60 protein-coding genes (2 of these 60 only partly in view) are annotated in these 57,671 nt (G+C 39.1%); 34 read left to right on the top strand and 26 right to left on the bottom strand.

Translation table 11 applies throughout. The features are described from left to right. Nucleotides 1-496, top strand: partial view of a PKD domain-containing protein gene (locus DV942_RS08960; protein ID WP_145856944.1) — the 3' end only. Its footprint begins 2,045 nt before the window's first position; the window shows 496 of its 2,541 coding nt (coding positions 2,046-2,541); its start codon lies beyond the left edge, outside the window; it ends in the stop codon at nucleotides 494-496. A gap of 133 nt (nucleotides 497-629) precedes the next feature. Here DV942_RS08960 and DV942_RS08965 read toward each other — a convergent pair whose 3' ends face one another. Both DV942_RS08965 and DV942_RS08970 read right to left on the bottom strand, forming a co-directional pair. Further along, complete coding sequence (locus tag DV942_RS08965) at nucleotides 630-863, bottom strand: hypothetical protein (RefSeq protein WP_145856946.1); 234 nt, start codon at nucleotides 861-863, stop codon at nucleotides 630-632. A gap of 374 nt (nucleotides 864-1,237) precedes the next feature. Then, the gene (locus DV942_RS08970) at nucleotides 1,238-3,055 is read right to left on the bottom strand and encodes a MutS-related protein (RefSeq protein WP_145856948.1); all 1,818 of its coding nucleotides are present in this window, start codon (nucleotides 3,053-3,055) and stop codon (nucleotides 1,238-1,240) included. Nucleotides 3,056-3,165: 110 nt separating this feature from the next. On the opposite strand from DV942_RS08970, the gene rlmH reads away from it, so the two are divergent. Continuing rightward, nucleotides 3,166-3,639 (top strand): 23S rRNA (pseudouridine(1915)-N(3))-methyltransferase RlmH, encoded by a 474-nt coding sequence (gene rlmH / locus DV942_RS08975; RefSeq protein WP_090983930.1) that lies wholly within the window; start codon nucleotides 3,166-3,168, stop codon nucleotides 3,637-3,639. An 86-nt stretch (nucleotides 3,640-3,725) separates the two neighbouring features. Further along, nucleotides 3,726-3,851 carry a hypothetical protein gene (locus DV942_RS24005; protein ID WP_262987382.1) on the top strand — a complete coding sequence of 42 codons (126 nt, stop codon included), beginning with the start codon at nucleotides 3,726-3,728 and terminating at the stop codon, nucleotides 3,849-3,851. 59 nt (nucleotides 3,852-3,910) lie between these two features. Here the strand turns inward: DV942_RS24005 and DV942_RS08980 are convergent, their stop codons facing one another. Together DV942_RS08980 and DV942_RS08985 are read right to left on the bottom strand one after the other, a co-directional pair. Beyond that, the gene (locus DV942_RS08980) at nucleotides 3,911-4,450 is read right to left on the bottom strand and encodes a DUF5606 family protein (RefSeq protein ID WP_090983932.1); all 540 of its coding nucleotides are present in this window, start codon (nucleotides 4,448-4,450) and stop codon (nucleotides 3,911-3,913) included. A 157-nt stretch (nucleotides 4,451-4,607) separates the two neighbouring features. After that, on the bottom strand, nucleotides 4,608-5,069 hold the full coding sequence (locus tag DV942_RS08985) for a peptidylprolyl isomerase (protein WP_090983934.1): 462 nt from the start codon (nucleotides 5,067-5,069) through the stop codon (nucleotides 4,608-4,610). Between the two features lie 230 nt (nucleotides 5,070-5,299). Between DV942_RS08985 and DV942_RS08990 the strand changes: the two genes are divergently transcribed. Both DV942_RS08990 and DV942_RS08995 read left to right on the top strand, forming a co-directional pair. Next, a complete protein-coding gene (locus DV942_RS08990; protein WP_134204175.1) occupies nucleotides 5,300-6,481 on the top strand; it encodes an asparagine synthetase B in 1,182 nt (393 codons plus the stop codon). Between the two features lie 280 nt (nucleotides 6,482-6,761). Beyond that, complete coding sequence (locus DV942_RS08995; RefSeq protein ID WP_090983938.1) at nucleotides 6,762-7,502, top strand: porin family protein; 741 nt, start codon at nucleotides 6,762-6,764, stop codon at nucleotides 7,500-7,502. A gap of 83 nt (nucleotides 7,503-7,585) precedes the next feature. Here the strand turns inward: DV942_RS08995 and DV942_RS09000 are convergent, their stop codons facing one another. From DV942_RS09000 to lpxK, 3 genes are read right to left on the bottom strand one after another with little or no spacing between them, the layout of a single operon-like run. Continuing rightward, a complete protein-coding gene (locus DV942_RS09000) occupies nucleotides 7,586-9,592 on the bottom strand; it encodes a putative porin (RefSeq protein WP_244950863.1) in 2,007 nt (668 codons plus the stop codon). 1 nt (nucleotide 9,593) lies between these two features. Beyond that, on the bottom strand, nucleotides 9,594-10,409 hold the full coding sequence (locus DV942_RS09005; protein ID WP_145856950.1) for a purine-nucleoside phosphorylase: 816 nt from the start codon (nucleotides 10,407-10,409) through the stop codon (nucleotides 9,594-9,596). Next, complete coding sequence (gene lpxK / locus DV942_RS09010; protein ID WP_145856952.1) at nucleotides 10,381-11,442, bottom strand: tetraacyldisaccharide 4'-kinase; 1,062 nt, start codon at nucleotides 11,440-11,442, stop codon at nucleotides 10,381-10,383. Before lpxK ends, DV942_RS09005 begins: the two co-directional genes overlap by 29 nt. Before the next feature lie 554 nt (nucleotides 11,443-11,996). Here lpxK and DV942_RS09015 point away from each other — a divergent pair. From DV942_RS09015 to pruA, 8 genes are all read left to right on the top strand, one after another. After that, nucleotides 11,997-13,127, top strand: a complete 1,131-nt coding sequence (locus DV942_RS09015; protein ID WP_145856954.1) for an NAD(P)/FAD-dependent oxidoreductase — start codon at nucleotides 11,997-11,999, stop codon at nucleotides 13,125-13,127. After that, on the top strand, nucleotides 13,128-13,841 hold the full coding sequence (locus tag DV942_RS09020; protein ID WP_145856957.1) for a methyltransferase domain-containing protein: 714 nt from the start codon (nucleotides 13,128-13,130) through the stop codon (nucleotides 13,839-13,841). After that, a complete protein-coding gene (locus DV942_RS09025) occupies nucleotides 13,838-14,890 on the top strand; it encodes a type III polyketide synthase (RefSeq protein ID WP_145856959.1) in 1,053 nt (350 codons plus the stop codon). Before DV942_RS09020 ends, DV942_RS09025 begins: the two co-directional genes overlap by 4 nt. 25 nt (nucleotides 14,891-14,915) lie before the next feature. After that, nucleotides 14,916-15,362 carry a 3-hydroxyacyl-ACP dehydratase FabZ family protein gene (locus tag DV942_RS09030; protein ID WP_145856961.1) on the top strand — a complete coding sequence of 149 codons (447 nt, stop codon included), beginning with the start codon at nucleotides 14,916-14,918 and terminating at the stop codon, nucleotides 15,360-15,362. Further along, entirely contained in the window at nucleotides 15,355-16,632 is a 1,278-nt protein-coding gene (locus DV942_RS09035) for a beta-ketoacyl-[acyl-carrier-protein] synthase family protein (protein ID WP_145856962.1), read from the top strand. The genes DV942_RS09030 and DV942_RS09035 overlap by 8 nt, the downstream gene beginning before the upstream one ends. Beyond that, complete coding sequence (locus tag DV942_RS09040) at nucleotides 16,625-16,888, top strand: acyl carrier protein (protein WP_145856965.1); 264 nt, start codon at nucleotides 16,625-16,627, stop codon at nucleotides 16,886-16,888. Before DV942_RS09035 ends, DV942_RS09040 begins: the two co-directional genes overlap by 8 nt. Next, nucleotides 16,875-17,330 carry a 4'-phosphopantetheinyl transferase family protein gene (locus DV942_RS09045; RefSeq protein ID WP_145856967.1) on the top strand — a complete coding sequence of 152 codons (456 nt, stop codon included), beginning with the start codon at nucleotides 16,875-16,877 and terminating at the stop codon, nucleotides 17,328-17,330. Before DV942_RS09040 ends, DV942_RS09045 begins: the two co-directional genes overlap by 14 nt. 278 nt (nucleotides 17,331-17,608) lie before the next feature. Beyond that, the gene (gene pruA / locus DV942_RS09050; RefSeq protein WP_145856969.1) at nucleotides 17,609-19,243 is read left to right on the top strand and encodes an L-glutamate gamma-semialdehyde dehydrogenase; all 1,635 of its coding nucleotides are present in this window, start codon (nucleotides 17,609-17,611) and stop codon (nucleotides 19,241-19,243) included. A 95-nt stretch (nucleotides 19,244-19,338) separates the two neighbouring features. On the opposite strand, the gene DV942_RS09055 is transcribed toward pruA, so the two are convergent. After that, entirely contained in the window at nucleotides 19,339-20,100 is a 762-nt protein-coding gene (locus tag DV942_RS09055) for a response regulator transcription factor (protein WP_145856970.1), read from the bottom strand. A gap of 86 nt (nucleotides 20,101-20,186) precedes the next feature. On the opposite strand from DV942_RS09055, the gene DV942_RS09060 reads away from it, so the two are divergent. Together DV942_RS09060 and DV942_RS09065 are read left to right on the top strand one after the other, a co-directional pair. Next, the gene (locus DV942_RS09060) at nucleotides 20,187-20,438 is read left to right on the top strand and encodes a hypothetical protein (RefSeq protein ID WP_145856972.1); all 252 of its coding nucleotides are present in this window, start codon (nucleotides 20,187-20,189) and stop codon (nucleotides 20,436-20,438) included. Next, the gene (locus tag DV942_RS09065) at nucleotides 20,435-21,163 is read left to right on the top strand and encodes a DUF3667 domain-containing protein (protein WP_244950864.1); all 729 of its coding nucleotides are present in this window, start codon (nucleotides 20,435-20,437) and stop codon (nucleotides 21,161-21,163) included. Before DV942_RS09060 ends, DV942_RS09065 begins: the two co-directional genes overlap by 4 nt. A gap of 173 nt (nucleotides 21,164-21,336) precedes the next feature. Here DV942_RS09065 and can read toward each other — a convergent pair whose 3' ends face one another. The 3 genes from can to DV942_RS09080 form a co-directional block, all read right to left on the bottom strand. Continuing rightward, nucleotides 21,337-21,993: a carbonate dehydratase gene (gene can, locus DV942_RS09070; protein ID WP_090983967.1), complete on the bottom strand. Its 657-nt coding sequence runs from the start codon at nucleotides 21,991-21,993 to the stop codon at nucleotides 21,337-21,339. A 2-nt stretch (nucleotides 21,994-21,995) separates the two neighbouring features. Next, nucleotides 21,996-23,603, bottom strand: a complete 1,608-nt coding sequence (locus tag DV942_RS09075; RefSeq protein ID WP_145856974.1) for a SulP family inorganic anion transporter — start codon at nucleotides 23,601-23,603, stop codon at nucleotides 21,996-21,998. 145 nt (nucleotides 23,604-23,748) lie between these two features. Further along, nucleotides 23,749-24,093 carry a hypothetical protein gene (locus DV942_RS09080; protein ID WP_090983972.1) on the bottom strand — a complete coding sequence of 115 codons (345 nt, stop codon included), beginning with the start codon at nucleotides 24,091-24,093 and terminating at the stop codon, nucleotides 23,749-23,751. Nucleotides 24,094-25,486: 1,393 nt separating this feature from the next. Between DV942_RS09080 and DV942_RS09085 the strand changes: the two genes are divergently transcribed. From DV942_RS09085 to DV942_RS09115, 7 genes are all read left to right on the top strand, one after another. Further along, nucleotides 25,487-27,028, top strand: coding sequence for an acyl-CoA carboxylase subunit beta (locus tag DV942_RS09085; protein WP_145856975.1), 1,542 nt, complete (start codon nucleotides 25,487-25,489; stop codon nucleotides 27,026-27,028). Nucleotides 27,029-27,147: 119 nt separating this feature from the next. After that, the gene (locus DV942_RS09090) at nucleotides 27,148-28,314 is read left to right on the top strand and encodes an MFS transporter (RefSeq protein WP_244950865.1); all 1,167 of its coding nucleotides are present in this window, start codon (nucleotides 27,148-27,150) and stop codon (nucleotides 28,312-28,314) included. A 14-nt stretch (nucleotides 28,315-28,328) separates the two neighbouring features. Continuing rightward, nucleotides 28,329-28,922: a hypothetical protein gene (locus tag DV942_RS09095; protein ID WP_145856977.1), complete on the top strand. Its 594-nt coding sequence runs from the start codon at nucleotides 28,329-28,331 to the stop codon at nucleotides 28,920-28,922. 2 nt (nucleotides 28,923-28,924) lie between these two features. After that, nucleotides 28,925-29,335: a GNAT family N-acetyltransferase gene (locus DV942_RS09100; protein ID WP_244950866.1), complete on the top strand. Its 411-nt coding sequence runs from the start codon at nucleotides 28,925-28,927 to the stop codon at nucleotides 29,333-29,335. Nucleotides 29,336-29,401: 66 nt separating this feature from the next. Then, nucleotides 29,402-30,517, top strand: coding sequence for a M42 family metallopeptidase (locus tag DV942_RS09105; RefSeq protein WP_145856982.1), 1,116 nt, complete (start codon nucleotides 29,402-29,404; stop codon nucleotides 30,515-30,517). Beyond that, on the top strand, nucleotides 30,517-30,783 hold the full coding sequence (locus DV942_RS09110) for a hypothetical protein (RefSeq protein ID WP_145856983.1): 267 nt from the start codon (nucleotides 30,517-30,519) through the stop codon (nucleotides 30,781-30,783). The genes DV942_RS09105 and DV942_RS09110 overlap by 1 nt, the downstream gene beginning before the upstream one ends. Before the next feature lie 318 nt (nucleotides 30,784-31,101). After that, nucleotides 31,102-31,506: a PAS domain-containing protein gene (locus DV942_RS09115; RefSeq protein WP_145856985.1), complete on the top strand. Its 405-nt coding sequence runs from the start codon at nucleotides 31,102-31,104 to the stop codon at nucleotides 31,504-31,506. A 1-nt stretch (nucleotide 31,507) separates the two neighbouring features. On the opposite strand, the gene xth is transcribed toward DV942_RS09115, so the two are convergent. Then, nucleotides 31,508-32,284: an exodeoxyribonuclease III gene (xth, locus tag DV942_RS09120; protein ID WP_145856987.1), complete on the bottom strand. Its 777-nt coding sequence runs from the start codon at nucleotides 32,282-32,284 to the stop codon at nucleotides 31,508-31,510. 148 nt (nucleotides 32,285-32,432) lie between these two features. Here xth and DV942_RS09125 point away from each other — a divergent pair, with 148 nt between their 5' ends. After that, a complete protein-coding gene (locus tag DV942_RS09125; protein ID WP_145856990.1) occupies nucleotides 32,433-32,891 on the top strand; it encodes a sigma-70 RNA polymerase sigma factor region 4 domain-containing protein in 459 nt (152 codons plus the stop codon). Continuing rightward, a complete protein-coding gene (locus tag DV942_RS09130; protein WP_090983992.1) occupies nucleotides 32,881-33,375 on the top strand; it encodes a hypothetical protein in 495 nt (164 codons plus the stop codon). The genes DV942_RS09125 and DV942_RS09130 overlap by 11 nt, the downstream gene beginning before the upstream one ends. A gap of 152 nt (nucleotides 33,376-33,527) precedes the next feature. On the opposite strand, the gene DV942_RS09135 is transcribed toward DV942_RS09130, so the two are convergent. The 5 genes from DV942_RS09135 to DV942_RS09155 form a co-directional block, all read right to left on the bottom strand. Continuing rightward, nucleotides 33,528-33,899: a response regulator gene (locus tag DV942_RS09135; protein ID WP_145856992.1), complete on the bottom strand. Its 372-nt coding sequence runs from the start codon at nucleotides 33,897-33,899 to the stop codon at nucleotides 33,528-33,530. A gap of 75 nt (nucleotides 33,900-33,974) precedes the next feature. Beyond that, a complete protein-coding gene (locus DV942_RS09140) occupies nucleotides 33,975-34,493 on the bottom strand; it encodes an RNA polymerase sigma factor (protein ID WP_090983997.1) in 519 nt (172 codons plus the stop codon). A 125-nt stretch (nucleotides 34,494-34,618) separates the two neighbouring features. Next, nucleotides 34,619-35,269 (bottom strand): response regulator transcription factor, encoded by a 651-nt coding sequence (locus DV942_RS09145; RefSeq protein ID WP_090983999.1) that lies wholly within the window; start codon nucleotides 35,267-35,269, stop codon nucleotides 34,619-34,621. Between the two features lie 40 nt (nucleotides 35,270-35,309). Continuing rightward, on the bottom strand, nucleotides 35,310-36,386 hold the full coding sequence (locus DV942_RS09150; RefSeq protein ID WP_145856995.1) for a PAS domain-containing sensor histidine kinase: 1,077 nt from the start codon (nucleotides 36,384-36,386) through the stop codon (nucleotides 35,310-35,312). 326 nt (nucleotides 36,387-36,712) lie between these two features. Further along, nucleotides 36,713-37,777: a Gfo/Idh/MocA family protein gene (locus tag DV942_RS09155; RefSeq protein WP_244950867.1), complete on the bottom strand. Its 1,065-nt coding sequence runs from the start codon at nucleotides 37,775-37,777 to the stop codon at nucleotides 36,713-36,715. 209 nt (nucleotides 37,778-37,986) lie between these two features. Here DV942_RS09155 and DV942_RS09160 point away from each other — a divergent pair, with 209 nt between their 5' ends. From DV942_RS09160 to DV942_RS09185, 6 genes are all read left to right on the top strand, one after another. Beyond that, nucleotides 37,987-38,403: a DUF1801 domain-containing protein gene (locus DV942_RS09160; protein WP_145856999.1), complete on the top strand. Its 417-nt coding sequence runs from the start codon at nucleotides 37,987-37,989 to the stop codon at nucleotides 38,401-38,403. A 256-nt stretch (nucleotides 38,404-38,659) separates the two neighbouring features. Beyond that, nucleotides 38,660-41,077, top strand: coding sequence for an alpha/beta hydrolase family protein (locus DV942_RS09165; protein WP_145857001.1), 2,418 nt, complete (start codon nucleotides 38,660-38,662; stop codon nucleotides 41,075-41,077). Between the two features lie 385 nt (nucleotides 41,078-41,462). Further along, a complete protein-coding gene (locus tag DV942_RS09170) occupies nucleotides 41,463-42,359 on the top strand; it encodes a DnaJ C-terminal domain-containing protein (protein WP_145857003.1) in 897 nt (298 codons plus the stop codon). Between the two features lie 5 nt (nucleotides 42,360-42,364). Further along, nucleotides 42,365-42,670, top strand: coding sequence for a chaperone modulator CbpM (locus DV942_RS09175; protein ID WP_145857006.1), 306 nt, complete (start codon nucleotides 42,365-42,367; stop codon nucleotides 42,668-42,670). A 95-nt stretch (nucleotides 42,671-42,765) separates the two neighbouring features. Then, complete coding sequence (locus DV942_RS09180; protein ID WP_145857008.1) at nucleotides 42,766-44,328, top strand: helicase HerA-like domain-containing protein; 1,563 nt, start codon at nucleotides 42,766-42,768, stop codon at nucleotides 44,326-44,328. 114 nt (nucleotides 44,329-44,442) lie between these two features. Beyond that, nucleotides 44,443-45,342, top strand: a complete 900-nt coding sequence (locus tag DV942_RS09185; RefSeq protein WP_145857010.1) for a nucleotidyltransferase family protein — start codon at nucleotides 44,443-44,445, stop codon at nucleotides 45,340-45,342. Nucleotides 45,343-45,859: 517 nt separating this feature from the next. On the opposite strand, the gene dnaK is transcribed toward DV942_RS09185, so the two are convergent. Further along, nucleotides 45,860-47,767 (bottom strand): molecular chaperone DnaK, encoded by a 1,908-nt coding sequence (gene dnaK, locus DV942_RS09190; RefSeq protein WP_090984225.1) that lies wholly within the window; start codon nucleotides 47,765-47,767, stop codon nucleotides 45,860-45,862. 495 nt (nucleotides 47,768-48,262) lie between these two features. Here dnaK and DV942_RS09195 point away from each other — a divergent pair, with 495 nt between their 5' ends. Next, the gene (locus DV942_RS09195; RefSeq protein WP_090984017.1) at nucleotides 48,263-48,622 is read left to right on the top strand and encodes a DUF1304 domain-containing protein; all 360 of its coding nucleotides are present in this window, start codon (nucleotides 48,263-48,265) and stop codon (nucleotides 48,620-48,622) included. A 64-nt stretch (nucleotides 48,623-48,686) separates the two neighbouring features. Further along, nucleotides 48,687-49,259 (top strand): murein L,D-transpeptidase catalytic domain-containing protein, encoded by a 573-nt coding sequence (locus DV942_RS09200; protein WP_145857012.1) that lies wholly within the window; start codon nucleotides 48,687-48,689, stop codon nucleotides 49,257-49,259. 167 nt (nucleotides 49,260-49,426) lie between these two features. Here DV942_RS09200 and DV942_RS09205 read toward each other — a convergent pair whose 3' ends face one another. After that, nucleotides 49,427-50,608, bottom strand: coding sequence for a class I SAM-dependent methyltransferase (locus DV942_RS09205; protein ID WP_145857014.1), 1,182 nt, complete (start codon nucleotides 50,606-50,608; stop codon nucleotides 49,427-49,429). 290 nt (nucleotides 50,609-50,898) lie between these two features. On the opposite strand from DV942_RS09205, the gene DV942_RS09210 reads away from it, so the two are divergent. Both DV942_RS09210 and DV942_RS09215 read left to right on the top strand, forming a co-directional pair. Beyond that, the gene (locus DV942_RS09210) at nucleotides 50,899-52,635 is read left to right on the top strand and encodes a GMC family oxidoreductase (RefSeq protein WP_090984023.1); all 1,737 of its coding nucleotides are present in this window, start codon (nucleotides 50,899-50,901) and stop codon (nucleotides 52,633-52,635) included. Nucleotides 52,636-52,645: 10 nt separating this feature from the next. After that, on the top strand, nucleotides 52,646-53,278 hold the full coding sequence (locus tag DV942_RS09215; RefSeq protein WP_145857017.1) for a gluconate 2-dehydrogenase subunit 3 family protein: 633 nt from the start codon (nucleotides 52,646-52,648) through the stop codon (nucleotides 53,276-53,278). A gap of 28 nt (nucleotides 53,279-53,306) precedes the next feature. On the opposite strand, the gene DV942_RS09220 is transcribed toward DV942_RS09215, so the two are convergent. From DV942_RS09220 to rpmJ, 7 genes are all read right to left on the bottom strand, one after another. After that, nucleotides 53,307-54,161 carry a glycoside hydrolase domain-containing protein gene (locus tag DV942_RS09220; protein WP_145857019.1) on the bottom strand — a complete coding sequence of 285 codons (855 nt, stop codon included), beginning with the start codon at nucleotides 54,159-54,161 and terminating at the stop codon, nucleotides 53,307-53,309. An 86-nt stretch (nucleotides 54,162-54,247) separates the two neighbouring features. After that, the gene (gene rplQ, locus DV942_RS09225) at nucleotides 54,248-54,769 is read right to left on the bottom strand and encodes a 50S ribosomal protein L17 (protein ID WP_090984029.1); all 522 of its coding nucleotides are present in this window, start codon (nucleotides 54,767-54,769) and stop codon (nucleotides 54,248-54,250) included. Nucleotides 54,770-54,873: 104 nt separating this feature from the next. After that, nucleotides 54,874-55,866, bottom strand: a complete 993-nt coding sequence (locus DV942_RS09230; RefSeq protein ID WP_090984031.1) for a DNA-directed RNA polymerase subunit alpha — start codon at nucleotides 55,864-55,866, stop codon at nucleotides 54,874-54,876. 85 nt (nucleotides 55,867-55,951) lie between these two features. After that, the gene (gene rpsD, locus DV942_RS09235) at nucleotides 55,952-56,560 is read right to left on the bottom strand and encodes a 30S ribosomal protein S4 (protein WP_090984033.1); all 609 of its coding nucleotides are present in this window, start codon (nucleotides 56,558-56,560) and stop codon (nucleotides 55,952-55,954) included. A gap of 61 nt (nucleotides 56,561-56,621) precedes the next feature. Beyond that, a complete protein-coding gene (rpsK, locus tag DV942_RS09240) occupies nucleotides 56,622-57,011 on the bottom strand; it encodes a 30S ribosomal protein S11 (protein WP_039475175.1) in 390 nt (129 codons plus the stop codon). A gap of 148 nt (nucleotides 57,012-57,159) precedes the next feature. After that, nucleotides 57,160-57,537, bottom strand: coding sequence for a 30S ribosomal protein S13 (gene rpsM, locus DV942_RS09245; protein ID WP_010599886.1), 378 nt, complete (start codon nucleotides 57,535-57,537; stop codon nucleotides 57,160-57,162). 70 nt (nucleotides 57,538-57,607) lie between these two features. Beyond that, nucleotides 57,608-57,671 carry the 3' portion of a 50S ribosomal protein L36 gene (gene rpmJ / locus DV942_RS09250; RefSeq protein ID WP_010599887.1) on the bottom strand. 53 nt of this gene lie beyond the right edge of the window, so only the last 64 of its 117 coding nucleotides appear in the window; its start codon lies off the right edge, out of view; its stop codon occupies nucleotides 57,608-57,610.

A 57,671-nucleotide genomic window follows, 5' to 3' on the forward strand; every position in this document is an offset into this window, starting at 1 on the left:
TTTTAATGTAAAATTTTCGGCTCCTGTACCCATAACATTTACCAATACCTCAGTTGACGGGGATTTTTATGAATGGCGTTTTGGTGACGGTTTTAGCTCTTCAGAAAAAAGCCCAACCCATATTTATCAAACCGATGGAGTATTCCGAATTACTTTAACTGCATTTTCTAAAAACGGGTGCTCTAATTCGGTCACCCAAGGCGATCTGATTATCAAAAAGAATACATCTACATTTGTTCCTAACGCGTTTTCGCCAAATGGTGATGGGATTAATGACGAATTGGTTATTGGTGTAACCAACCTCAAAAAATATAACATTCATATTTACAATCGCCTTGGTACCCAAATATTCTTTACCAATAACATATTTGAAAATTGGAATGGTACTTATAAGGGTAACGAACTGCCAGTTGGTGTTTATTATTACATCATTTCTGGCCTTGACTTATTAAATAAAAACATTAAATATTCAGGTTCAGTAACCTTAATCAGGTAACTTGTCAAAATACCTTCATTCGATCTAAAGCTGGATGATGGAAAAAAATATTTTCTTAGTGCCAGATGGTAACATCAGGCACCGAAATTAGACACCACAATTATCTGAATTCACAACTATTAAACAGCTAATTCTAAACGAATTCAGTCTGGCTGTCTTCATTTCTTAGCGGATAAGTTATCATGCTGACAATGGTAATGAGAAACGTAGGTCCATAGGTAATCACAAATTCATCAATTGAAAGGTACCTTAATTTTCCAAATAACAACAGGTACACCAAAAAGATCATAACTGACGCAACAAAGGCTTTACCTGCAATAGTGCGTTTATTATAAACTATCTTAGTTTTACCATCGATCTTCCTCATGTTAAATAAAAGTGCACAAAAAGTTAATAAAAGGAATACGCCAGCGTCTTTTATATCAAGATTAACGTTGAAATTGTAGTTTGCAGATACAAGCGACAGCAGATTTATATACCCCATCATAATGACAAAAGTGATAGGGAGGCAAAACAATAAAGTAGTTAATGTTACTTTTAAAGAATAATTGACGCTTCTTTCATAGCGTATTTAATTTAGATTGAGCTTAGGTGTACTAAGATACAAATTCTCTGATTTTTTCGCTACGTTTTTAGTACAGTCTGGTTTTAAGCGGTCTGATTGATCAAACTATTTTTTGTTACAAGGTAAGATTGTCAGATCTTAGACCACTTACAGCTGGCAAAATCTGGAATCATTTATCAATCTTCCAGCTTTAATCCAATCTCTTTCAGCAAAATAGCAGCATTAAAAGTTTTGCACGGACCGTGTTTTAACAGATAATCAAATCTCATTTCTCCATCTGTAATCTGGATATCAAAATGAAAATTCCGGACTGCTTCGGGATGATCGATAATCAGATCAGCCAGTTGCAGGTCGTGAGTAGCAAAAAGTGCAGGCGTGTTTTCAGCAATCAGCTTTTGGATGAACACTTTTGATCCTAAATACTTATCGCGGCTGTTGGTGCCCCGAAGCATTTCATCAATCAACACAAAAGTGTCTTTATCTTTTACCACATTATCCAAAATCATCTTCAAACGGTTCAGTTCTGCTTTAAAGGTAGAGGTACTTTCGTTCAGCGAATCTTTAATCCGCATATAGGTATTGATGGAAAAAACAGCTAATTGCATTTTTTGGGCACAAATCGGCGCCCCTGCATAAGCCAGCACCATATTAATGCCCAAAGTGCGCAGAAAAGTACTTTTACCAGCCATATTAGAACCTGTTACAATATCAACAGTTGGTTTGGCCTCCACCCGAAAATCGTTATTTACCCTTACCTCCTGATGAATAAGCGGATGACCAATATGAGTAGTAGCCAATGCAAACTGATCGGTAATGACCGGAAATACCCAATCTGGCCGATTGTAAGCCATTGTAGCCAGCGAAATCAATTCTTCAAAATCGCCCAGATGGTCAAGTGCAGTAATTACATCTTTTGAAGATGATTGATACCAATTGTCTAAATTAATGCAGCATTTTAAATCCCAAAGTAAAAGCGCATTGAGTATACCTCCCACGATGATATTTAGCCTGGCATCAAAATTTTCGATAATCCTTGTTAAAGATCTAATCTCCTTACTCACCGGAATTTCCGAATCAAGTAAGTTTAGTGTGTAGCTGCTTTTCCAATTTTGGCTTTCCGTCCATAAAATAGCCCTTGCATATCCGTTTAGCTGATTCGAACTTCCGCCGAAGCTATAAAACACTTTGTTTATTTTTGAGCCCATCAATACGTTCCACCCAATATGGATTACAACCAAAAGCGCTAAAACTTTCCAGAACACACTACTCACCAAAATTGCAGTCAGTATCATAGCAATAGAAATATAAGGCACCAGCTTAACATAAAACCGTATAAAAGATCCTTTAACAAAGCTCAACTGTTCACCCAACTGGTTTTTTAGCTGCACTTTGATCTGCTCTATTTTTTCGGGATCGTAGCCATGCAGGTTAGCCCTGAAACTATAGGTTTCTACTATATGATGTTTTATTTCTTTTATGGCTTCCTGCCGGAGCAATATCCGATCCCTTGTCGTTTTCTCTGAAAAATTTTTAGCCAGCAACCTGATGCCGGTTTTGGTACTGCAACGGTTGGTGAGCGCAAACAGTGATGAGGTACCAAAAATATCAAGATCGGATGTATAAGGATGCTGTTCAGCATCGAATGCTTTACCATGGTCATATCCGTTAGGGTCACCATGCAGCATGTTCCATTCGTTTTGATAAACCCATAAAAGTTGTTTTTTATAATCGATTTCACGATCCAACCGGCTTTGTCTGCGAACTACAAATGCAAAGGCAATAACCGGCAGTACTAAACAAATCTGGATTAATGTGCGCAGGTTGTCGTCTGCTGAACGCAGCAGCAAAACAAAAAATAAAATTTCAGCCAGAAACAAGCCTATACGCAATAAGGAAAGCTGATCGATCAGTTTTTTTGTTCGATCTATGTGGGCAGTAACCTCATTGATTTTCTCCTGGTAACCGGCTATTATGGCTTCTTGTAGTTTCTGCATAAACTTTATTTTGTATATATTTCCGAAGGTATCAGATCGATAGATTGTCTTTTTTGTTACAATTTCTCTAAGTTTGAATTTCAAAATCCTAAAGATAGGCAAATTATTAAATGAAGATTACCCTTATCGCCATTGGCAAAACTGAAGATAAATATTTAATTGAAGGAATTGAGAAATACATCAACCGGCTAAAACATTATATCAACTTTAGTTTTTTAGCCATACCTGATGTAAAAAATGTTAAAAACCTGAGTGAAGCGCAACAAAAAGCAAAAGAGGCAGAATTGCTACATAAGCAGATCAATAATGGCGATATGGTAATTTTACTGGACGAGAAAGGAAAAAAATATTCATCGGTTGAATTTTCCAGCTATTTAAACAAACAGATGATCGGCAGTGTTCAACATTTGATCTTTATTATTGGCGGCCCTTACGGATTTGACGACAGTATTTACAAACGGGCAAATGGCTTAATCTCACTATCTGATATGACTTTTTCGCACCAGATGATCAGGTTGTTTTTTGTGGAGCAGCTTTATCGCGGATTTAGTATCTTAAAGGGGGAACCTTATCATCATGCTTGATGGTGGAAAATGCTTGAGGTAAGATGTTCGATGGGAATAAGATATGGAAAAAGGAAATATAAATCATCATTAAATAAAAAGACACTATGTTATTAGATAAATATAAAAGGGAATACAGGTACAAGAGCCGCCAGGGCGGCAGCAACAAATACTTATGGATCAGCATTATCATTTCACTGATTATTGGTGGCTTGATCTGGTATTTCGGTTAGGCGCATAAAAAAACACCAGACAAACTGCCTGGTGTTTTTTTTATTTTCAGTATTAAAGCTTAAACGCCTTTTTTACTGGTCATATTCGCTTTTTTAGCAGGAGCTGAAGTTTTAGTGGTTGCTTTTGCACTGGCTGCTGCCTTAGCACCCGTAGCTTTTACTTTTTTATCGCCTGCTTTTTCTTCAGCTAATTTAGCTTCTGCAGCCGGAGCCGGAGTTTCAGGTGCTTCTTCCGTAAACAAAGGCAAATCTTTTAAAAGGTTATACCAGGTAATGATTTTTTTCATATCTGAAGCATAAACTTTTTCCTGATCGTGCCCCGGAGCAACTTCCAAAAAGAAAGCGCGTAAATCGCCTTTAAGATCCGGAGTACTTCCTTTCGCAGAAATTTTGGCAAAAATATCAGCCAGTTTAATTTCTTCTTCTTCGCCATATACCGTAATATCTTCTAACGAAGCTAATTTTGTGTTGGTGATGTTGGCTACAATTTTAGTTTTTTGCGCATCTAAGCCTTCTAAAATATAACCCACCTTATTTTGTCCGACCAGTTTAAATAAACCTGGTCTGCCAGATACGGCAACAATTCCTCTTAAGTTCATATTTTTTTGAGATATGAGATTCGAGATATGAGATATGAGATATGAGAAATAACTCAATCAAATAACTAAAACTCCTTGTTCAATTATTAAATGAGAATGGGACATCAATCAGAGCAATGAAATCTCAAATCTAATGTCTCAAATCTCGCATCTATTTTTAATCTTCTACAACTTCAATATTTACAATCTTATCACCCTGACGGATATCATCAACAAGATCTACATTTTCGATAACTTTACCAAAGCAAGTGTGGTTACGGTCTAAATGAGCAGTATTGGCTCTGCTATGACAGATGAAAAACTGTGAACCACCAGTATTACGGCCAGCATGTGCCATTGATAAAACACCACGATCGTGATATTGATTTTCACCATCCAGTTCGCAGTCGATTTTGTAACCCGGGCCACCAGTACCTGCTAAATGTGCTTTAGCCGGATCTTTTGAATTCGGACATCCGCCCTGAACCACAAAGTTAGGAATTACACGGTGAAAAGTTACGCCATCGTAAAAGCCCTCTTTAGCTAATTTTTTAAAGTTTGCAACGGCTTTAGGCGCATCGTTATCGTAGAATTCTACGGTCATATCACCTTTTTCTGTTTTTATTATTGCTTTACTCATATCAATATCGGTACTAATTTTAAATTTTGTCCGCCAAAAAAATTTTATAATTTTCAGTAGAGGGCAAAAATAACAAAATTGTATAACTTATAACATCATTAAATTTTTCTATCCAGTTTAAATGCGGTATTTTAGTGTTTTAAGCTACCGATTTGATAAAGAAATATTATATCCTGCTCATCTGCCTGCTTTGCTCTTTAGGGCTAAGGGCTTCTTCCCTATTAATTTATATGGATGAGGACCAAAAAAACCACTTAAAAGCTTATGGTATTGCCTATTGGACCATCAGTAAACAACTGGAGGTGGATTGGCTTTTAAATTATCGTGGCGGGAGTTTTTTGATTAAATACAATAAAATAGTTGAAGATGAGCTTAAAATCCGCGGCGTATCTTATGAAGTAATGGCCGATGGAAAGGTAACCAGCCTGCTAAACGAAATCAGCGATCCTGCTGTGAATATGGAAATGGTTAAACTGGAGAAAACGCCCAAAATTGCCGTTTACTCTCCAAAAAGTAAATTGCCCTGGGATGATGCTGTTACACTTGTTTTAACCTATGCAGAAATTCCATACGATGTGATTTACGATGACGATATTCTTCAGGATAAACTAAGCAAATACGATTGGCTACACCTGCACCATGAAGATTTCACAGGTCAGTATGGCCGTTTTTGGGCTAACTTCAGGTATGCTACCTGGTACCAGGAAGATGTTAAAAACCAGGAAGCACTGGCCAAACGTATGGGCTATAAAAAAGTTTCGGAAATGAAATTAGCCGTAGCCAAACACATTAAAGAGTATTGTGCCGGTGGCGGTTTTTTGTTTGCCATGTGCTCTGGTACCGATAGTTTCGACATTGCATTAGCTGCGGAAGGTGTAGATATCTGTGCCCAGATGTTTGACGGGGATGCCGCAGACCCGAATGCACAATCGAAGCTTGATTTTAACAAAACCCTTGCTTTTCAGAATTTCAGGCTGGATAACAATCCCATGAATTATGAATTTTCGGATATTGATGTCACCCAAACCCGTACACTTAACCAGGCCAACGATTACTTTACCTTATTCGATTTTTCGGCCAAATGGGATCTGGTGCCAACCATGCTTACACAGGATCATGACAAGGTAATTAAAGGATTTATGGGGCAAACCACTGCCTTTAAAAAAAGCCTGGTGAAAACGAGTGTAACCGTTCTGGGCGAGAATAAGGGTGCAGCAGAGGTACGATATTTACATGGCGAAATAGGCAAAGGTCAGTTTACTTTTTACGGCGGACACGACCCGGAAGATTATCAGCACGCGGTAGGCGATCCGCCAACAGACCTAAGTTTGCATCCAAATTCGCCCGGCTACCGCCTGATCTTAAACAATGTACTTTTTCCGGCAGCTAAAAAGAAACCTCAAAAAACTTAAACTTTCTTAAGTAAAAGTTCGGCATGCCTGCGCTTGAAGTTAAAAAGAAATTTATTCTGTGCTGTATTCCTATTATGTATACAGTAAATGGTTACTCTTATTGGTTCTGAACTAAACCGTAAATACACCTAATCTTTACTAAAATTATACTGATAGCCAATAATTTAGCCCCTAAATTGTAACACACTTGATACTTTGGCACAGCTTTTGGATATGTACTGGCAATTAACAACGGGGTAATACCTGAGATTTAAACCAGATTTTTATAAAAAAAAATATCATGAAAAAGTTATTATTAAGTGCTTCAGTAGTTTTATTAGCAACAGGTGCTTTCGCTCAAAACACCATGACAGGAAGTGATGCCAGATTTGGAATAAAAGCCGGAGTAAACCTGGCAAGATTTCACGCAAGTGGTACTGATGGCAGTAAATCATTCAATGATAACGCTAAAGACAATGTTGGCTTTAACGTTACTGCATTTGCCGATTTCGGTGTTGGAAACAATTTTTTCATCCAACCGGGTGTATCGTTACAAAACAAAGGTAACAAATTTGAATCTACGACTACTTCTACAGCCTTAGGCAGTACGGTTACCACGACATCTTCAATTAAAACCAATTTAATGGCTATCGAGGTACCGGTAAATGCTGTATTCAGAATCCCTACAGGTGATGCGGGTGCAGTTCAGATTAGTGCAGGGCCTTATATTGGCTTCAACATCTCAGGTAAAGATAAGGGAGAAACAACTACTACAACCGTTAACAATAGCAATAATACCAGTGCAACGGTAACTAGTTCTAATGATCGTGATCTTTCTTTCGGTAGTGCTAGTGACAAAAATTATGGTAGCACAGACTTCGGTGCAAACTTTGGCCTAGCTTATCGCACAAATTCTGGATTTTTAGTAGGTGCTAATTATGGTTTAGGCCTTTCTAATTTAATCCCTAAAGATAGCCGCGGTAATTCTGATGCAAAATTAACTAACCGTGTATTAGGCTTCACAGTAGGTTATTCATTCTAGAAATAAAAATCATTAAAAAACAAAACCCTTCCCAGTTTATAAACCGGGAAGGGTTTTTTATGTGATTAATTTTGCTGACTTGTTTAATCGTAGAAATTCCAGCTTACCCCAAATTTCAATAGGGCATCTTGCATAGGGTATCGGTTTACCGTATAGTAACCCGGTTGGAAAAGGCCTTGATTTACAAAATCATATTTAACAAAAATATTGGCCCTCTTCAAATTAGCCTTAAAAAATACATCAACTATTGGTCTTGACGGCAGGTTTTTTGGATTGCGCTCATCAATATAAAATTGAGCTGTAGCCGGTGAATATAAGTAATTTGCATATTCAGAGTTATACCTCACATCAAATCCTACATTGGCTTTTAATACTTTGAAAAAGGTATTATCAAAATAAATACTGTTATAAGTATAAAAATCAGGTGTTCTTAATACGGCATTTTTATCTGTTTTCTGATAAGCGATATAGTTTTCCATCACAAATTTACCAAACCTGGTTTTCTTGGATACATCCACCCTGATTAGGCTAATATCGGCAGTTGTCTGTTTTGGTAAAATAGCAGTTGTACCATTAGTATGATCTGCAGCAAAATAAAGATAGTTGCTGGTTAAGTAATATTTGGCACCTGCAGTAAAACCATACCGATCATTAATGTAATTGAAGGATAAATTGGCAATTTTGGTATTCTTAAAATCGTTGTCTGTCCACTGGTAATGATTACCATGGTAATAATTAAAAATAGCCGCCGGAGTTTGGTTCTGCGCATAAGCCCCCAACTCAATCCTGCCAATGGTTTTGCCTAAAAGAATTTTACTTTTCGCTTCATATAAATAATCCCCGGCGTTTTCGCCCTGCAAAATTTGCTGTACATCTAAATTGAAATCTATGTTATTGGAAAACCGATAACCCGCCGCGCCTAAAATGGTGATGTTTTGATATGCAAACCTGCTTTGTTCATAACTGGTGCCATCTTGCTTTAAGCCCAGGTATTCATGTGTATAATAATCGTGCCTTACACCCGCATCAACCTTTAACTCATTTTTTATAACCGAACTATTTTTTGGCCTTAAAAAGAAACTGTAAATAAATTCATTCTTGATGTGTTTTACATGGGTAGAATCGTCGGTATATACCATACTCGCCATTCCGGGAGGCAGCACATTGTTCGGATCAGCTCCGTTTTTATAGAAATCATAACTATCATTATTATACTCAAACGTATACGAAACCTTATTGGTTGGCAAAACCGCATTATTAACATTTACGGAGGTATCTATCCTGCCTACATAATAGGTTTGTTTCAAGAAAATGGTATTTTTCCGGTACAGGTTTCTGGCGTCAGATAAGTTTATAGGCTCTGCCTCTCTTGAAATTTTGGAATAGTTAGGTTCGAATAACCCTGTAGCTACTGTAGAACCATTCTCATAGGCGCGCATGGTGTTGAAAATTGCCGATGCCCACATATTGTAACGTTTATTGGGCGACTGATACCATGAAAATATGGCAACATTCAAGTTATCGCCACGCTGCCTGGAATAAAAACCCTTGGAATCGCCACGGTTAAAATTGACCCCAACGTTCCAGTTTTTTTTAATATTCTGTGTATGTACAGCCCTGAAAAGCTGCTCTTTTTGCCCTGCACTTATAAAGTATAAGCTGGTAAATGGCGTTCTTGCCTGATAGTAAATGATATCATCAGGTGTTAGCGCATAATAATCAAGAGAATGAAAACCTACGTCAAAACCAATGCGCTTACTGGGTTCGTACAATAAGGGCCTTGCCGAAAGCCCCATATTACCATTGTTAATGGTTGGATGGGTGGGCTGTAAAAGCGGACTATAGTTCTGAATATTAACCGTTGAGGTGTCGAGCGGCAATAGCACAATGCTATCTTTCGTTAACGACAGCTTGGTAAAACGAATATATTTCGCGGTAAAAACTACAGAATCTTTGGCGCCATCCAGCTTTTTCCTAACTGAATCGAGTTCTTTATTGGTACCAACACTTGTTTTTAGATCTTGTGCAAAGGCTTTGCTTAAGCCTAAAAGCAGGAAGAGAAAAAAACAGATCTTAACAGCTTTATGCATCTTATAGTTCAGAAATTAAGCGGGTTAAAATCTCAGTCATCTTAGGTTCGGCTTTGGCTGCCGCGGCTAAAATTTCATCCAGGTCAAACGGTTGCAGATCTTCCGGAAAACCTTCGTCTGTAAGTACCGAAATGGCAAAAACAGGCAAACCAGCATGGTTGGCCACAATAACTTCCGGCACCGTACTCATACCTACTGCGTCAGCTCCAATTAAACGCAGGTAACGGTATTCAGCCTTTGTTTCTAAATTAGGGCCGGAAACCGCAACATATACACCTTTATGACATTTTATATCAACACTTTTAGCGATTTCCAAAGCTTTGGCTATAATATCGCGCTTATAAGGCTGGCTCATATCCGGAAAACGCGGGCCCAATTCACTTTCGATCAAACCACGCAACGGATTATCCGGCTGCAAATTGATATGATCGTCGATAATCATCAAATCGCCCTTTTTAAATTCGGGATTTAAGGAACCCGCAGCATTAGACACAATTAAATTTTCAATACCCAAACCTTTCATTACCCTAACCGGAAAAGTGATCTGTTGCATACTATAGCCTTCATAGTAATGCAAACGACCTTGCATGGCTACAATTTTCTTCCCGTTTAATTTCCCAAAAATGAGTTTCCCGCTGTGGAACTCTAAAGTAGAAATGGGAAAATTGGGGATATTAGAATACATCAGTTGATGTTCAATTTCGATTTCTTTTACCAGACCACCCAGGCCAGTGCCTAAAATAATACCTATTTCGGGCTTAAAGTTCTCTGTTTTGCGTTTTATATATTCAACGGTTTCTTCTATTGCTCTTAACATAATTTAAAATGAGTTCGTCAAAGGTAATCTTATCTTCTTCAAATAATTCAACCTCTATGGGTAAATAATATATAGGTAAATCTACCAGTAAATCTTTAAATCCGGTAGCTCTTAAACGTTTGCTATCCTTTTCTGTTGTGATGATGATTTTATCTTTTTTATCACTGGCCATAAAAGCCGATTTAAATTTCTTAAGATCATCAGTTTTAAAGCTGTAATGATCAGGAAATTTTTCGTGTTTGATGTTTTCAGTGTATTTTTCAAGTTCTTCGATTAAAGGATCGGGATTTGCAATTCCAGTGAGCAGGAAAATTTCGAAATTTTTAATCGACTCCAGCGTCTGGCGTTCGTTCTGGTATAGATGGATCAGATCGCCATATTTTAAGTAAGAATGTAATACAGGCTGATCTGCATTTGGCTGTAATTCATTTACCGATGCCTGTTGGGCCACATGCAATAAAGGCACGGGCGATTTGGTAACCAAAAACACATCGGCTCTTTTGCGTGAGGAGAAAACATCCCTTAAATTACCTGCAGGCAGCAAAAACTGCAAAGTGCCTAGTTTCCTGAATTCGAAAAGCAAAATATTTAATCCAGCCCTAATGGCGCGGTGCTGAAAAGCATCATCCAGAATGATCACATCATGATTGTTTTGCAACTGTTTTACCCCTTTTACACGGTCTTCGCATACCGCCACGGTAACCTGCTTAAATTTCTGGTAGTACTGTAAAGGTTCATCACCAATTGTTTCGGCAGTGGCATCATCATTTGCCAGGATAAAACCTCTGGTTTTACGCCCATAACCCCGGCTTAAAATAGCTACTTTATAGTCCGAAAGCAACCTGACGAGGTATTCGGTAGTTGGTGTTTTTCCAGAGCCGCCAACAGCGAGGTTGCCCACGCAAATCAAAGGTAGGTTGAACGATACACTGCGCATGATTCCCCAATCATAAAGCTTTTTCCGTAGTGTAATGGCCATCGCATAAACCAATGAAAAAGGAAGCAATAAAAGGCGTAAATAATTAACTAGCATAGTATCGTGTTTTCAAAATTACTGATTATTTAAAAAAGAACGGCATTACTTTAGGCAATGTCCTTTAACTGAACCTTTGCCGTTTAAAAATGTTTGTTGAATAATACCCACTCGGAAACTACTATGGTTTAAATTGATGAGGTTATATTTTATTTTTATACTCCCTTTTTCACAAAAAACATAAATACATATCTCCAAATGAGCGGTTAGTAGCTGGCCAGTTATTTCCCCATTCTTCTATAACCGTGTTGGCCCTACTCACACCGCGTATTTTACTATGGATCGATAAGGCAATAACCTGATCTAGCGAAATTTTATCCGGATAAAAACAGGTTTGGAAACGAGCGTAAACAGAAACGCTAAAAATGGAACGCTCAGCTGGCAACATCTGAAAGCACATTAAACGATTAGATGAAAGTAGCCTACATCGCGTTAGCACATTGTACACCGGCTTGCATACCCCGGTATTTTCTCTACACTTCCTTCTGTGGTTAAAAACAACAAACGGAACAAATAGCACATTAAAACGTTATATTAGCATTCCATCTTATTCTATGCAGGCCGAAACAGAAATTTTAATTATTGGGGGTGGATTGGCAGGCTTAACTGCAGCACTTCACCTGAATAAGGTGGGTTTAATGGTTACATTGATCGAGAAAGATACTTATCCCCACCATAAGGTTTGCGGTGAATATATTTCGAACGAGGTACTTCCTTATTTTAAATGGCTCGGTCTGGATATTGAAAGCCTCGCACCTACATTCATCAGCGACCTGCTTTTTACTTCAAATCTTGGTAAAAGTATACAGACTAAACTGCCACTGGGTGGCTTTGGTTTGAGCAGATATACGCTTGATCATTATCTGTATAGTGAACTGATCAAAAGAAAGGTAAATATTATTCATGACCGTGTTGTAGAAATCAATTTTGCCAACAATCAATTTACAGTAGCCACTACAAACCATACTTTTAATGCTGCCTACGTGATTGGTGCATATGGAAAAAGATCTTCTATTGATATTAAATTAAACCGGCCTTTTATGAGCAAGCAATCGCCTTACCTGGCCGTTAAAGCACATTACCAAGGCAATTTCCCTAATCATCTGGTTAGTCTCAACAATTTCGAAGGCGGTTATTGTGGTGTTTCAAAGGTTGAAAACGAACGGTTAAATATTTGTTACCTTGCAAATTACGAACATTTCAAAAAACACAAAAACCTATCTGGCTTTCAGGAAAACGTACTATACAAAAACAGGTATCTAAAAGCTATTTTAGAAAATGCGACCAGCTTATTCGACAATCCATTAACCATTAGTCAGGTTTCTTTTGAACGTAAAGAACCTGTGTATGACCATATTTTAATGGTTGGCGATACTGCAGGCTTAATCCATCCGCTTTGCGGTAATGGTATGGCTATGGCCGTTCACGCTGCAAAAATTGCTTCAGAACTTTTGCATCAAAGGATAGACGGCAAGATCAGTTCGCGTGAGGCACTGGAAGCAAGTTATACCGCATACTGGAACAGGGAATTTAAAAGCCGCTTAAAAACGGGAAGAATGTTAGCCTCCTTGCTGAGAAACACTCAATTAGAAAGCTTAGCGGTAAATACATTAATTAAAATGCCATTTTTGCTCCATACCATAATTAAAAAAACACATGGCAAGCCCATCACAATATCATCATAAATGCCAGTAAACACCGAATTTAGAAGCACAGCACCAGAAATTATGGATGATTTCGCCATGGAGGGCGAAATATTGCGCGATGCGCTCGACAAAATAGCCAGCATTAATCAACTTCTTGGTGGCAATAAAGTTACCCTGGCCGGGGTTAAAATGTTAATCGCCAGCAAACCATCCGATCAGGTTTTCCGTATTACCGATATTGGCTGTGGAAATGGAGACATGTTGCGCACTTTGGCTGATTACGCAAAAAAGAAAGGTTTACATTTTATTTTAAAGGGAATAGATGCCAATAAATTTACCATCAGTCATGCGCAAAGTTTATCAACCAACTACCCCAATATAACCTATGCCTGCAGCGATGTTTTTGATGATTTAAGTAAAACAGAACCTTGCGACATTATGCTTTGCACTTTAACGCTTCATCATTTTAAAGATGAAGAAATTATAAATCTGTTACAGAGTTTTAAAAGATCGGCAACAATGGGGATTGTGATAAACGACCTGCAGCGAAGCGCAATAGCCTATTACCTGTTCAAGGCCCTTTGCTATGTTTTCAGGTTAAATGATATGTCGAGAGAAGATGGATTAATATCCATTTTACGTGGATTTAAAAGGGCAGATTTGCTAAAGTATACAAAACAATTAAACCTAAAATCAAGTTCCATAAAATGGAAATGGGCTTTCCGCTACCAGTGGATAATTAAAACAACATGAGCGTAACCATAAAAGCAGTAAGTAAAGCCTTACCAGCATACTCGCGGTCAACCGCCGACATTTTACCTCTTTTAGATAGCTGGCTGATCGATCAGGATGACCGCTTCATCAGAAAGGTAAAAAAAATTTTTGAAGGTGCTGCAGTAGATAAAAGATATTCGATCATGGCGCCCGAAGATGTTTTTAGTGATTTAAGCTTCGAGGAAAGAAACGATATTTATGTGCGCGAAGGCATAAAGCTCGGAGCCAAATGTTTGGAAACCGCACTCGAAAAAGCCAGTTGGCAGGCACAGGATTTAGATTACATCATTACCGTAAGCTGCACCGGAATCATGATCCCATCTTTGGATGCTTACCTGATCAATCTGCTTAAACTCCGTCAGGATATTGTTCGTTTACCCGTAACCGAAATGGGTTGCGCTGCTGGTGTATCGGGTATGATTTATGCGAAGAATTTTCTGAAAGCTAACCCAGGCAAGCGTGCAGCGGTGATTGCGGTAGAATCGCCCACGGCAACCTTTCAGTTAAACGATTATTCGATGGCCAATATCGTTAGTGCGGCCATATTTGGCGATGGTGCTGCCTGTGTATTACTAAGCTCGGATAAAGAAGATACCGGACCGGAGATCCTGGCAGAAGAAATGTACCACTTTTATGATGCAGAGGAAATGATGGGTTTTAAACTCACCAATACCGGACTGCAAATGGTACTGGATGTAGCCGTTCCTGAAACCATTGCCAATCATTTCCCGGATATCATCCATCCCTTTTTGAAGAAAAACGGGTTCGAAATCATTGATATCAATCATTTGATCTTCCATCCGGGTGGAAAGAAAATTATCCAGACTGTTGAGGAATTATTCGGACAGCTTGGCAAAAATATAAACGACACAAAAGAGGTATTAAGGCTTTATGGAAACATGAGCAGTGCCACGGTTCTTTATGTTTTGGAACGGATGATGGATAAAAAGCCGATGCCGGGAGAAAAAGGGCTGATGTTAAGCTTTGGCCCAGGTTTCTCAGCACAACGCATACTCCTACAATGGTAAAGTTTATCCACTCAATAATCTGCTCATGACAACAGAAGAAATACTAGATCAACTGCCTTATGGTAAACCGTTTCTTTTTGTTGATGAGTTACTGCACGTTAATGAAAATGGAGCTAAAGGCACTTACACCTATGCTAAAGACCTAGCCTTTTATATGGGCCACTTTAAAAATCACCCCGTTACGCCAGGAGTAATCCTTACTGAAACCATGGCGCAGATCGGCTTGGTTTGCCTGGGCATTTACCTGCTTAAAGGGATTGGAACGGATCAAAATATATCCATTGCCATGACTTCAAACGCCGTTGATTTTTTAAAACCTGTTGCACCGGGCGAGCAGGTGACAGTTACGAGCGAAAAAGTGTATTTTAGGTTTAATAAACTCAGCTGTAAGGTAAAGATGGAAAATGCAGCCGGAGAAGTAGTTTGCAAAGGAAATATTTCTGGCATGTTAATTCCGAAAGAAAATGGATAATAGAGTGGTCATTACGGGTTTAGGGGTATGCGCGCCCAACGGCACTACCATTAATGAGTTTTCTGATGCCATAAAACAGGGTATTTCTGGCATTCGGCACCAGCCGGATCTGGAAACCTTAAACTTTTCCTGTCAGATAGCTGGTAAACCATTGCTTAGCGAAGAGCGGATCAGCCGATATTTTTCACCGCTTGAGTTGCGGAATCTAAATAGCACAGGGATTATATATGGTGTTATTGCAGGTTTAGATGCCTGGGAGGATGCAGGTTTAAATATCGAAAATAATAACGAACCAGACTGGGATAGTGGCACCATTTTCGGAACAGGCACTTCCGGTATTGATAAATTCAGATGGGCAATTAACAAAATAGATGCCCTTGAAATAAAAAAACTGGGCAGTTCAGTCGTGATTCAAACCATGGCGAGTGGCGTGAGTGCTTTTATTAGCGGGAAATTGGGCTTAGGCAACCAGATCAGTACCAATTCATCTGCCTGCGCAACCGGGGCAGAAAGTATATTGCTGGCATATGAGCGGATTAAAACAGGCCAGGCCACCAGAATGCTGGCGGGGAGCACCAGCGACAGTGGCCCGTACATCTGGGGTGGTTTTGACGCGATGAAGGTTTGCACGTTTAAACATAACCGCGATCCTGAAAAAGGCAGCCGACCAATGAGTGCCACCGCAAGTGGTTTCGTACCTGGAAGTGGCGCAGGGGCTTTGGTATTGGAATCGCTTGAAAGCGCACTGGCCAGAAAAGCCAAAATTTATGCTGAAGTATGTGGAGGACATGTCAATTCGGGCGGTCAACGGGGTTTAGGCTCCATGACAGCACCAAACCCTGTTGCCGTGCAAAGGTGTATTCGGGCCGCATTAAGAAATGCCGAAATTGAAGCGCATGAAATAGACCTGATTAACGGCCACCTTACCGCAACAAGCAAGGATGCGTTGGAAATTGAAAACTGGAAAATAGCCTTACAGTTGCCCGATGATGATTTTCCATACATCAATTCTTTAAAGGGCATGATTGGTCATTGTATCGCAGCATCAGGCAGTATAGAATGTGTGGCCTCGATACTTGAACTTTCGGAGGGTTTCATCTTTCCCAATATCAATTGCGAAGACTTAAACCCTGATATTACCGCTTTAATTGATGCGAAATGCATTCCACAAACTGTCATTCACCAACCTATTAATATTTTAGCGAAAGCCAGTTTTGGTTTTGGCGATATTAATGCCTGTATTATTTTTAAAAAGTATCCACATGAATAGAGAAGAGATTATAGAAACCCTGAAAACAATTATTGAACCCTACAGTGAAGATGCAGCAGCCTTAGCTGATATCGACGAGAACACCGATTTTATAAAAGATCTGAAGATAAATTCCGCTAATCTGGTCGATATTGTTCTGGACGTTGAAGAAAAATTCAATATCGAAATAGACAACGATTCAATGGCTAAAATGCTTACGGTAAAAGCTACAACCGAAATAATAGCTCAAAAACTGGAAGCGCATGCTGGGCAATGACATTGTTGACCTGAATCTGGCCAAAATCCAAAGTAACTGGAGGCGTAAAAATTACCTTGATAAGATTTTCACCACAGAAGAACAGTTACTGATTGCGTGGGCGAATGACCCCGATGAAATGGTATGGCTGTTATGGAGCATGAAAGAATCAGCCTATAAAATCCACAACCGCAAAACGGGAATTCGTGATTTTTCACCCAAAAGTTTAAACTGTGCCGTCTATGCAGATAGCCTTGGAGAGGTAAATATTAATAACTGTACCTATTTCACCAAAAGCAATATAGAAACAACCTTTATACACACGATAGCTGCTCCTGTTTTCGATAAACTGGCAGCAGTTAAGGTAGCCATTTATGAATTACCTGATCATCCGGATGATTACAAACGCACCCAACCTGCTTCTGTAAGCCATCATGGGCAGTATTTGGCTTTGGTGTATTAATAAATTCTGCTTCATTTGTAATTACAGAGAAGTGTCAGTTGGTAACAACCGACACCACAAACAAGTTGTTACCAACTAACACCACGAACAAACCGACACGACAAGAAACACCATTAACGCGTCATTTAAACAGCCAAATTTTAACCATAATAAACCTATAATTAACTCATATTATCATTCCTTTATACAGTCAGCCGTTTACGCTGTTTTCTTTACAGAATAATGGAATGGCCTACCCTAAAAAGCATTATCTTTGTGCAAATCATAAAAAATAAAACATGCTTAAAGGATTTTTTAACGTACCCACTCCGGTAAACGAACCTATATTAAATTATGGCCCTGGCAGTAAAGAACGTGCGCTTTTGAAAGAAGCACTTGCAGAAGCCCGCTCACACCAGCAAGACATCCCGATGTACATTGGTGGCAAACAAGTTCATACCAACAAAAAAGGGAAAGTTGTTCCTCCACACGATCACCAACATATTTTAGCCCAATTTAGCATTGGCGATAAAACCCATATTACCCAAGCGATTGATGCTGCTTTAGCAGCAAAAGAAAACTGGGAAAACCTGGCCTGGGAACACCGTGCAGCTATTTTCTTAAAAGCTGCCGACCTGATTGCAGGTAAATACCGTTACAAATTAAATGCGGCGACCATGTTGGGGCAAAGCAAAAATGCCTATCAGGCTGAAATTGATGCCGCATGCGAGCTGATCGATTTCTTACGCTTTAACGTAAGCTACATGGTAGAAATTTACAAACAACAACCGCCAGTTTCGCCCCGCGGGAGCTGGAACCGTGTTGAACAACGCCCGTTAGAAGGTTTTGTTTTTGCCCTTACCCCATTCAACTTTACAGCAATTGCTGCAAATTTACCGGCATCGGCGGCGATGATGGGTAATGTGGTGGTTTGGAAGCCTGCTGATACACAAGTTTACGCGGCTAACCTTTTAATGGAAATTTTCCGTGAAGCAGGTGTACCTGATGGCGTAATTAATTTGGTATATGCCGATGGACCTGAAGCAGGTGAAGTAATTTTCAACCACCCTGATTTTGCGGGGATCCACTTTACAGGCTCCACAAAAGTTTTTCAGGAAATCTGGAAAACCATTGGAACAAACATCCATAAATACAAATCGTACCCACGCATAGTTGGCGAAACCGGTGGGAAAGATTTTATCCTGGTTCACCCATCTGCACAAACAAAAGCAGCCAGTACGGCAATTGTTCGCGGTGCGTTTGAATACCAGGGACAAAAATGTTCAGCTGCTAGCCGCGTTTACATTGCAGAGAGCCTTTGGCCAGAAATTAAAGAACAGATGTTAGCTGATCTTGCCAGCTTTAAAATGGGCGGAACAGAAGATTTCAGCAACTTTATCAATGCCGTTATCGATGAGCGTTCTTTCGATAAATTAGCAAAATATATCGATCAGGCTAAACAAGATCAAGGTGTAGAGGTTATCGCAGGTGGGAACTATGATAAAAGTAAAGGTTATTTCATCGAGCCGACGATCTTAGTGGTTAATGACCCGAAATACACAACCATGTGTGAAGAACTGTTCGGCCCTGTTTTATCTGTTTATGTTTACGCAGATCAGGACTTCGACCAGATTTTAGAAGTGATTGACACGACATCTCCTTATGCATTAACCGGTGCTTTAATTGCGCAAGACAGATACGCCATTGAAAAAGCAAGCCATGCATTACGTAATTCGGCTGGTAACTTCTACATCAACGATAAATGTACGGGTGCGGTTGTAGGTCAGCAACCGTTTGGTGGTGCCAGGGGTTCTGGTACAAACGATAAAGCCGGTTCTATGATCAATTTATTACGTTGGGTTTCTCCACGTACCATTAAAGAGGTTTTTGAATCGCCAACCGATTATCGTTACCCATTTTTGGCAGAAGACTAATAAAATATAAACATGATATCGAAACCTCCGGAATGTCCGGAGGTTTTATTTTTTACGGGAATGGCCGCTCTGGTTGCCTGATCATCCGGAGAGAATTAAATTATCTTATTGTTTACCGCGTAAGAAAGGGCTTCTACAATATTCCCAACGCCAAAATTCTCGAATATCTTTCGTCTATAGTACTTTATGGTATCAGGAGATACAAATATCTTATCGGCAATCTGGTTAATGGTTAAACCTTGTGCATATAACCGTAAAACTTCGATTTCGCGATCACTAAGTTTCGGTTTCTGTTGTTTGCTCCAAACCTGTTTTGCTACATCAAGCTTCCAGATCTGATCGGAGCCATGTTTATGAATGGCAGCATTACCTTCCGTTTTACTTGACGAAATGGACACCACGCAAACAGCTTTCCACATCTTTCCCGCTGCATTCAGAAAAAGCGGGGTAAGCTTATGGTTAATCAAGGTCGTTTTTCCGCCTTTATTCAGCAAATGAAAATCGTAAGTAATGCTGTATAACTTTTTTTCTTTAAGGGGTATTTTCTCAAAAAAATCAAATCCCGATTCGTTAATTAAATTCAAGAGATGCAGATCATTTTCAGGCACGTTATTCATATAAAAATCATACCCTAAGGCCATTACTTCAGCTACACTATGGCCACATAAAAAAAGTGGATTGCTAGATACATATTCGAATTTCATTTCTGCATAATCGATCACATACAAGCTTTGATAGGTTAATTTTTCGAAAGCGCTGATGGCTTCCAGATAATTATCCAGCTGCAGTATATCTTGAGAAGTGATATTGTCTATTTTGTTTTTGGTAAGTAACCCTCTATGCTGATCAGCTTTCATGACACTACTAAAGTAGCAAAATTACACTAAAGTGTAATCGTCAATCAGATTACATTTCTGAATTTTGTTGCATAGCACAAATCAATATGGCAGCAGAAAAACTATCTAAGCTGGATTTTTCAGAATTAATTAAAAATCAGGCAAAATTAAAAGCTATAATCATAGCAGGTACAATTATTTGGCTATTTCTGATGGCCTGCGTGGTGTACCTGTTTATATCTAAAACAAAATCGGCTATTCCATTTATAGCCATTCTCACTGCTATACCCATCGCATTCTTACCGGCTATAAACAGCCTTATTGAGATTAACAAGGAAATTAAATTACGCAATAAATGATGATAACGGCAACCTGTATCAGCTGCAACCAGGATATACCTGAAAACTATTGTCCAAGATGTGGTGAACCAGCCAAACTCAAAAGAATCGACTGGCATTATATTCAGCACGAAATAGAGCACGTGCTGCATTTAGAAAAGGGAATATTCTATACCATTAAAGAATTATTGATCAGGCCCGGACAAACCATCCATAAGTTTATATCCAGTGATAGAAGCAGACTGGTAAAGCCGGTCGCATTTTTAATCATAACCTCTCTAATTTACACGCTGATTAATCATTTTTTCCATATTGAAAAAGGCTACTTTAATTTTGATCAAACCAACAATGCAGCCGTAAACCCAATTAATGAATGGGTTCAGAGCCATTATGGTTATGCCAATATTATGTTAAGCGCATTTTTGTCACTATGGCTGAAACTTTTTTTCAGAAAATATGCTTATAATTTTTTTGAATTGCTGATTCTTTTGTGCTTCCTTCAGGGAATGGGTATGCTTATGTTTTCGGTTTTTGCCACAATTGAGGGCCTAACCAATAAACACCTTTTGCATTATTCCGGTATGCTGTTTATCGTTTACTTTTCATGGGCTGTAGGGCAGTTTTTCGAAAAGGGCAAATACATCAATTATCTGAAAGCTTTGGGGTCTTATATTTTGGGTGTAATCACCTTTACGTGCTGTACGCTCATATTAGGAATACTGATCTATACCATTGCCAAACATTAACATCGCTTTGTCTATTAAATTAAATCTGGTTCCACAACATATAAAAAGCACTTTAGTTCAGGTCTTTTAATTCAGGAAGCTAAAGCCAAAAAAAATACCGAAATAAAAGCGGCTGTATCATATGACACAGCCGCTTTCGCTAACAACTAAAAAATGGCTTAATAATGTTGTCTTTATCCCACCTGGAAGGCAGGCGCAACATCATCAACACAGGTACATGTTACCTTCATGTCTTTAATAATTCCTGTTTTTAAACTGTACACCCAGGCATGTACTGCCAGTTCCTGGCCATTGGCCCAGGCACTCTGCACAATTGAGGTATTGGCTACATTAGCAGCTCCTTCAATGGCATTTAATTCCACTAAACGGTCAAATCGCTGATCAGGATCTTTGATCGTTGCCATTTCGCGTTCATGGGTACGATACACATCGCGGATATTTCTCAACCAGTTATCGATAATTCCAACCTGTTTATTGCCCAATGCCGCTTTTACGCCGCCACAACCATAATGACCACAAACGATAACGTGTTTAACTTTTAATACATTAATGGAATAATCGAGCACAGAGAGTAAATTCATATCGGTATGCACCACTACATTGGCGATGTTCCTGTGTACAAAAATATCACCCGGTTTAGTGTTTGTAATCTGGTTTGCAGGTACGCGGCTATCAGAGCAACCGATCCACAATACCGGTGGACTTTGACCTGCTGACAATTTATCAAAAAATTCAGGATCACTATCAATCGTATCTCTAACCCAATCTTTATTACCCTGTAATAAGGCATCATAAGTAATATCTTTCGTTTCTATTGTTTTTGCGCACATAATTATAATTTGTTAATTTCTTCTTCTACTTTAATATTTAATTTGGGTACTGTATAATGCTTTTGTATGTTCTCCAGGGTTACAATAATACCTTTTGTGTAGGCATTATGTTTGTAGTTATAAATGGTTTCCAATACATCAGGATCGATATACCTGGCATTTGAACCATCAATAATTACATTTGTCTCTTTTGGAATATTCGTTAAAACCACCTGTATCGCTGCCTTATTTAAAAAAGAAACCTCTTCTGCCAGTTTAATTCTGATATTTTTTTTATCGCCTTCATTCGTAATCCTGTAAAAGAAGGGATTACGCATATTGGTCCGCAGTAAATAAAAAATAGAAACCAGCATACCAATGGCTACGCCTTTTAACAAATCGGTAAACAATACCGCCAATACAGTAACCACAAATGGCACAAACTGGTCCCACCCTTTATGATACATATGTTTGAACAGACTGATTCGTGTAAGCTTATATCCGGTTACTAAAAGAATAGCGGCCAAACATGATAACGGAATCATGTTAATGAGTCCGGGAATAAACAATAGCGACAATAATAACCAGATACCATGAAAAATAGCCGACATTTTGGTTCTGCCACCCGCGTTTACATTTGCCGAACTCCGCACGATTACAGATGTCATAGGTAAACCACCAACCATCCCGCTGGTAATATTTCCTATCCCCTGTGCAATCAGCTCCAGGTTTGTTGGTGTTACACGCTTAATCGGATCAATTTTATCTACCGCTTCTATACTGAGCAAAGTTTCCAGGCTTGCTACAACCGCAATGGTAATGGCCACGATGTACACATTTTTATTGGCCAGTTGTGAAAAATCGGGCATTGTAAATAGTCCCAAGAATTCACCGAAGCCATTTACTACCGGTATTTTCACCATTTGATCGGCCCGTAACGGATAATCGGTTCCGGCAAAAACCAGGGTGCCCAGAATCCCTAAAGTAACCACTACCAATGGTGCAGGTACAACCGCCAGTTTTGGAAACTTTGGCCATAAAATCAGGATAGCTATTGATAATAAACTGATAACCACCGCAGCGAGACTAAAATGGCTTATTGCTGCGGTAATTGCAGAAAAAGTATTTTCATGATCCTGTTGAAAGAAACCCTCGTCGCCGGTAAAATCGGTATCAACACCCAATGCATGTGGTAACTGTTTTAAGATTAAAATCAGTCCGATTGCGGCAAGCATCCCCTCAATCACACTAGAAGGGAAGTAATTACCAATAGTTCCGGCCTTAACCAGCCCCAAAATCAACTGGAACACCCCTGCCAATACAACAGCAAGTAAAAACGTAGGATAGCTTCCCAGCGAGGTTATTGCACCTAATACAATAACCGTTAAACCTGCTGCAGGTCCGCTAACACTTAACTGCGAGCCGCTAAAAGAGGCTACTACAATTCCACCTATGATTCCGGTAATTAAACCGGCAAATAGCGGGGCGCCAGAAGCCAGGGCGATCCCCAAACATAATGGTAAGGCCACCAAGAACACCACAATACTTGAGGGTAAATCTTTCTTTAGGTTCTTTTTTAGAAAATATTTTTTCACATCCGAACCTGAAAAGGCCGGGTTAATTTTTTGCATAATGATAATGATCTAGTAAATTTTAACGAATAAAATCGTAGGGGATCAAAATATTCAGCACAAAGCATTTACGTATTGCATAAATTTAAATATAGCAACAGCGCTCAATGACATTGAGCAGGTGATTTACCCCAAATAATTAAAACTAAATCAAGTTAGGCGGAGGTGTTGGAACAGTAGGGTGATATGGATCTACATATCTTTTGAAATGTTCTATAAAACTGCTCTTCAAAAAGAAATGGCTGGAAGAGAACTCATAAGAAAGGATAGGATGATTCAGCTCGGTGAGTTTGAAATCAGTAAATTTTGCGGTGTCTTTGGCGGCATCTTTACCGCCTTCATGCTCTAACTCAATTTGCATGATAACCGCATTCATCATTTCCTTATCAATACTTGTATAAAATACAGGCGCACCGGAAATGCCCATCTTCGCTATGAAGATGACCATAAATGCAGCAACAATTAAATACTTGTATTTCCTTAAAAACATTTAAAATTCTAACGCTGTTTTAATTCCTATGCTTACAAAAATAAACGGATTATTGGTTTTTCAATACAATCAGCTGTAAAAAAAATATCATTTAAGTAAAATACAGGTATTCTTTAAAAAAAACAGGGTGCTTATAAGGCTGGAAAACAGTCGGTTTTGTAATTATCGGTCAGTTTAGTCCTGCCATTCGCGAAATCTTTTTGGGTAAATTAGCTATAAATTCGAAATCAATCGAAGCCAAAAAGGATACCGCTCCTGTCAGGTTTAGGGAACAGAGGTTTGTTTTTCAGGCACTGACCTGAGTGAAATAAACCCGATTGTCGGGAAGAGCTTCCGATCCTTCATCGGAACTCGTACCAAAAGCGGGGCCAGACCTGCCAAAAGCAAAGAACCACCGTTTCCTGATCATTTCAACTATTCTATCAGAAAATGCCAGATGCACAGTACCGTTCATTTCCAATTCATAACAACATAATTATTTTTAGGAAATGAAAGGACAGTATTTCATAGGTACTTTAGTCCTGCCATCCGCTAAATCTTTTTGGCAAAATTGGCTGTAAATTAGAAATCAATCGAAGCCAAAAAAGGATACCGCTCCTGTCTGGTTTAGTGAACAGAGGTTTGTTTTCCAAGAACCGGCTTAGGTAAAATAAACCCGATTGTCGGGAAGAGCTTCCGATCCTTCATCGGAACTCGTACCAAAAGCGGGGCCAAACCTGCCAAAAGCGAAGAACCAACCGTTTCCTGATTATTTCAACTATTCTATCCGAAAATGCCAGATGCACAGTACCGTTCATTTCCAATTTATAACAACATAATTTATTTTTAGGAAATGAAAGGACAGTATTTCATAGGTACTTTAGTCCTGCCATTCGCTAAATCTTTTTGGCAAAATTGGCTGTGAATTCGAAATCAATCGAAGCCAAAAAGGATACCGCTCCTGTCAGGTTTAGGCAACAGAAGTTTGTTTTCCAAGCACCGGCTTAGGTAAAATAAACCTAAGGGATTGGCGGGAAGAGCTTCCTATCCTTCATCGGAACTCGGACCAAAAGCGGGGCCAGACCTGCCAAAAGCAAAGAACCAACCGTTTCCTGATTATTTCAACTATTCTATCCGAAAATGCCAGATGCACAGTACCGTTCATTTCCAATTCATAACAACATAATTTATTTTTAGGAAATGAAAGGACAGCATTTCATAGGTACTTTAGTCCTGCCATCCGCTAAATCTTTTTGGCAAAATTAACCGTAAATTCGAAATCAATCGAAGCCAAAAAGGATACCGCTCCTGTCAGGTTTAGGGAACAAAAATTGTGGTGCTTCGGTAAATAACACCACACCAGACTTGCATTACCAATAGTAATTTTTAATTTTAAAATCTCATAGCTTCAGCCATGGATAAAAAAATAGCATTACTTAGAGATAAAATAAACCAGGCCAATCTTGGCGGCGGACAGGCGCGTATCGACAGTCAGCATAAAAAAGGTAAACTTACTGCCCGCGAGCGCATTCATTTTCTAATGGATGATGGCAGCTTTGAAGAAATCGGCATGATGGTTACCCACCGGAGCACCGACTTTGGCATGGAACGCGAAAAATATCTGGGCGATGGTGTGGTAACGGGTTATGGGACCATTAACGGCAGGTTAACCTATGTTTTCTCTCAGGATTTTACCGTGTTTGGTGGTTCACTATCTGAAACCCATGCTGAGAAAATTTGCAAGCTGATGGATATGGCTATTAAAAACGGGGCTCCGTTAATCGGCCTAAACGATAGTGGTGGTGCACGTATCCAGGAAGGTGTTGTTTCTTTGGGTGGTTATGCCGATATCTTTTATAAAAATGTGCAGGCTTCCGGCGTAATCCCACAACTGTCCGCAATAATGGGCCCTTGTGCGGGCGGAGCCGTTTATTCGCCAGCCATTACCGATTTTATTTTGATGGTAGAAAATACGTCATACATGTTTGTAACCGGCCCGAATGTGGTTAAAACAGTAACACACGAAGAAGTAACATCTGAAGAATTGGGCGGTGCCAGTACACATGCAACAAAATCAGGTGTTACCCATTTTGCCTGTGCCAATGAAATTGAGGCCATTAACCATGTTAAGAAACTTTTAAGCTATATGCCCCAAAATTGTGAGGAAATAGCCGATCATTTACCTTACGAAACAGCCGATGAAAACCGGCCACAACTTAACACACTTATGCCAGAGAATGCTTCACAACCTTACGATATACGTGAAGTGATTGAAAGTGTGGCCGATACTGATAGTTTTTTAGAAGTACATGCTGCTTACGCAGAAAATATTGTGGTGGGTTTTGCCCGTCTGGCCGGCAGAAGCATTGGTATTGTAGCCAATCAGCCTGCTTACCTGGCAGGAGTTTTAGACAGCAATTCTTCGGCTAAGGCCGCACGCTTTGTCCGCTTTTGCGATTGCTTTAACATTCCATTGCTGGTATTTGAAGATGTTCCGGGTTTTTTACCAGGCACAGATCAAGAGTGGAACGGCATTATTACAAATGGTGCCAAATTGTTATACGCCTTTAGTGAGGCCACCGTGCCACGCATTACCGTAATTACCAGAAAAGCGTATGGCGGTGCCTACGATGTGATGAACAGCAAACACATTGGTGCAGATATGAATTACGCCTGGCCAACTGCAGAAATTGCCGTAATGGGGGCTAAAGGTGCAGCAGAAATTATTTTTAAACGCGAAATCACCGCAGCAGAAAATCCGGAAGAAAAATGGCTCGAGAAAGAAAAATTGTACTCAGATATCTTTGCCAATCCTTATCGCGCTGCTGAACGTGGTTTTATTGATGAAGTAATTGAGCCCGCCCAAACCCGTACCAAGTTGATCAAAGCATTTAAAATGCTGGAAAATAAGGTGGTGAACAACCCGAGAAAAAAACATGGAAATATACCTTTGTAAGGATGGAAGATGGATAAGGTAAGATGGTAAATGGAGTATCGCTACCATCATCCATTTTACATTATTACATCTTACTTATTTAGCCCCATCTTATATCATTACATTTTACATCAACTTACATGTTAAAAAAAGCAGATATCCTTCTCATGGCTTTTTGCACAGGCCTCATTGTTGCAAATATTTATTACTGCCAACCTTTGGTCATCTTGATTGCAAAAGATTTTGAGCTTACCGAACCCGTTGCCGGGAAGATTACCTACCTTACCCAGATTGGTTACGCTTTAGGCCTTTTCCTCTTAGTGCCACTGGGCGATATGTTTGAACGCAAAAAGCAGATTCTCGTAATTACCGGACTTGCCATTTTTGCTTTACTTATAGCGGCAGTTTCACAAAGCTTTTTTATACTGGAAATGGCATCTGTATTCATCGGTGCCTGCTCTATTGTACCCCAATTAATATTGCCATTGGCAGCCAATCTAAGTTCCGATGAGAATCGTGGCGCCAACATTGGAATGATTATGAGCGGTCTGTTGGTTGGCATTCTGGCTTCACGCGCAGTAAGTGGCAGTATCGGCTTTTGGCTAGGCTGGCGGGCTGTGTATTATATGGCTGCAGGGATTTGTGGCCTGCTTATTTTTTTAATGGCCAAACGCTTTCCGCAAAGTTATCCTCATTTTAAAGGCTCCTATAAAGAACTCATGCGTTCGATGTTTAGTTATATCAAAACACAACCTGCCTTAAGGGAAACTTCGATTATTAATTTTCTGGCTTTTGCCATTATCAGTGCTTTCTGGACAACCATGGTATTATTCCTTGCTAACCCGCCCTTTAATTTCCAAACGTTGCAAATTGGCCTATTTGGAATTGCAGGAGCAGCAGGAGCCTTGGCTGCACCACTGGTTGGAAAATTAAGCGACGGCAACAATCCGCGCAAAAACTTAATGATCGGCTTTATATTGCAACTCATCAGTATCGCTTTGTTTTATTTTACAAACAGCCATTTATACCTGTTTGTAATCGGTATTGTTCTGATCGATATCGGCCAGCAAGCAATACATGTAACCAACCAAACCCGCATCTATACCCTAATACCGGAAGCCAGAAACCGGCTGAACACCATTTTTATGTCGGTTAGTTTTATTGGTGCCAGCTGTGGCTCGGCACTGGGTTTATGGCTTTGGGACCAGGGCGGATGGAATTTATTCTGTTATGGAATGACAGGCATCATTATTCTTAACATATTAATTTATCAGTTTTACGGAAACAAAAAATCACAATTTAAATAACCTTTACAAATTTTATGAAATCTAAAAACGCAATCAAAGCATTTTCAGTATTACTCGTTTTCATGACTATTGTTGGTAAAACGAAAGCGCAGGACAGTACAAAATTAGAGCAGCCAACCGAAGTAAAGTCGCTTAACAAAATAAGGCTTAATCTTTTGGGCATAGGTTACGAAAGAGAACAAAAAGTAGGTAAAACAACTTCGGTTTATTTTGGCGCAGGAGCCGAAGGTGCATTTATTTATCAAACCGAGTTTACAATGGATAACAATTATAATATCAGTGTTAACACAGAAACAGATTTCAAGATTTATCCATCATTAAATGCAGGATTCAGGCACTATTACAATTTTAACCGGAGAATTAAAAAGGGTAAAAGAACCATTAACAACAGTGCCGGTTATGTTGGCCTTGATGTATTAACAATTATTCCTACCCAAAGCAATACTTTATACGGTTCACAGATCAATATTATGCCTCAATGGGGTTTTCAAACCTATGTCGGGAGAAAAATTAACTTCGAGTTATCTCTTGGCCCGCTTGCGGCCATAAATAAAATCGATACCTATTATGGAATTGGCGGCCGGATAGGTTTTAGCTTTTTATTATAATTATGGTTCAAATTGAGCAGATATTTCCCTCGCTAACCTGGCGGATCAGGCATGAAGCCATGTATCCGGAGTTACCTTTTGACAGCGTAAAGCTTGCCAGCGATTTTGATGGCATCCATTTTGGATTATACCTCGATCATAAGCTAACAGGGGTAGTTTCTCTATTTTATGAAGGAACTGTATATCAATTCCGTAAACTGGCCATCTTACCTGGTGCACAAAAAATGGGTTTGGGTTCACAATTAATGACCTATATCCTTGATTTTTGTAAAATTCAAAAAGCGACAAAACTATGGTGCAATGCACGTGTAAATGCTAAGGAATTTTATTTTAAATTTGGCTTCCACGAAACAAATAAAACCTTTTTTAAAGATGGTTACGATTTTGTGATCATGGAAAAAGAACTATCATAATAATTAACAAGACGGACAAACGCATCATGCCATGCGCTTTGCCCCATGCTATAAAGCAAATAACATATGGCTAAGAAAAAAGACGAAGAAAAGAAAAAACATGTTGCTGTGGTTACTAAAAAATCGCTGCAGTTTCTTGAAGAATACATCAATAATCCTGCTCCAACCGGTTATGAATGGGAAGGACAAAAACTTTGGTTAAATTATTTAAAACCTTATATAGACGAACACTTTATCGATAATTACGGTACCGCTGTGGGTGTGATTAACCCCAAAGCTGATTTTAAAGTGGTTATTGAAGCCCATGCTGATGAAATTTCCTGGTATGTAAATTACATTACCAGCGACGGTTTAATTTACGTGATCCGTAACGGTGGTTCTGATCATCAGATTGCACCTTCTAAACGTGTAAATATCCATACCGAGAAAGGCCTGGTTAAAGCAGTATTCGGATGGCCTGCTATCCATACACGCCATGGCGAGAAAGAACAGGCTCCGGAATTAAAAAATATCTTTTTGGATTGCGGTTGTACCTCAAAAGAAGAAGTAGAAAAACTAGGCATCCATGTGGGCTGTGTAATTACCTATGAAGATGAGTTTATGGTATTAAACGACCGCTATTATGTTGGCCGTGCTTTAGATAACCGTGTGGGTGGTTTTATGATTGCCGAAGTAGCCCGTTTATTAAAAGAAAACAAGAAAAAACTTCCTTTCGGTTTGTACATTGTAAATTCGGTACAGGAAGAAATCGGTTTACGTGGTGCCGAGATGATTGCCCAGCGCATTAAACCGAATGTGGCCATTATTACCGATGTAACACACGATACTACTACGCCAATGATCAATAAAAACGTTCAGGGCGATCTATCAGCGGGTAAAGGCCCTGTGGTTTCCTATGCTCCGGCTGTTCAAACCAATTTGAATAAACTATTAATCCAAACGGCTGAGAAAAACCAGATCCCATTCCAGCGCCAGGCGTCTTCACGTTCTACAGGAACTGATACCGATGCTTTTGCTTACTCAAATGGTGGTGTACCATCGGCATTAATTTCGCTGCCATTACGTTATATGCATACTACGGTAGAGATGGTGCATAAAGAGGATGTTGACAATGTAATCAGCCTGATTTATGAAAGCTTATTGAACATTAGCAACGGTCAGGATTTCAGATCATTTAAATAATGGAAAAATTAAATCACCAGAAAATCATGATCAGCACCTTATTAAAGGTTTTGCTTATGATTGTAGTTATCTTTATCCTTAACTCCTGGCCAAGCATTAAACAAAGTTTTGTTGGTAACGCACCACCGTTGGATTATTGGCTCGATCATAGCTTTAAAGTAAGCAATATCATCCTTATTTTAGGATTTGGTGGTTATTTTTATTACAAAGATTTAATGAATCAGAAAGAATTAATCGAAAAGGCGAAAGTCTCAGATCAGCATTAAAATTAGTAACTAAGACTAAAATGCTATATCGCGAAAAATCTCTGAATTTTTCTTTATTAAGCATAACTTTTACTGAGCCTGCCAGATGAACCAACATTGTTCTTGTAGTTTATCTGGCAGGTTATCTATTTCGATACAGCCGCATTAACATCCAAATATGAACTTTAAAGCGCCTGCATTGCCAATCATTCAAACGTTTTTCTTTTGATTTAGAGATAATCGCCGGTACGCATTGTTTCCCGTACATTAATTTTTGTTAATACTCAACATATCTTCACATAGTTTGTGTAATTTAACTTCATAGTTATCCTTCTTATTATGAACACAAACAAAAAAAATGTTGATCTATCCGTTATTTGTGATGATCACTGGGATGTCGTATTCGACCACCTTCGCCTTGGTTTTTGGGAACTGAGTATAGCAACCGGTATACTTCGTTCAACCCGATCTTTTAAAGAGAATTTTGGTTACCCGCCAGATGGCGTTTTAAACTATGAAACCGTTTTAGGCCTAATCCTCCCCGAAGACCTCGATCATGTTCAGGATGAGATAGAGCTTACCGTAACAAGAGAAAAAAACAGCTACGATGTATTGTACCGGATCCGCCGTCCGGATGGGAAAATCCGGTGGATTAAAGCCGATGGAATACTTTCCCAACAGGATGGCGAATCGTTAAAGCTAATTGGTACAACATTGGATGTTACCGATTTGAAACCGTCCTGACTTACAGGTCATCCAATTCTATCCATACAGGTCCGTGGTCGCTTGTTTTTTCCCATCCCCTAACGTTTTTATCCACTCCTGCTGATTTTAAGCGATCGCTCACCTGAGGACTCAATAAAAAATGGTCAATTCTTAACCCGGCATTTCTGCCGTAAGCATTGCGGAAATAGTCCCAAAAGGTATATATTGTTTCTCCTGGATATAACTTTCTGATCGCATCTGTCCAGCCCTGTGCAATTAGGTCTTGAAATGCCTGTCGGGTTTCCGGACGAAACAAGGCATCTTCAACCCATCGTTCAGGTTTATAGGCATCGATTTCAGTAGGAATTACATTATAATCTCCCGCCAAAACCACCGGGATATTCTGCGCCAGCAAAGTCGCTGCATGTGCCGTAAAACGCTCAAACCATCGAAGCTTATAATCAAATTTGGGGCCTGGCGCCGGGTTACCGTTCGGAAGGTACAAACAACCAACTACGATACCATTTATCATTGCCTCTATGTACCTGCTGTGTAAATCTTCGGGGTCTCCGTCTAAACCACGCTTCAGTTCAGTTATTTCTAAATTTCTCGCAAGTATGGCCACTCCGTTCCAGCTCTTCTGTCCATGCCATATGGCATTATACCCTGCATCTTTAATCGCCTGTTCAGGAAACTTTTCCTGCGGCGCCTTTAGTTCCTGCAGGCACACCACATCTGGCTGGGTTTCTTCCAGCCAGCGTAAAAGTACGGGCAAACGGCCATTTACACCGTTCACATTATAAGTAGCTATTTTCATTCTATAAATCTTTGCATTAAAAATTCAAAAATAGATGATTGTTGTATTGATCTCAGCCTATTTTAAGCAACATTTTAAACATTAATTAAAGATAATTTAAAATTTGGCATTATCTTGCACCTCATTTAGGTTGACCGTTTAAATAACCATGTTCAAAGCAGTATTAAACAATCGTTCTGCAGAGCCGAAAAACATCCGTTGGTTCTATGATCAGTATGCGCCCATGCTGCTTGGTTATATCAATGGTATTGTGCAAAATCCTCAAAAATCAGAAGATCATCTGGTTGCTATTCTCACTTCATTCGTGAAAGATGTTGTTGTTTCACCAGAAAAAAACAGATTAAATATGTGGCTGGAACTGCGCCAATATGCACAAAGTAAATTAACTTTGTATACAGCTAAAGATCATCCGTTAAATCTTAACCAATCAGTACCTAAAGGTGGGTTGGATGTGTTAGATGATTTACAGAAAAGAATATTTTGTGCAGTGTATTATCACGGAAAATCAATTCAATCCCTGGCGACAACAATTGGATGTGATGAAAGCGAAATCCGTAATCAGTTAAAATTATCAATCGATAAAATGAGGAGGGTAAGTGGAAATTAATAAAATCATTGAGAGTGGTTTAATGGAGACCTATGTGATGGGAATTGCCACCGAAGAGGAGGTACAAAAAGTTTTATCACTAAAAAAGGAATATCCTGCATTTAAGGCTGCTTTGGAGCAGTTGGAATATGATATGGAGGTATTGGCTCAAAACATGAGTATTGAGCCTCCGGCAGGCACTTTGGCTAAAATTGAACAGGAGATTAATGAAATACAACGCCAAAACCAGGCGGTACAAAACAATTTTAATTCCGAATACAGTTATGATAAAAACCACCAGGAAAATAAACGGGAAAAATATATAGAGGTAGAATCAGAGTCTAACCAAATGCGTGTTAACAAAGCCTGGAAATGGGTATTTGTTGCCGTTTTTGTATTGGGCAAGATATTTCTGGCCTTTGCTATTTACTTTTACCTGGAAAACAGACAGATTAAGGAACAGATTAAAGAGTTGAAGATAGAACTCAAACAAAAGAACAGGTAATATGTGGAATATAATAGATAAACCTGCCTTTTTAAAACCAATACTAAACTGAAATGTTTAGTTGTTAAGATTCATTCATGTTTGAGCGCATGTTTGAGTTTAGATATGGGGATAGGCTGTTGGTCTATCCCCTTTTTTATTTCCAGGCATTTTTATTTATCCAATAATGCCTTAACTTTTTGCTGGAGATCGGTGATATCAAAAGGCTTTTCAATGGTGTCATCAGGCGAACAGCTTAAGTTATCCATATTCACTGCAGAAAGCAATATTACCGGCAAAGATGATGTTTCAGCATTATTTTTTAACCTATTGCAAACATCACGCCCGTCATGCTGGCCGATAAGTATATCAAGTAAAATAACATCTGGTCGAAAATTAGCTATGGTCCTCTCTAACTCAGAGTCATTAGCATTCAAAATACCTTTTATATGATAATGTTCTTCCTCAAAAATTAATTTAATAATATCATGAATGTTCTCGTCATCATCAACTATTAGAATCTTTTTAACTAGCGCGTTGCTCATACGCAACAAATCTAGTTTAAGTGAGCTAGTTCGCGCAACGTATTTATACGTGAATTTACCGAATAAACCATAAGGTTAAGCGGCCAAACCCGATTTATAGTTTTTAAGCATCTTTTTAAGAAGACCTCTGGCTACATGTATTTTAGTTTTTACAGTACCCAAAGGGATATCGAGCTCGGCTGCGATTTCGTGATATTTATAACCTTCGAAATAACGGCAAAAGCAGAACCTACAATCCTCAGGTAAAGCATCTAAGGACTTCTGGATATCTTCCATTATAAACTTGGTGGCACCATTATTTAAAGATGCGCTCGGAATCAATTGAACAGAGGTTAAGTCCTCTTCCTGCTGGATCATTTCGTTCTTACGCTTAACCTTGTAATAATGATTAAGAAAGGTATTTTTCAGGATGGTAAAAAGCCATGCCCGCACGTTACTTCCCATTTCAAATTTTGCCGAAAACCTAAATGCTTTCATAAAGGTATCCTGAACTAAATCAGCAGCATCATCTTCATCATGTGTATATGCTAATGCACGGTCGAAAAGTGGTTGTCTGTATTGGTAGATGTCGCAATTAAAATTTAATGTATCCATAATTCGTTTTAAGGCTGATGTAAATATTCAACAAACCTCAACTCCTTATGTTATTTGTAGAAATACCCGATTTTTTACGGTTTATTATAAACACTTAAAAAAGGGGCAAAAAACGTTCAAAAATGCTAGTCTACATAACCATTTCGCATGGCAAAACGAACCAGAGATGCGGAATTTTTAGTGCCGGTTTTACTGATTAAAGCTTCTCTCTGGCTCTCCACAGTACGCCTGCTCAGGTATAATTTATCAGCTATTTCCTGGTTGGTTAATCCATCTGCAATGAGTTTTAGTACATTAATTTCGCGCTCTGTAAAGTTGATTTCCGTATTCAGTTTTCGCGAAAGTATATTCAACTGCATATTAAAACGCTCTAAAATGGAAATGCATAAATTAGAGGAAAGGTAGCGTTTTCCCTTCATAACATGCTTTAGGCAAAACAACAGTTCATCTTCTTCAATATCTTTTGACAGGTAAGCAAAAGCTCCTGATACAAAAGCATTTGATGCATACTTTTCATCATCCAAAATGGATAGAACAACCACTTTCGCGGTGTATTTACGGGCTTTAATCGTACTTGCCAGGGCAATCCCGTCCAGCCTTGGCATTACAATATCCGATAAAATAATATCAGCTTTTATTCCTTTTTCCAAAAGTTCGAGGACGGCCAAACCATCTGGTACTTCTGCAACAACATTGATGCCTTCGTGTTTTTCTATAAGCGCTTTAAGTGAGGTCCGGATAATATGGTGATCATCCGCAAGAATAATGTTAATCATAATTCAAATATAACTTACGCCGTTTTAAAATTAAAAACGTCTACTTTGGCAGCTCGATATAGAAGGTTGTTCCAGCACCGGTTTTACTCTCAAACCAAATTTTTCCCTGATGTAAATCTACAATCGCTTTGATAATACCCATCCCAAATCCGCCAGACTCTTCGCCCTTAAGACCCGGCCTTAAAGTTTCTGGCAAATGGTTAAAAAGTCCGGCTTGTAACTCTTCCGGAATCCCAATCCCATCATCGGCCACACTAATCAGCACTGTACTTTCATATTCCTCGGCATGTATAGTAATGGTTCCATAATCGGCAGTAAATTTTATGGAGTTTGAAATGAGGTTATTGATGACCTGTATAAACTTCATACTATCAAGACGCAGATAAATCTGTTCAGCAGAGCTTGTAAATTTAATATGCTTCATTTTGCCCAGCTTGGATCGTTTATAAAAACGAACCACATCTCTCAGTTCCCAAACCAGGTCAGCCCGCTCCTTGCGGATTTCTACGACGGAGGATTTTAAGAACTCTTTGTTAACCATGCTACGTACGAGAAGCAGGTTGCGCTCACACATGTCCTGTATAAAAGCCAGCGAGTTGATCATCCGCTCATCGCCAGTTTGTGCCACTCCCTCTTTCATTGATGAAGCAATTAATTTCATCATGCCCAGTGGCTCCTTTAAATCATGCGCCAATACTTCTAAGGTAATATTTTTTCTTGCGTTGATCTGTTCGATATGGATCTGATTGTGGCGCATCACCGTGATGTCTTCTACTGTACCCACTAAAAACTTAACTTCACCATCAGTAACAGCAAATACGGATACCCGAACAAATTTCTCCCTTTCAGGAAACTGTAAACGGAATTCATATTTATTTTCCGTTTCTTCTTTAATGCATTCTTTATAGCAGGCCTGTACATGCGTCAAATCTTCAGGATGCACCCGCTCTATAAGTAACTTGGGATCAATAGTCACTTCATCCGAGTCAAGTTCCCATATATTACTTAACGATCTGTTTAGATATGAAAAATTTTGCGCTGCGCCGTTAAAAATAAAATATCCGTCCAAAGAACGGTTACCGAGGTTACAAAAAAGCTCTTTATTTAATTCGACCATGATTTAATGTTTGATAATTTGCCTGTAAATAATATAATTATGAATCAGCAGTCACATCTCAAACAGCATAGGAGTAAAAATGTTTTATACAAAAAAAGCCGTCACCATTTTACCTGCAAACATTTTTCACAGCGGCTAACCGCATTGAAGATATTAACATTTTCCACACAGTGTGCAAAATTATTTACGCTATTAAAACCAACTAATGCCTAAATTGTTAATCATAAAAAACAGATAAAAAAGTCCTGTGAGCGGGAGATCCGCGGAGGGCAGGCACAACATAAGGAAGACACCATTCTTCTTACCAATAGCCATCATAGAGGTGGCTATTTTGTTTTTGATACCTGCCCATTCAACATCACTTTTTTACCGGTCTTAGCCGAAATTTTTGCGGCCTCTAAAATGCGTACTACAATTAAATTATTCTCCAGAGACGAAAGATCATTATGAGGCTTGATTTCTCCTTTTAAAACTGCAGAAAGATAGTTCAGGTGGTTAGCATAAGCAGGTGCTAAAGTTTTGGGCTGATAGATTTCATAACCTTCTTTATTGCTTTGCCTTGCCCTGATGTTTTTCTCATTAATGGCTTGCATATATCCCTTTTCGCCGAATATTTCCATATCTTTTATACTAAACGGCCAGTTCCATGAGGCTTCAATAATCCCTGTAGCATTTGAGTACTCCAATAAAATAGTTGCATCATCATCTACCTTAGGGTACATCTCTTTCTTAATTTGACGGGTGATGGCTGTAACCGAAATTGGGGCTTTGCCATCCATTAACCAAGTCATTAAATTAGCACCATAACAGCCAAAATCAACCAGTGCCCCTGCTCCATTTTTATCAGGGTCGGTCAACCATTCCAAAAATTCTTTACTTACGCCGATTTCTTTCGGTCCCTGGTGTCCATCATGTACAATCATTTTTCTGATTGCGCCTATGGTATTACTTTCTTTTACATTTTTGTAAACCTCTTGATTGCTCGGATACCAGGTGGTTTCGTAATTGGTTAGTATATGTACTTTATGCCGTTCAGCCAGTTCTGCCATTCGCACGGCCTCTTTAACCGATATTGCCAAAGGTTTTTCTACCATAACCGATATGCCAAGCGGAGCGGCAGCCTCTACAACGGCTAAATGATCGCTGATGGCATTATAGGCCAGCACCACATCAGGTTTCTTTTTCTTTAACAGATCAGGAAGGTTATTATAAAATATACTGTCAGGTATTTTATAGCGGGTTCTAAACCGGCTAACCAGTACAGAATTACTTTCTGCAATACCAACCACGTTAACTTCGCCCTTTTCGTAGCTGTTCATAATCAGATAAACATGATCATGGTTTAAGCCAGCTATAGCTACATTTAATTTTTGCTGTGCCTTGGTACTCATAAAAAAGAGTAAGAAGACCAAAACCAGAGTATTGAACCGACAAAAATATTTTATTTGATGATGAACTGTTTTCATGCTGTTTTCTAAATTGTTGTTTACAAATTATAAATTTATAAAAGGCTTACGGCTAACACTTAAAAATATTACAAAGTGAAGGATCGGACTCATTAACCAATGCTACTTTAAACCTTATATTCATTATCAAAAACATGACGCAGAATAAAACTACAGAAAACGATTTAAGTGTTACCGATTTTCTGAATACGGTAACAGATGAAACGAAACGGAAGGATTGTTTTAATCTTTCGAATATTATCGCTGAAACAACAGGTTTTAAAGCGAAAATGTGGGGAACGGCTATTATTGGCTTTGGCAGCTACCATTACAAATATGAAAGCGGCAGAGCAGGTGACGCTCCGCTGGTTGGGTTTTCGCCACGGAAAGATGCAATAGCGCTATACTTATCATCAGGGTTTGAAAAACGTGACGAACTATTGGCTAAATTCGGAAAACACAAGACCGCCAAAGCTTGCATATACGTAAAACAATTAAGCGACATTGACGTGGAGATACTAAAAGAAATGGTCACCAATTCTGTGGCAAGGATTAAAAGTTTATACCCTTGAAATTAAAAATGTAAGGTGGAGATGGGATTAATAGCCAACCCGCTCTTAATAAAGTATCCAGTTAAATCGCTGATTTCGGTTAATACGTTGATTGCTTTGGGGACATTCTCTGTTTGATTATCAAAAAAAATTACCATCTCCAAGAACGCTGTCAAATTCGGATAAATAGCGAAATATGCCTCACTAAGAAGTTACGCAGCAATAAGTGAAATTTTACAATATTTGATCATTCCTTATTTCGAATAAAAAACCGGAAATGATTAAAAAACTAAGCTTTTATTTATGGATAGCAGGCACTTGCATTTCGCTTAATTCTGCCGCGCAAGATGCAGTGAGCTACCAAACTCCACCAAAAGAAATTGCAGATTTATTGCTGGCTAAACCAACTCCTGGCGTAAGCATAGATGGCAAAGCTGAATGGATCTTATTCAGCGAGCGTAATTCCTATCCTTCGGTAGCAGAATTGGCCATGCCCGAATACAGAATTGCTGGTTTAAGATTAAACCCGAATAATTACTCGCCCAGCAGACAAACCTATATCAACAATTTCAGTCTCAAAAAAATAAAATCAAATCAAAATTTTCAGGTAACCGGCTTGCCAAACCCATTGTACGCTGGCAACATTAGCTGGAATCCATCCGAAAATAAGATTGCTTTTACACATACAACGCAAAAGGGAGTAGATCTTTACATCATTGATCTGGCTACAAAAAAAGCGACTAAAATCAATAAGGCTTTTTTAAACGTTATTTTAGGGAGTGGTATCACCTGGTTAAATGATCAAACCGTTGTTTACCGTACGGTAACTAAACCTGCCAGTGCTGCACCTACAAAACCATTAATGCCTAAAGGGCCTACCATCCAACAAAATTTAGGAAAAGCTGCACCCAGCGCTACTTTTCAGGACCTGATTAAATCACCGTTTGATGAACAGCTGTTCGAATTTTTTGCCACCTCGCAATTGGTCAAAAATACAGCTGGAGTAGAAACGCCTATCGGTAAATCAGCTATTTATGGCTCGGTAAGCTTATCGCCGGATAAGAACTATATGCTGGTCGAAACCATCCGCAAACCATTTTCTTATCTGGTTTCGGCATTTGGTTTTCCATCAACTGTTTCCATCACCGATTTAAAAGGCAAAACGGTTAAGGTAATCGCCGAGTTACCGTCATCAGAGGGCACGCCATCTGGTTATGATAATACACAAAACGTGCCCCGCGGTTTCGACTGGAGGGATGATGAACCGGCTACACTGGTTTGGAGCAAGCCGCTGGATAGTGGTCTAATCAAAAAAAATGTTCCCTATCATGATGCAGTTTATGCGTTAAGTGCACCTTTTACCGGAACCGAGAAAGAATTGTTTAAAACGCAGACCCGTTACCGTGGTGTACAGTGGGGCGATGCCAACCTTGCGCTTATTATGGAAGGCCTGCGCAGCAAGCAAACCACTAAAGTAAGCCGTTATAATCCTACAACAGGGACGGTAGAAGAACTGTACAACCGTAACCAAACCGATGCATACGGTAACCCAGGTTCTCCGGTTACGATCAAAAATAAATACGGCCGGCAGGTAATCAAAACGGTTGATAATGGCACGAAACTGTTAATGAACAATGTGGTGGGTTCATCCGAAAAAGGGGATTTGCCATTCCTGGCTAAATTCGACTTAGCTACTAAAAAGAGCGAAATTATCTGGCGCAGCGCTGAAGGAACGTTTGAATACGTAAGTGATGTCATCAACCCTGATAAACTAGTTTTAATTACCCGTAAAGAAAGCCAGAAATTAGTCCCTAATTATTTCATCAAAAACCTGTTGCTTCGTATTGCCGACCAGCCTGTTACTAATTTCACTAACCCTTATCCTTCTTTAGAAGGCATCAGCAAACAAAAAATTTCTTATAAACGGGCCGACGGAGTGGATTTAACCGGCGATTTGTATTTACCAAAAGGATACAATAAAGATAAAGATGGTCCGCTGCCAACTTTGATCTGGGCTTACCCACGCGAGTTTAATTCTGCTGCTGATGCTGCACAGATCCGCGGATCGAAAGATAAATTCACCGCCATTAGCTGGGCGTCCCCTATTTTCTGGGTAACCCGCGGATATGCAGTTTTAGATAATGCCGAAATGCCAATTGTGGCCAAAGACGGTAAAAAACCGAACGATACCTTTGTAGATCAACTACAGTTAAATGCTGAAGCCGCCATTAATAAACTGGCTGATTTAGGTGTTGGTGATAAAAAACGTATGGCTGTTGGTGGCCACAGTTATGGTGCATTTATGACTGCAAACCTACTGGCGCACACCAATCTTTTTGCCGCAGGTATTGCCCGTAGCGGAGCATACAACCGTACGCTTACCCCATTTGGTTTTCAGAACGAAGAACGTACGTATTGGCAGGCCCCTCAGTTATATTACGAAATGAGTCCGTTTAGCTATGCTGATAAAATCAAAACACCATTGTTACTAATCCATGGTGACACTGACGATAATCCGGGTACTTTCCCCATTAATAGCGAACGCTTGTTCAACGCCATTAAAGGTGCAGGAGGCACAACCCGTTTTGTATTTTTACCCTACGAAGCACATAGTTACCGTGGCAAAGAAAACTTGTTGCACATGTTGTGGGAGCAAGACCAGTGGTTAGAAAAATATGTGAAGAACAAAAAATAATCTTTCTCTACCTTTGTCAATCAAAGTGCCCCTATATGGGGCATTTTTTGTTTATCATGCTTCTATGTGGTGTCAGATATTTCTATTTGACACTGATTACATTCTGAAATCCAATATTTCAGCGGCCATCTGTCAGCTGGTAACAGTTGACAGCACATTCATGTGGTGTCAGATATTTCTATCTGACACTGATCACATCATGAAATCCAATATTTCAGCGTCCATCTGTCAGCTGGTAACAGCTGACAGCACACTCACTCTACGCCCATTTTTGCTTTGCGCTACACGCTTTGCCACTTGCTCTCCGCCCTATGCCATTTCACAGCAAAACCTTACATTTATACAATAAAATTGAACATTCCCACTACTAATTTGTTAAGCCATTATGGACTACATAGACTATTATAAAATCCTCGATCTAAAAAAAGATGCGACAACAGAGGATATTAAAAAAGCTTATAGAAAATTAGCCCGAAAACACCATCCGGACCTCAATCCCAATAATGAGGAAGCGAATAAAAAGTTTCAGCAAATTAATGAGGCTAACGAAGTTTTAAGCGATCCGGAAAAAAGAAAGAAATACGATAAATATGGTAAAGATTGGCAGCATGCCGATCAGTTGGATGCCCAGCAACAGCAACAGAGGCAATACCAATCACAAGGACAGGCTTATGGTGGCAACAGCTATTCTGGCGGTTTTGGTGGTGAAGACTTTTCTGATTTCTTTTCTTCCATGTTTGGCGGCGGCGGTGGCAGAAGCAGCAGAAATTCGCCATTTAAAGGCCAGGATTACAGTGCCGATTTAAAGTTGAACCTGCTTGATGCCTATACCACACATAAACAAACCTTAACAGTAAATGGCAAACAGGTACGTATTACCATTCCGGCGGGTGTAGAAAACGGGCAAAAGATCAAACTTCCGGGTTATGGTGCCCCAGGTGTTAATAACGGCCCTCCGGGTGATCTGTATATCAAATTCAATATTAGCGATGATCCCAAATTTAAACGGAAAGGCAATGACATTTACATTCAGGAAGAAATAGATCTATATACAGCCATTTTAGGTGGTGAAAAAATTGTAGAAACCTTAAATGGCAAAGTTAAACTTAAAGTACCGGCAGGCACACAACCCGATACCACTTTAAGGTTGAAAGGCAAAGGCTTCCCGGTTTACAAAAAAGATAACCAGTTTGGCGATCTGTATATTAAATGGCAGGTTAAGATACCAACCAATTTAAATGCTGAACAAAAAGAATTATTCGAAAAACTTTCCAAATTCTAACCATTATGGAAACTTATCTAATACCAGTAGAAGATATCTGCGCTTATCATCATGTAGAAATTAACTTTATCCATTCTCTGGAAGATTTTGGACTGATCCAGACAACTGTAAAAAAGCAATCTGTCTTTTTGCCCGTTGATGAACTGAGTAAACTGGAGCAGTACCTCCGTTTGGCAAACGATCTTCAGATTAATTTAGAAGGGATTCATGCCGTCTCGCATCTGCTCAATCAATTGCAAAATATGCAACAGGAAATAACAGTGCTTCAGAACGAATTAAATTATTACAGGCAGCTTAACCATCAACAATAAACAACAATTTAGGCAGCATTCTCGATTAGAGTGCTGAATAAAAAACATAACCTTTCTAAGATATGTTTACTAAATTGCCAGTCTAATTTTAAAAAATGAGCGATCTTTCTTCAAAATTCATCGAAAAAATAAAATCATCTTATGCTCCTTCGGGCTCGTACATTTATTTAGGCGCCGGAATTTTAGATGGACAGGTTTATAGCGAAGCCGAAGTTAATTTGTCATTAAAAATGATGAATAGACACGGTCTGATTGCCGGGGCAACCGGAACCGGCAAAACGCGAACACTACAGTTATTGGCAGAGCAACTGTCTGACGCTGGTGTACCGGTTTTTATGTTGGATGTTAAGGGCGATTTATCAGGTTTAAACCAATCCGGTTCAGTTAATCCTAAAATAGAAGAAAGGGCACAACAGCTCAATAAAACTTTTTCGCCAACAGGTTTCCCTGTCGAGATTTACTCCCTTTCAGGCAAAATGGGTGCGCAGATGCGTGCAACCGTACTGGAATTTGGACCTACACTTTTATCAAAGATTTTAGATTTGAACGATACACAGACAGGTGTTTTAGCCGTTATCTTCAAATATGCTGATGATCATAAACTACCGATAATCGATTTAAATGATCTAAAAAAACTGGTATCCTACCTTTCAGAAGGCGCAGGCGCTGCAGAAATTAAAAGCAGTTATGGCAGTATCTCCAGTGCTACCGCTGGTACCATGCTGAGAAAAATAGTGGCAATTGAACAACAGGGCTTAGGTGGTATGTTTGGCGAAAAATCCTTTGATCCCGGAGATCTTTTCGAACGGATTGATGGCAAAGGAGCCATCAGTTTATTGAACATTTCTGATGTTCAGAACCAGCCTGTATTATACTCTACCTTTTTATTAAGCTTATTGGCCGAATTATTCAATACCATGCCCGAAGTTGGCGATTTAGACAAACCAAAGCTGGTATTCTTTTTTGATGAAGCCCATTTATTGTTCAAAAATTCTTCTAAAGCATTTCTTGAGCAGATTGAAACCATTATCAGGTTAATCCGTTCTAAAGGCATTGGTGTTTTCTTTTGTACGCAGGCACCTACGGATGTTCCGGAAAGCGTTTTAGGCCAGCTAGGCAACCGTGTACAGCATGCACTGAGGGCCTTTACCCCAAATGATGTAGATGCCCTAAAAAAGACGGTTAACACTTATCCAAAGTCGGATTTTTACCAGATTGACCAAATGTTAACCTCATTAGGTACGGGACAAGCGTTGGTGACCGTATTAGATGAGAAAGGCATCCCGACCGAAGTAGCGGCAACGCTGCTTACCCCGCCAAGGGCGTTGATGGGACCACTTACGGCTGCCGATTTCGATCAGCTCGTACGTTCCAGCCCAATGTACGCCAAATATAAAGATCCTATTGATCCTGAAAGTGCATACGACATTTTAACTAAACGTATTAATGAACAAACTGCAGCAGCAGAAAAAGAGAAACAGGAAGCTGAAGCGCAAAAAGAAAGCAAACCAAAACCTGGGGAAAAGAGTTTAGTAGAACAGGTAATGGGTGCTACCATAACCCGACAGATTGGTAAAGAAATTGTCCGTGGTATATTTGGCATGCTTACCGGTAAAAAAACACGTTCAAAAACCGGTGGCGGATTTTTTGGATTTTAAAAAACTTATTACACAACAAATTGCTCAAATAACTAATTTCGCAGGTTGAAACTGATGGTGTATTAATTATCCCATATTAAGGTTTCCACCCATAAATAAAATAATAAACAATAAATGAAACCCACCCTATTGATATTGGCAGCTGGTATGGCCAGCCGTTATGGAAGCATGAAACAGATTGATGGTTTTGGTCCCAATGGCGAAACGATTATCGATTATTCAATATACGATGCAATAAATGCCGGTTTTGGTAAAATTGTATTCATCATTAAAGAAGAGTTTTTAGATAACTTTAAAGCCATTTTTGACCCCAAACTTGCCGGAAAAATTGAGGTAGATTACGTTTTCCAAAATTTCGATTTGAAACAGTTTGGTATAGAAGAAGAAATTTATAGAGAAAAGCCATGGGGTACTGCGCACGCAATCTTATCGGGCAGAAAAGTAGTTAAAGAGCCATTCTGCGTAATTAACGCTGACGATTATTATGGTTTCGATGCCTTTAAAAAAATGGTTGATTTCTTAACTACAGAAGTAACGGACAGCAACTACTCCATCATCGGTTATCAGATCGGAAAAACTTTATCTGAATTTGGTGCAGTTTCGCGCGGTGTGTGTAAGGTAGATGCGGCGGGCAATCTTGAGGAAATTGTAGAACGTACTAAGGTTTATCCCAAAGATGGCAAGATTTTTTATGAAGAAAATGGAGAAGAATTCCCTTTAGCATACGAAACACCGGTTTCAATGAACTTTTGGGGCTTTACACCAGCTGTTTTTAAAATTACAGAAGAAATGTTTAAAGCGTTTGCAGCAGCCAATAAAGACAAACCTAAAGCAGAATTTTTCATTCCGTTAATCGGCGAAACTTTAGTTAAAAACAATACCGCAACCTTTAAAGTAATACCTACTTCGAACAAATGGTTCGGCGTAACTTATAAAGAGGATAAACCTTATGTTCAGGATAGTATTAACCAATTGGTTAATAACGGAACATACCCGGAAAAACTGTGGGATTAAATTCAGATTCCGAAGCTATACAAGCTTAGGTGTATATCTAAAGAAAATGCCTCAGGTTTTAAAAGCCTGAGGCATTTAAATAAAATAACATAGAAACAAGTCCTCCTCGAGAAGCAGATAGCAGTATTTTTTAGACTTAATTCAATTGGTTTTTACATCTTGCGATAATTCCAAATGGATTAAATCAACAACTCATTCTGTCAAGATTGCAAATCTTGCCTAACATGATAGCAATGGCAACCCCGTTAATTTAGCTCGATTCGTCATGCTGAATTTATTTCAGCATCTTTTTAGCATGAAAGACCCTGAAATGAATTCAGGGTGACGACTTTGAATTGAAAATATCTTACAGGGGCCTTTAAAACTGGATTTTCAATCGAATTCAGTTCTATAAGCCATATGAGAACATAGAAGTTAAACAAACGCCATTGATACCAAAAAAGCGTTCCTGAACTTAATCAGGAACGCTTTTATTTTATGCTCCCAAGACTAACGACTCGGGACTTCAGACTCAAGACTATTTCTTATCGTCTTCTTTTACTTCTTCAAAATCAACGTCAGTAACGTTATCGCCACCTTGAGCTTGTCCTTCAGCTTGTGGTTGTTCACCACCCTGAGGCTGCTCGCCAGCTTTGTACATTTCTTCTGATGCCACGTTCCAGGCAGCTTGTAATTCAGCCGAAGCTGCATCAATATCTGCAAAGTTACGTGATGAGTGCGCTGCTTTCAATTTCTCTAAACCAGCTTCAATTGGCGCTTTTTTATCAGCAGATAATTTATCACCAAACTCTTTCAATTGTTTCTCAGTAGAGAAAATTAAAGCATCAGCACCGTTAATTTTATCAGCCTCTTCTTTTTGCTTCGCATCATCTGCAGCATTAGCTTCAGCTTCTTCTTTCATTTTTTTGATCTCAGCATCAGTTAAACCAGAAGATGCTTCGATACGGATTTTTTGCTCTTTACCAGTAGCTTTATCTTTTGCACTTACGTGTAAGATACCGTTGGCATCAATATCAAATGATACTTCTACCTGAGGCACACCACGAGGTGCTGGTGGAATACCATCTAAAATGAAACGGCCAATTGTACGGTTTTGAGCAGCCATCGGACGCTCACCTTGTAAAATGTGGATTTCTACTGAAGGCTGGTTATCAGCTGCAGTGGAGAAAGTTTCCGATTTTTTAGTTGGGATTGTTGTATTAGACTCAATTAATTTAGTCATTACACCACCCATAGTCTCAATACCTAATGATAAAGGAGTAACGTCTAATAACAATACATCTTTAACATCACCAGTTAATACACCACCTTGAATAGCAGCACCGATTGCTACAACCTCATCAGGGTTAACACCTTTACTTGGCTCTTTACCGAAGAAAGCTTTAACCGCTTCCTGAATAGCAGGAATACGTGTAGAACCACCTACCAGGATAATTTCGTCGATATCGCCTGTACTTAAACCAGCATTTTTCAAAGCAGATTTACAAGGGTCGATAGTACGTTTGATTAAGCTATCAGCCAATTGCTCAAACTTAGCACGGGATAAGGTACGTACCAAGTGTTTAGGACCGCTGGCGTCAGCAGTAATATACGGTAAGTTAATTTCAGTAGAAGTAGTGCTTGACAACTCAATTTTAGCTTTTTCAGCAGCTTCTTTTAAACGTTGTAACGCCATTGGATCTTTAGAAAGGTCCATGCTGTTTTCTGATTTAAATTCCTGAGTTAACCAATCGATAATGATGTGGTCAAAGTCATCACCACCTAAGTGAGTATCACCATCAGTAGATTTTACTTCGAAAACGCCATCACCCAATTCCAATACAGACACGTCATGAGTACCACCACCACAGTCAAACACCACAATTTTCATGTCTTTGTGTGCTTTATCCAAGCCATAAGCTAAAGCAGCTGCAGTTGGCTCGTTAATGATACGTTTTACAGATAAACCTGCAATCTCACCAGCTTCTTTAGTCGCCTGGCGCTGTGCATCATTAAAATAAGCAGGTACTGTAATTACTGCTTCTGTAACTTCTTGTCCTAAGAAATCTTCAGCAGTTTTTTTCATTTTCTGCAAAATCATTGCAGAAATCTCTTGTGGAGTGTATTTTCTGTCGTCGATTTCAACACGTGGAGTGTTGTTATCACCTTTTACTACTTTATAAGGTACGCGTCCAGCCTCTTTCGCACTTTCGTCGTAGCTGCTACCCATAAAGCGTTTAATTGAATATATCGTTTTTGTTGGGTTGGTTATAGCCTGACGTTTAGCAGGCTCGCCAACTTTACGCTCACCGTTTTCTGCAAAAGCAACAATAGACGGTGTAGTACGTTTACCCTCACTGTTTGCGATAACTACAGGCTCATTGCCCTCCATTACGCTCACGCAAGAGTTTGTTGTTCCTAAGTCTATTCCAATAATTTTTCCCATTGTATTTTTATTTTCTCTTTTTAAAGTATTATAATTTCTACTGCTATTAAACAATGCTTGTGCCAATTGGTTTTTGGCAGATAATATGGACAAAAGACTGATAAAATGTAAAAAACGATCCTATTCGATACTGACAGCATGACAGAAAACGATGGAAGATGCGGGATGGAAGATGGATGTAAGGGAGGATAAGGACCAAAGGTGAAAGCAGAAAAACTAAAGCTTAAATAGAAGATATTTCAAGTGATTTGAAAATGAGCGTTCGAATCTCGTCGGGAGCACCTGCCCCGCTAACCGCTTTACTCCGTTGCACTACGTGTTCGCTATTATCGGGTTTATTGAACAGCGTTTTTGCGCTTCGGTCATAAAAACACAGCTGAAATAGTAAGTGATCATATAAAAGCCCTCAAAGTTTTATATCTTTAAATTACAAATCAATCGGTACACTCATTTAAATCTGTGTAATCACCTAAAATCCTTTTAATCAGCAAAAAAATGCAAATAGCAGCTCAAATCGTAATTGGCTTAGTCGCCTTCATCCACGTTTATATTCTTTGGTTAGAAATGTTTGCGTGGACAACCAAAGCACCACAGGTATTTAAAACCATTCCTAAAGACTTATTCGTACCAACAAAAACGTTGGCTGCTAATCAGGGTTTATATAATGGCTTTTTAGCAGCGGGTTTAATCTGGTCGTTATGCATAAATGATCATCAATGGAAAATGTACGTAGCTATATTTTTTCTATGCTGCGTAATTATTGCGGGTATTTATGGTGCCGCAACGGCGAGCAAGAAAATTTTGTATGTGCAATCAATCCCGGCATTGGTGGCCTTGATTTTATTGCACCTGTAATCAGAGCCATCCATTGGTTGGTGCCACACCAACCAAACAAATATTCGTTGTACATTAACCCGATATGCAAAAGTCAGCCTTTCTCCTGGTCTTATTTATATTTTTTGGGTTTAAACCTGTTGCAAATAAAATAAGTGAAGATAGAATTAATGAAGCATTAACTTTCTGCCAGAAAAACGACATGGATACTTCTACAGCGATTATGATAGATATGAGTATCCATTCAGGCAAAAACAGGATTTTTGTTTACGATTTTAAACAGAAGAAAATTACCATCGAAGGCTTATGTGCCCATGGGGTTGGAGGAGGCAGTACGCCAATAAAACCTGTATTTAGTAATAAGGAGGGTAGTTATTGCACATCGTTAGGAAAATATAAAGTTAAAGGCCGATCCTATAGCAACTGGGGAATCCATGTACACTATAAAATGTATGGCCTTGAAAAAACAAACAGCAATGCCTTTGAACGGCTTGTAGTTTTACATTCTTATACACCAGTTCCCAATCATGAAATCTATCCACAAACCTTATTCGGACAAAGTGCTGGCTGCCCTGTCCTATCGGATGCAACCATGTCAAAGATTGATGCATTGCTCAAAGCAAAGAAAAAGCCCATATTGCTTTGGATTTATGTTTAGCGGTCAATTTAGCAAGGCGATCGTCACCCTGAACTTGTTTCGGGGTCTTAGCGTAAAGGATTCTGAAACAAGTTCAGAATGACGATAAGCTCAATAGGTAAATTTGCATGGTAATTTAGCCATGCCTTTGCGTTTCCTTGAGAAAAACTTAGCATTCTTAGGGGTTACTATAACTCCAGCAAGCGTTCCAAATGGTGATAACCGATCCCAAAGTATTCTTTACTCGCTTTAATTTTCCTTAAAACTTCCGCTTTCCGCTCTGCGCTTAGCGCTTTGCCCTTCACCCCAACCACAAGCACATTTTTAGGCGTATGCGCATCAGAAATAAATTCAAATACCTTCGTTTTATAGCCAAAATATTCTAAAATCAGCGCACGTATGCCATCAGTAACCATTTCTGCCTGACGCTCTAAAAAAATACCGTATTTGGTCAAAAAAGAAACATCATTCTTCACTTTGTGTTGTTCAATTTCCTTTCGGATCTGTTTATGGCAACAGGGTGCAACCACAATCAGTTCGGCATTGGCTTTAATTCCTTTATAAATGGCATCGTCTGTTGCGGTATCACAGGCATGTAATGCAATTAAGAGGTTTACATCCTCTGCGTAATAATCTTCAATAGTGCCTTGTACAAAATTCAATTTATTGAAAGCAGATTTTACCGCAACCTGGTTACATAAGTCAACCATATCCTGCCTATACTCTACTCCAATCACCTCGCTTTCTAATTTCAAAACAGAATGTAAATAATCATACAGCGCAAAGGTTAAATAACCTTTACCAGAGCCCATATCAGCAACTTTTTTAATGGCTCCTTCCGGCAGCTCTTTTATCAGCGCGCTTAAAATTTCTATATAATGATTAATCTGCCTGAATTTATCCTGTGCATTTTTAAAAACCTTACCTTCTGCATCGGTAATCTTTAATTCAGCTAAGTATGATTTTGAATCCGGTTTGATCAACCTGGCTTTTTCTTTGTCATGACTGGCAGACGGCACTCCCACACTCGAAGCTTTACCTTTACGTAATACCAATTTTCCATTGTTCAGCTCTTCCAAGATCAGGTCGTTTTCGGTGGTAAACAGGGTAGCTATTTTAAATCCGGTCGTCAGGTAACCCTTAATTAAATCAATAGCCTCATCGATAGCATAGTTTTTTACCACGTCGCGTGTTTTGTAACGATAGGTAACAGCCAGTTTATCTTCACGCTTGATGATCACCTTACGGATCAGCAATTGTTTTAAGGCTTCCTCTTCCCCTTTATAGTTCCCTAAAGAAATTTTCACAAAACTTTCTTCTTCTAAGCTGGCTTTTAAAGCGGCAATAAATGAGTTGATATTTGCTAACACTTAAATGGATTTGAGATGCAAAGATAATCAAGTTTATCCGGAGCTGAACACATAATGAACAATGTAACAATAGAGCGAACATATTAAAAAGATGGAAGAGGCAAATGTAATATGGACTGTTATCTTCGACCATAAAATCGTTAATATTGATTTAAATAAAACGAATCACATAATACGATTTAGGAACAAGCCACAACACCATTATCTATATTGATTCCAAAGTAGCGGAACACTTTTTTTTCAAAAAATTAAACTTTAGATTAGGGTATTTAAATAGCAAATCACAATACATGAGTGACTTTCAGATAAAAAAATCGCCAACCGTGTACGATGCCATTATTGTTGGGTCAGGTGCAGGTGGCGGGATGGCGGCCTATGTGCTGGCGCATGCCGGTCAAAAGGTTTTAATGCTCGAGGCTGGTCAAAATTTTGATCCGCGATTAGATTCACATCAATTAAAATGGCCATGGGAATCACCACGTCGTGGTGCAGGAACCGTTCGTCCATTTGGTGATTTTGATGCATCATATGGTGGTTGGGAATTAGAAGGCGAGCCTTATACCCAAAAGAACAAAAGTGAATTCGAATGGTTCCGTTCGCGTATGCTCGGTGGCCGTACCAACCACTGGGGCAGGATTTCTTTACGGATGGGTCCCGACGATTTTAAGCCTAAAGATGGGTTAACTGATGCATGGCCGATAACCTATGCTGATGTAAAACCCTTTTATGATAAAGTTGACCGAATGATCGGTATTTATGGAACAGCAGAAGGCTTAGAAAATGAACCTGACGGCATTTTTATGAAACCGCCTAAGCCAAGGTTAAACGAACTTTTTATCAAAAAAGGAGCAGAAAAAGCCGGTGTCAGGGTAATTACCGGTCGCGGGTCTGTATTAACAGAAGCTTTACCCAACAACAATGATCGCGCACCTTGTTTTTACTGTGGGCAGTGTGGCAGAAGCTGTAAAGTTTACGGCGATTTTTCATCCTCATCATGCTTGGTAAACCCAGCGGTAAAAACCGGAAACCTGACCGTGATTACCGATGCAATGGTACGTGAAGTGATTACGGATAAGGATGGGACCGCAAAAGGTGTTTCTTATGTAAACCGTAAGGATTTACAGGAATATCAGGTAAATGGCAAACTGGTTATTTTAGGTGCGAGCGCCTGTGAGTCAGCCCGTATATTATTGAATTCCAAATCAACTTCACACCCAAATGGCCTGGCCAATAGCAGTGGCGTAGTGGGTAAATACCTGCACGATTCTACAGGGGCTAGTGTTTCAGGCTTTTTGCCGCAGTTAATGGATCGGAAACGTTATAATGAAGATGGAGTAGGAAGTGTACACATTTATTCGCCATGGTGGTTGGATAATCGTAAACTTAACTTCCCACGTGGTTATCACATTGAATATTGGGGAGGAATGGGCATGCCTGCATATGGTTTTGGTGGCGGTGTGGCTCAAATGAATGGCATGGTACCTGGCAGAGATGGTAAAATGAAAGAAGCCGGAGGTTACGGAAAATCATTAAAAGATGATTATCGCAGGTTTTATGGCACTGGTGTTGGAATGGCCGGCCGTGGTACCGCAATTGCCAGAGAAAGCAACTACTGCGAAATAGACCCCAATACGGTAGATAAATATGGAATTCCGGTTTTAAGGTTTAACTACAAATGGGATAAAGATGAAATTCTACAGGCAAAACACATGCAGGAAACCTTTCTTTCAATTATGAAGGAAATGGGTGCAGTGGTAACCTCCGAAATCCAGGGTGCAGATACCAATTATGGTTTACTCAATCCCGGAAAAATCATCCACGAGGTAGGTACCATACGCATGGGCGATGATCCTAAAAAATCGGCACTGAACAAATATTGCCAGGCCCATGATTGTAAAAATTTGTTTGTGGTAGATGCCGGACCGTTTGTACAGCAAGGTGATAAAAATGCCACCTGGACCATCTTAGCACTATCTATGCGTACAGCAGAATATATTTTAGCTCAAAAGAAAAAACAGAACATTTAAGCCTTACCATATGAACAGACGTGATTCACTAAAAGCACTAGGTTTAACCGCCATTAGTACTACTGTATTGCTTGAGGCTTGTAAACAGCCCGAAGCAAAAACAGACGTTGCTGCACCTGAGGAAAGTACGAAAGAAGCAGGCAGGGAACAATGGGAGTTGGACCGTGATAAAAATCTGAAATCAGAGACTTTTTTCACTAAACATGAAATGGCTACAATCACCGTTCTGGCCGATATCATTATTCCCAAAGATGAAGTTTCGGGCAGCGCTTCTGATGCCAAAGTACCGGAGTTTATCGAATTTATCGTAAAAGATATTCCTGAACATAAAACACCTATGCGTGGCGGCCTGAAATGGCTGGATGTGTACAGCTTTAATAAATTTCAAAAACCTTTTATTGAAGCCTCTGCAGATCAGCAGATCTCTATTGTTGATGAAATTGCCTACCCTAAAAAAGCCAGGCCAGAAATGCAGGCAGGCGTAACCTTTTTCAACAGAATGAGAAATTTAACGGCCTCCGGTTTTTACACAACGGAGATGGGCGTAAAAGACATTGGTTATGTAGGCAATGCACCAAACCAATGGGCTGGTGTTCCTGCCGATGTACTCAAACAGTATGGGATGGAGAATGTAAAGATTTGAATTAAAGGAGCGAATAGATCGCTCCTTTTTATTTTGTATGCAGATCTAAATATAATAACTGCTTAAATTTCTTCTTTGAATTAACCGGTAGTTTCAGATTACCGCGTTCAGAAATTACGATAGTATAATTGAAAGTTAGTTCTTGTCCTGAAGCTAACGCGATACTGCCGGTAGTAAAATCCGAAAGCATCGAACTCCCTTTAACATTAATCTGAAAACCCTCGCTTTCCTCATTTGACCAACCATTTACAAAATTATTATTGTTGCTATTAGGCTGATCATCCAATCTTAAATAAAGTCCGCGCCACTCATTGCCTACCCAAAAGGCTGGTTTTATCTTCGAATAATTACGTAAATTCCATTTTACCGTATCTGGACGTATATTGCTCTTTTGACCTAATCCACCAAGATATTTCGAATTGGCAACATTGAAAGGAATATGAAAATTGATATTATTAAATTTGACCTGAGCGCCCGAAACAAGCACTTTAAACCGAATAACACCATTCGCATAGGCCTTGCCAAAAACATCCTGCTTCAGGCCCTCAGTTATACTTTGCGCCCACCAGGTAACAGAGTCTTTTCCGACAGTTAAGAACCTGAATGCAGTTGGAGAAAATTTAAGTTGTTTTTTCGCATCAATATAATAATGAAAATGAATAGGCTCATAAAGTATTTGATGGAGTTTAGCGGTACTATCAGTCAAATAACCTGCGCCACCTACTTGTTTTAAAAAACCATCTGCATTGATTTCTATTTTATGTCCTCTGAGCAATAAGGCCTGACCAGTAACTGTAATAGAATTATAACTGTTAGAATCCTGCGCATAAACGGACGATAAACAAGTAAAGAAAATAAGTATTAGGCTGGAAAATAGCTTCATAAGTGTTACTAAAATTTTAACTCAAGATAACAAAAAAAAGTCTTGCTCTTTCGAACAAGACTTTAATATCCTTAAGTTGAATAAAATTATTCTCCTTTTGGTTCTTCAGTAGCAGGAGCTTCTTCAGCAGGAGCAACTTCTTCAGCAGTTTCAGCTTTTGCTTCAGCAGCTTTAGGCGCAGCAGCTTTACTTCTACCACGACGAGTTGTTTTCTTCTCTTCTTTAACCTCTACATCTTTACCGTAAACTGTATTGTAATCTACCAATTCAATTAAAGCCATCTCGGCGTTATCACCCTGACGATTGTTTAATTTAATGATACGAGTATAACCTCCTGGACGGTTAGCTACTTTCTCAGCCACTTCGCGGAACAAAATAGTGATTACTTCCTTATCTTGTAGATAAGAGAAAACTGTACGACGTGAGTGAGTAGTATCATTTTTCGCTTTCGTGATTAATGGCTCAACATAAGTACGTAAAGCTTTAGCCTTTGCTAAAGTTGTAGTAATTCTTTTTGCTTTAATTAGTGATGTAGCCATGTTAGCTAACATCGCTTTTCTGTGGCTGTCGGTTCTACCTAAGTGGTTTACTTTTTTACCGTGTCTCATTGTTTTTTAATTAAGTGTATACCGTCTCTGTCTCAGAGGGAATTATACACTGTGAACTAATAGTTAATTCAACGCTTTGCGCTAAGCGCATGGCGCCATGCGTATTATTCTTCGTCTAATTTAAATTTAGACAGGTTCATACCAAATGATAAACCTTTTGATTTTACTAACTCCTGGATCTCAGTTAAAGATTTCTTACCGAAGTTTCTGAATTTCAACATATCAGCAACGTCATAAGAAACTAAATCAGCCAAAGTACGGATATCAGCAGCTTTTAAGCAGTTTAATGCCCTAACTGAAAGATCCATATCTACCAATTCAGTTTTAAGGATTTTACGCATGTGTAAAATTTCCTCGTCAACTTCTTTGGTTTCTTCTTTTGCCTGAGATTCTAATACCAAATTCTCATCTGAGAATAACATAAAGTGTTGGATAAGAATCTTAGCCGCTTCTTTTAATGCTTCTTCCGGATGAATTGAACCGTCAGTAGAGATATCTAAAACCAATTTTTCATAATCCGTTTTTTGCTCAACACGAAAGTTTTCGATCGTGTATTTTACATTTTTCATCGGAGTATATATAGAATCGATTGCGATTACACCTACAACAGCATCAGCAACTTTATTTTCTTCAGCAGGTACATAACCACGTCCTTTATTGATGGTTAATTCCACCTCCAAAGTAACAGATTTATCCATATTGCAAATAACATGCTCAGGGTTTAAAACTGTAAAGTTGTTAGAGAATTTAGTGATATCACCAGCTTTAAACTGATCTTGGCCATTAACGATGATGAAAACTTTTTCAGAATCACCTGAATCACCTGTTTTCTTAAAACGAACTTGTTTTAAGTTTAAGATGATATCAGTTAAATCTTCTACAACACCTTTTATGGTAGAAAACTCGTGAGAAACGCCTGAAAAACGAATAGTAGTAATAGCATAACCTTCTAATGAAGAAAGTAAAATTCTTCTTAAGGCATTACCAATTGTTACACCGAAACCGGGCTCTAAAGGACGAAATTCAAATGTGCCATCGAAATCGGTTGATTTCTGCATGATCACTTTGTCTGGTTTCTGAAATGCTAAAATTGCCATTTATATTTTTTTAAATTCGTTATTGAATATATAGTAACATGAAAAAAGTTAATTACCCTTTTGAGGTAATTAACTAGCTCATTGATTACTTTGAGTACAACTCGATGATTAAGTTTTCCTTGATGTTTTCAGGAATTTCATCACGTTGAGGGTAGGTTAAGAATTTACCAGTTAATTCACTGGCGTTCCACTCTAACCATGCGAACTTATTAATTGTTCTGCCTGCAACTGAGTTACTAATTGATTCTAAAGATTTAGATTTTTCACGAACAGCGACCACATCACCAGCTTTTAACTGATATGAAGGAATATTTACAACTTCACCATTCACGGTTACGTGTTTATGGCTAACTAACTGGCGTGCACCAGAACGGGTTGTTGAAATACCTAAACGGTAAACTGTATTATCTAAACGTGCTTCTAACAATTGAAGTAAGTTATCACCGGTGATACCTGCACGTGAAGATGCTTTTTTAAACAAGTTACTGAATTGTTTTTCTAATACACCGTAAGTGTATTTTACTTTTTGTTTCTCCATTAACTGGATAGCATATTCAGATTGTTTTCCTCTTCTTTTTGAAACGCCATGTTGGCCGGGAGGATAATTTTTTCTGTCTAACACTTTATCAGGACCGAAAATTGGTTCTCTGAATTTACGTGCGATTTTTGATTTTGGGCCTGTATATCTTGCCATTTTTTTCTGTTTTTAAAGTATCATCCAACCTGTAGCTGGAGATTCTTAGCTTTAAAATTAATTAAACTCTTCTCTTTTTAGGAGGACGACATCCGTTGTGAGGAAGTGGAGTAATATCTTTGATAGATGTTACTTCAAGACCTGCTACCTGTAAAGTTCTGATTGCAGATTCGCGACCTGAACCCGGACCTTTTACAAATACTTCAACTTTACGTAAACCTAAATCAAACGCAACCTTACCGCAATCTGAAGCGGCTTGACCAGCTGCATAAGGCGTGTTCTTTTTAGAACCTTTAAAGCCCATTTTACCTGCAGAAGACCATGAAATAGTCTGTCCGTTGTTGTTTGTTAAGGTAACGATGATGTTGTTAAAAGTAGCATTGATATGCGCCTGACCAACAGGCTCGATTACAACGATACGTTTTTTTGTTACTTTTTTACTTTTAGCCATTTTATCTTTTAGATATGAGATGTGAGAATTGGGATGTGAGATATTAACACAAGCCCGGCACCCGCCACCCTATTTTTTAATCCTGATATTCCAAATTTGAGTGCAGATGAAGTTTATCTCACATCTATTATCTCAAATCTATCAATTATTATTTAGTAGCTTTTTTCTTGTTAGCAACTGTTTTTCTCTTACCCTTACGAGTACGTGAGTTGTTTTTCGTACGCTGACCACGAGAAGGTAAACCTTTTCTGTGACGTAAACCACGGTAACAACCAATATCCATTAAACGTTTGATGTTTAACTGAACTTCTGAGCGTAAAGCACCTTCTACTTTAATCTCATCGTTGATCATTGTACGGATTGCTGATAACTCATCATCAGACCAGTCTTGTACTTTTTTGTTTAAATCGATACCTGCCGTAGTTAAAATACGTTGAGCAGTTGTTCTACCGATACCATAGATATAGGTTAAACCGATCTCTCCTCTTTTGTTTCTTGGTAAATCAATACCTGAAATCCTTGCCATATTTATTATTGTTTTGCTGTAATTCCGAACGGCGGGCCACCGTTGTACGGTAAATTACACTATTTTCTAATTACCCTTGACGTTGCTTGTATTTAGGATTCTTCTTGTTGATAACGTAAAGTTTTCCTTTACGG

Source organism: Pedobacter suwonensis (assembly GCF_007833675.1).
Taxonomy (GTDB): Bacteria; Bacteroidota; Bacteroidia; order Sphingobacteriales; family Sphingobacteriaceae; genus Pedobacter; species Pedobacter suwonensis.

Bases quoted from the DNA above. Each gene is read 5' to 3' on its own strand.
- DV942_RS09080 (WP_090983972.1), bottom strand. From the start codon at position 24,093: ATGTTTTTAAGGAAATACAAGTATTTAATTGTTGCTGCATTTATGGTC.
- DV942_RS09015 (WP_145856954.1), top strand. From the start codon at position 11,997: ATGCAGGCCGAAACAGAAATTTTAATTATTGGGGGTGGATTGGCAGGC.
- DV942_RS08980 (WP_090983932.1), bottom strand. From the start codon at position 4,450: ATGAACTTAAGAGGAATTGTTGCCGTATCTGGCAGACCAGGTTTATTT.
- DV942_RS09115 (WP_145856985.1), top strand. From the start codon at position 31,102: ATGAACACAAACAAAAAAAATGTTGATCTATCCGTTATTTGTGATGAT.
- DV942_RS09085 (WP_145856975.1), top strand. From the start codon at position 25,487: ATGGATAAAAAAATAGCATTACTTAGAGATAAAATAAACCAGGCCAAT.
- DV942_RS09140 (WP_090983997.1), bottom strand. From the start codon at position 34,493: ATGGATACATTAAATTTTAATTGCGACATCTACCAATACAGACAACCA.
- DV942_RS08965 (WP_145856946.1), bottom strand. From the start codon at position 863: ATGAGGAAGATCGATGGTAAAACTAAGATAGTTTATAATAAACGCACT.
- DV942_RS09055 (WP_145856970.1), bottom strand. From the start codon at position 20,100: ATGAAAGCTGATCAGCATAGAGGGTTACTTACCAAAAACAAAATAGAC.
- DV942_RS09060 (WP_145856972.1), top strand. From the start codon at position 20,187: ATGGCAGCAGAAAAACTATCTAAGCTGGATTTTTCAGAATTAATTAAA.
- pruA (WP_145856969.1), top strand. From the start codon at position 17,609: ATGCTTAAAGGATTTTTTAACGTACCCACTCCGGTAAACGAACCTATA.
- DV942_RS09110 (WP_145856983.1), top strand. From the start codon at position 30,517: ATGGAAAAATTAAATCACCAGAAAATCATGATCAGCACCTTATTAAAG.
- DV942_RS09200 (WP_145857012.1), top strand. From the start codon at position 48,687: ATGCAAAAGTCAGCCTTTCTCCTGGTCTTATTTATATTTTTTGGGTTT.
- DV942_RS09170 (WP_145857003.1), top strand. From the start codon at position 41,463: ATGGACTACATAGACTATTATAAAATCCTCGATCTAAAAAAAGATGCG.
- DV942_RS09220 (WP_145857019.1), bottom strand. From the start codon at position 54,161: ATGAAGCTATTTTCCAGCCTAATACTTATTTTCTTTACTTGTTTATCG.
- DV942_RS09100 (WP_244950866.1), top strand. From the start codon at position 28,925: ATGGTTCAAATTGAGCAGATATTTCCCTCGCTAACCTGGCGGATCAGG.
- DV942_RS08990 (WP_134204175.1), top strand. From the start codon at position 5,300: ATGGATGAGGACCAAAAAAACCACTTAAAAGCTTATGGTATTGCCTAT.
- DV942_RS09125 (WP_145856990.1), top strand. From the start codon at position 32,433: ATGTTCAAAGCAGTATTAAACAATCGTTCTGCAGAGCCGAAAAACATC.
- DV942_RS09195 (WP_090984017.1), top strand. From the start codon at position 48,263: ATGCAAATAGCAGCTCAAATCGTAATTGGCTTAGTCGCCTTCATCCAC.
- DV942_RS09095 (WP_145856977.1), top strand. From the start codon at position 28,329: ATGAAATCTAAAAACGCAATCAAAGCATTTTCAGTATTACTCGTTTTC.
- DV942_RS09005 (WP_145856950.1), bottom strand. From the start codon at position 10,409: ATGTTAAGAGCAATAGAAGAAACCGTTGAATATATAAAACGCAAAACA.
- DV942_RS09160 (WP_145856999.1), top strand. From the start codon at position 37,987: ATGACGCAGAATAAAACTACAGAAAACGATTTAAGTGTTACCGATTTT.
- DV942_RS08970 (WP_145856948.1), bottom strand. From the start codon at position 3,055: ATGCAGAAACTACAAGAAGCCATAATAGCCGGTTACCAGGAGAAAATC.
- xth (WP_145856987.1), bottom strand. From the start codon at position 32,284: ATGAAAATAGCTACTTATAATGTGAACGGTGTAAATGGCCGTTTGCCC.
- DV942_RS09230 (WP_090984031.1), bottom strand. From the start codon at position 55,866: ATGGCAATTTTAGCATTTCAGAAACCAGACAAAGTGATCATGCAGAAA.
- DV942_RS09075 (WP_145856974.1), bottom strand. From the start codon at position 23,603: ATGCAAAAAATTAACCCGGCCTTTTCAGGTTCGGATGTGAAAAAATAT.
- DV942_RS09025 (WP_145856959.1), top strand. From the start codon at position 13,838: ATGAGCGTAACCATAAAAGCAGTAAGTAAAGCCTTACCAGCATACTCG.
- DV942_RS09045 (WP_145856967.1), top strand. From the start codon at position 16,875: ATGCTGGGCAATGACATTGTTGACCTGAATCTGGCCAAAATCCAAAGT.
- DV942_RS09165 (WP_145857001.1), top strand. From the start codon at position 38,660: ATGATTAAAAAACTAAGCTTTTATTTATGGATAGCAGGCACTTGCATT.
- DV942_RS09020 (WP_145856957.1), top strand. From the start codon at position 13,128: ATGCCAGTAAACACCGAATTTAGAAGCACAGCACCAGAAATTATGGAT.
- DV942_RS24005 (WP_262987382.1), top strand. From the start codon at position 3,726: ATGTTATTAGATAAATATAAAAGGGAATACAGGTACAAGAGCCGCCAG.
- rpsD (WP_090984033.1), bottom strand. From the start codon at position 56,560: ATGGCAAGATATACAGGCCCAAAATCAAAAATCGCACGTAAATTCAGA.
- DV942_RS09145 (WP_090983999.1), bottom strand. From the start codon at position 35,269: ATGATTAACATTATTCTTGCGGATGATCACCATATTATCCGGACCTCA.
- can (WP_090983967.1), bottom strand. From the start codon at position 21,993: ATGTGCGCAAAAACAATAGAAACGAAAGATATTACTTATGATGCCTTA.
- DV942_RS09210 (WP_090984023.1), top strand. From the start codon at position 50,899: ATGAGTGACTTTCAGATAAAAAAATCGCCAACCGTGTACGATGCCATT.
- rplQ (WP_090984029.1), bottom strand. From the start codon at position 54,769: ATGAGACACGGTAAAAAAGTAAACCACTTAGGTAGAACCGACAGCCAC.
- DV942_RS09185 (WP_145857010.1), top strand. From the start codon at position 44,443: ATGAAACCCACCCTATTGATATTGGCAGCTGGTATGGCCAGCCGTTAT.
- DV942_RS08995 (WP_090983938.1), top strand. From the start codon at position 6,762: ATGAAAAAGTTATTATTAAGTGCTTCAGTAGTTTTATTAGCAACAGGT.
- rpsK (WP_039475175.1), bottom strand. From the start codon at position 57,011: ATGGCTAAAAGTAAAAAAGTAACAAAAAAACGTATCGTTGTAATCGAG.
- DV942_RS09155 (WP_244950867.1), bottom strand. From the start codon at position 37,777: ATGAGTACCAAGGCACAGCAAAAATTAAATGTAGCTATAGCTGGCTTA.
- DV942_RS09035 (WP_145856962.1), top strand. From the start codon at position 15,355: ATGGATAATAGAGTGGTCATTACGGGTTTAGGGGTATGCGCGCCCAAC.
- lpxK (WP_145856952.1), bottom strand. From the start codon at position 11,442: ATGCTAGTTAATTATTTACGCCTTTTATTGCTTCCTTTTTCATTGGTT.
- DV942_RS09135 (WP_145856992.1), bottom strand. From the start codon at position 33,899: ATGAGCAACGCGCTAGTTAAAAAGATTCTAATAGTTGATGATGACGAG.
- DV942_RS09000 (WP_244950863.1), bottom strand. From the start codon at position 9,592: ATGCATAAAGCTGTTAAGATCTGTTTTTTTCTCTTCCTGCTTTTAGGC.
- DV942_RS09150 (WP_145856995.1), bottom strand. From the start codon at position 36,386: ATGGTCGAATTAAATAAAGAGCTTTTTTGTAACCTCGGTAACCGTTCT.
- DV942_RS08985 (WP_090983934.1), bottom strand. From the start codon at position 5,069: ATGAGTAAAGCAATAATAAAAACAGAAAAAGGTGATATGACCGTAGAA.
- DV942_RS09105 (WP_145856982.1), top strand. From the start codon at position 29,402: ATGGCTAAGAAAAAAGACGAAGAAAAGAAAAAACATGTTGCTGTGGTT.
- DV942_RS09180 (WP_145857008.1), top strand. From the start codon at position 42,766: ATGAGCGATCTTTCTTCAAAATTCATCGAAAAAATAAAATCATCTTAT.
- DV942_RS09215 (WP_145857017.1), top strand. From the start codon at position 52,646: ATGAACAGACGTGATTCACTAAAAGCACTAGGTTTAACCGCCATTAGT.
- DV942_RS09030 (WP_145856961.1), top strand. From the start codon at position 14,916: ATGACAACAGAAGAAATACTAGATCAACTGCCTTATGGTAAACCGTTT.
- DV942_RS09090 (WP_244950865.1), top strand. From the start codon at position 27,148: ATGTTAAAAAAAGCAGATATCCTTCTCATGGCTTTTTGCACAGGCCTC.
- DV942_RS09065 (WP_244950864.1), top strand. From the start codon at position 20,435: ATGATGATAACGGCAACCTGTATCAGCTGCAACCAGGATATACCTGAA.
- rpsM (WP_010599886.1), bottom strand. From the start codon at position 57,537: ATGGCAAGGATTTCAGGTATTGATTTACCAAGAAACAAAAGAGGAGAG.
- DV942_RS09040 (WP_145856965.1), top strand. From the start codon at position 16,625: ATGAATAGAGAAGAGATTATAGAAACCCTGAAAACAATTATTGAACCC.
- rlmH (WP_090983930.1), top strand. From the start codon at position 3,166: ATGAAGATTACCCTTATCGCCATTGGCAAAACTGAAGATAAATATTTA.
- DV942_RS09175 (WP_145857006.1), top strand. From the start codon at position 42,365: ATGGAAACTTATCTAATACCAGTAGAAGATATCTGCGCTTATCATCAT.
- dnaK (WP_090984225.1), bottom strand. From the start codon at position 47,767: ATGGGAAAAATTATTGGAATAGACTTAGGAACAACAAACTCTTGCGTG.